Annotated in this window: 56 protein-coding genes (2 of these 56 only partly in view); 39 read left to right on the top strand and 17 right to left on the bottom strand. The window is 71.6% G+C overall.

Going from position 1 to position 56,598, the window contains the following annotated elements; translation table 11 throughout:
* On the bottom strand, positions 1–721 hold the 5' portion of the coding sequence (locus tag E4V99_RS00825; protein ID WP_135116055.1) for an SDR family oxidoreductase. 119 nt of this gene lie to the left of the window's left edge; the window shows 721 of its 840 coding nt (coding positions 1–721); the start codon lies at positions 719–721; its stop codon lies beyond the left edge, outside the window.
* A 159-nt stretch (positions 722–880) separates the two neighbouring features.
* Here E4V99_RS00825 and E4V99_RS00820 point away from each other — a divergent pair, with 159 nt between their 5' ends.
* From E4V99_RS00820 to helR, 4 genes are all read left to right on the top strand, one after another.
* Positions 881–1,219, top strand: a complete 339-nt coding sequence (locus tag E4V99_RS00820) for a sugar ABC transporter ATPase (protein ID WP_135064632.1) — start codon at positions 881–883, stop codon at positions 1,217–1,219.
* 60 nt (positions 1,220–1,279) lie between these two features.
* Positions 1,280–1,945 (top strand): SDR family oxidoreductase, encoded by a 666-nt coding sequence (locus E4V99_RS00815; protein ID WP_135064635.1) that lies wholly within the window; start codon positions 1,280–1,282, stop codon positions 1,943–1,945.
* Between the two features lie 38 nt (positions 1,946–1,983).
* Positions 1,984–3,063 carry a crosslink repair DNA glycosylase YcaQ family protein gene (locus E4V99_RS00810; protein WP_135064638.1) on the top strand — a complete coding sequence of 360 codons (1,080 nt, stop codon included), beginning with the start codon at positions 1,984–1,986 and terminating at the stop codon, positions 3,061–3,063.
* Between the two features lie 133 nt (positions 3,064–3,196).
* Positions 3,197–5,386, top strand: coding sequence for an RNA polymerase recycling motor ATPase HelR (gene helR / locus E4V99_RS00805; protein ID WP_209305569.1), 2,190 nt, complete (start codon positions 3,197–3,199; stop codon positions 5,384–5,386).
* On the opposite strand, the gene E4V99_RS00800 is transcribed toward helR, so the two are convergent.
* Positions 5,378–5,563: a hypothetical protein gene (locus tag E4V99_RS00800; protein ID WP_135064644.1), complete on the bottom strand. Its 186-nt coding sequence runs from the start codon at positions 5,561–5,563 to the stop codon at positions 5,378–5,380. The two genes, helR and E4V99_RS00800, sit on opposite strands and share 9 nt — an antisense overlap.
* On the bottom strand, positions 5,560–5,745 hold the full coding sequence (locus tag E4V99_RS00795; protein WP_135064647.1) for a hypothetical protein: 186 nt from the start codon (positions 5,743–5,745) through the stop codon (positions 5,560–5,562). The genes E4V99_RS00800 and E4V99_RS00795 overlap by 4 nt, the downstream gene beginning before the upstream one ends.
* Before the next feature lie 153 nt (positions 5,746–5,898).
* On the opposite strand from E4V99_RS00795, the gene E4V99_RS00790 reads away from it, so the two are divergent.
* From E4V99_RS00790 to E4V99_RS00780, 3 genes are read left to right on the top strand one after another with little or no spacing between them, the layout of a single operon-like run.
* Positions 5,899–6,057 (top strand): hypothetical protein, encoded by a 159-nt coding sequence (locus E4V99_RS00790; RefSeq protein ID WP_135064650.1) that lies wholly within the window; start codon positions 5,899–5,901, stop codon positions 6,055–6,057.
* Positions 6,058–6,097: 40 nt separating this feature from the next.
* Positions 6,098–6,538, top strand: a complete 441-nt coding sequence (locus E4V99_RS00785; protein WP_135116053.1) for a helix-turn-helix transcriptional regulator — start codon at positions 6,098–6,100, stop codon at positions 6,536–6,538.
* Positions 6,539–6,548: 10 nt separating this feature from the next.
* Positions 6,549–6,959: a VOC family protein gene (locus E4V99_RS00780; RefSeq protein ID WP_135064656.1), complete on the top strand. Its 411-nt coding sequence runs from the start codon at positions 6,549–6,551 to the stop codon at positions 6,957–6,959.
* Between the two features lie 6 nt (positions 6,960–6,965).
* Here E4V99_RS00780 and E4V99_RS00775 read toward each other — a convergent pair whose 3' ends face one another.
* Positions 6,966–7,793, bottom strand: a complete 828-nt coding sequence (locus E4V99_RS00775; protein ID WP_240742831.1) for an SGNH/GDSL hydrolase family protein — start codon at positions 7,791–7,793, stop codon at positions 6,966–6,968.
* Positions 7,794–7,881: 88 nt separating this feature from the next.
* Here E4V99_RS00775 and E4V99_RS00770 point away from each other — a divergent pair, with 88 nt between their 5' ends.
* From E4V99_RS00770 to prfA, 9 genes are all read left to right on the top strand, one after another.
* The gene (locus E4V99_RS00770) at positions 7,882–8,685 is read left to right on the top strand and encodes a transglutaminase family protein (protein WP_135064659.1); all 804 of its coding nucleotides are present in this window, start codon (positions 7,882–7,884) and stop codon (positions 8,683–8,685) included.
* Positions 8,686–8,894: 209 nt separating this feature from the next.
* A complete protein-coding gene (gene argS / locus E4V99_RS00765; RefSeq protein WP_135064662.1) occupies positions 8,895–10,562 on the top strand; it encodes an arginine--tRNA ligase in 1,668 nt (555 codons plus the stop codon).
* Positions 10,563–10,564: 2 nt separating this feature from the next.
* Positions 10,565–11,371: a DUF2993 domain-containing protein gene (locus E4V99_RS00760; RefSeq protein ID WP_240742832.1), complete on the top strand. Its 807-nt coding sequence runs from the start codon at positions 10,565–10,567 to the stop codon at positions 11,369–11,371.
* A 173-nt stretch (positions 11,372–11,544) separates the two neighbouring features.
* Positions 11,545–12,912, top strand: a complete 1,368-nt coding sequence (gene lysA / locus E4V99_RS00755; RefSeq protein ID WP_135070975.1) for a diaminopimelate decarboxylase — start codon at positions 11,545–11,547, stop codon at positions 12,910–12,912.
* Positions 12,909–14,273 carry a homoserine dehydrogenase gene (locus E4V99_RS00750; protein WP_135064665.1) on the top strand — a complete coding sequence of 455 codons (1,365 nt, stop codon included), beginning with the start codon at positions 12,909–12,911 and terminating at the stop codon, positions 14,271–14,273. Before lysA ends, E4V99_RS00750 begins: the two co-directional genes overlap by 4 nt.
* A 1-nt stretch (position 14,274) precedes the next feature.
* Positions 14,275–15,357 (top strand): threonine synthase, encoded by a 1,083-nt coding sequence (gene thrC, locus E4V99_RS00745; protein ID WP_135064668.1) that lies wholly within the window; start codon positions 14,275–14,277, stop codon positions 15,355–15,357.
* Positions 15,354–16,283, top strand: a complete 930-nt coding sequence (gene thrB / locus E4V99_RS00740) for a homoserine kinase (protein ID WP_135116052.1) — start codon at positions 15,354–15,356, stop codon at positions 16,281–16,283. The genes thrC and thrB overlap by 4 nt, the downstream gene beginning before the upstream one ends.
* 158 nt (positions 16,284–16,441) lie before the next feature.
* Positions 16,442–18,529 (top strand): transcription termination factor Rho, encoded by a 2,088-nt coding sequence (gene rho, locus E4V99_RS00735; RefSeq protein ID WP_135116051.1) that lies wholly within the window; start codon positions 16,442–16,444, stop codon positions 18,527–18,529.
* A gap of 22 nt (positions 18,530–18,551) precedes the next feature.
* Positions 18,552–19,631 carry a peptide chain release factor 1 gene (gene prfA, locus E4V99_RS00730; protein WP_135117185.1) on the top strand — a complete coding sequence of 360 codons (1,080 nt, stop codon included), beginning with the start codon at positions 18,552–18,554 and terminating at the stop codon, positions 19,629–19,631.
* A gap of 10 nt (positions 19,632–19,641) precedes the next feature.
* Here the strand turns inward: prfA and E4V99_RS00725 are convergent, their stop codons facing one another.
* From E4V99_RS00725 to cysK, 3 genes are read right to left on the bottom strand one after another with little or no spacing between them, the layout of a single operon-like run.
* Positions 19,642–21,039, bottom strand: coding sequence for an amidase (locus E4V99_RS00725; RefSeq protein WP_135116050.1), 1,398 nt, complete (start codon positions 21,037–21,039; stop codon positions 19,642–19,644).
* 44 nt (positions 21,040–21,083) lie between these two features.
* Positions 21,084–21,653 (bottom strand): serine O-acetyltransferase EpsC, encoded by a 570-nt coding sequence (epsC, locus tag E4V99_RS00720; RefSeq protein WP_135064680.1) that lies wholly within the window; start codon positions 21,651–21,653, stop codon positions 21,084–21,086.
* Positions 21,654–22,592 carry a cysteine synthase A gene (cysK, locus tag E4V99_RS00715; protein ID WP_135064683.1) on the bottom strand — a complete coding sequence of 313 codons (939 nt, stop codon included), beginning with the start codon at positions 22,590–22,592 and terminating at the stop codon, positions 21,654–21,656.
* A gap of 109 nt (positions 22,593–22,701) precedes the next feature.
* On the opposite strand from cysK, the gene prmC reads away from it, so the two are divergent.
* The 19 genes from prmC to E4V99_RS00620 all read left to right on the top strand — a co-directional run bounded on the left by prmC (position 22,702) and on the right by E4V99_RS00620 (position 42,275).
* On the top strand, positions 22,702–23,577 hold the full coding sequence (gene prmC, locus E4V99_RS00710; RefSeq protein ID WP_135064686.1) for a peptide chain release factor N(5)-glutamine methyltransferase: 876 nt from the start codon (positions 22,702–22,704) through the stop codon (positions 23,575–23,577).
* Positions 23,578–23,636: 59 nt separating this feature from the next.
* A complete protein-coding gene (locus E4V99_RS00705; RefSeq protein WP_135064689.1) occupies positions 23,637–24,326 on the top strand; it encodes an L-threonylcarbamoyladenylate synthase in 690 nt (229 codons plus the stop codon).
* Positions 24,323–25,477, top strand: coding sequence for an MraY family glycosyltransferase (locus tag E4V99_RS00700; RefSeq protein ID WP_135064692.1), 1,155 nt, complete (start codon positions 24,323–24,325; stop codon positions 25,475–25,477). Before E4V99_RS00705 ends, E4V99_RS00700 begins: the two co-directional genes overlap by 4 nt.
* The gene (locus tag E4V99_RS00695; protein WP_135064695.1) at positions 25,474–25,944 is read left to right on the top strand and encodes a hypothetical protein; all 471 of its coding nucleotides are present in this window, start codon (positions 25,474–25,476) and stop codon (positions 25,942–25,944) included. Before E4V99_RS00700 ends, E4V99_RS00695 begins: the two co-directional genes overlap by 4 nt.
* A gap of 150 nt (positions 25,945–26,094) precedes the next feature.
* Positions 26,095–26,883, top strand: a complete 789-nt coding sequence (atpB, locus tag E4V99_RS00690; protein ID WP_167747849.1) for a F0F1 ATP synthase subunit A — start codon at positions 26,095–26,097, stop codon at positions 26,881–26,883.
* Positions 26,884–26,929: 46 nt separating this feature from the next.
* Complete coding sequence (gene atpE / locus E4V99_RS00685; protein WP_135064700.1) at positions 26,930–27,166, top strand: ATP synthase F0 subunit C; 237 nt, start codon at positions 26,930–26,932, stop codon at positions 27,164–27,166.
* Positions 27,167–27,194: 28 nt separating this feature from the next.
* The gene (locus tag E4V99_RS00680; protein WP_135064703.1) at positions 27,195–27,767 is read left to right on the top strand and encodes a F0F1 ATP synthase subunit B; all 573 of its coding nucleotides are present in this window, start codon (positions 27,195–27,197) and stop codon (positions 27,765–27,767) included.
* Entirely contained in the window at positions 27,767–28,558 is a 792-nt protein-coding gene (locus E4V99_RS00675) for a F0F1 ATP synthase subunit delta (protein WP_135064706.1), read from the top strand. The genes E4V99_RS00680 and E4V99_RS00675 overlap by 1 nt, the downstream gene beginning before the upstream one ends.
* Positions 28,559–28,629: 71 nt before the next feature.
* Positions 28,630–30,267 (top strand): F0F1 ATP synthase subunit alpha, encoded by a 1,638-nt coding sequence (gene atpA / locus E4V99_RS00670; protein ID WP_135064708.1) that lies wholly within the window; start codon positions 28,630–28,632, stop codon positions 30,265–30,267.
* A 22-nt stretch (positions 30,268–30,289) separates the two neighbouring features.
* The gene (locus tag E4V99_RS00665; protein ID WP_135064711.1) at positions 30,290–31,189 is read left to right on the top strand and encodes a F0F1 ATP synthase subunit gamma; all 900 of its coding nucleotides are present in this window, start codon (positions 30,290–30,292) and stop codon (positions 31,187–31,189) included.
* 22 nt (positions 31,190–31,211) lie between these two features.
* Positions 31,212–32,654 carry a F0F1 ATP synthase subunit beta gene (gene atpD, locus E4V99_RS00660; protein ID WP_135064714.1) on the top strand — a complete coding sequence of 481 codons (1,443 nt, stop codon included), beginning with the start codon at positions 31,212–31,214 and terminating at the stop codon, positions 32,652–32,654.
* Between the two features lies 1 nt (position 32,655).
* Positions 32,656–32,916, top strand: a complete 261-nt coding sequence (locus tag E4V99_RS00655; RefSeq protein ID WP_135064717.1) for a F0F1 ATP synthase subunit epsilon — start codon at positions 32,656–32,658, stop codon at positions 32,914–32,916.
* Between the two features lie 100 nt (positions 32,917–33,016).
* Complete coding sequence (locus E4V99_RS00650; protein ID WP_135116049.1) at positions 33,017–33,766, top strand: peroxide stress protein YaaA; 750 nt, start codon at positions 33,017–33,019, stop codon at positions 33,764–33,766.
* Between the two features lie 117 nt (positions 33,767–33,883).
* On the top strand, positions 33,884–34,681 hold the full coding sequence (locus E4V99_RS00645) for a DUF5684 domain-containing protein (RefSeq protein WP_135116048.1): 798 nt from the start codon (positions 33,884–33,886) through the stop codon (positions 34,679–34,681).
* A gap of 64 nt (positions 34,682–34,745) precedes the next feature.
* Positions 34,746–35,723 (top strand): aldo/keto reductase, encoded by a 978-nt coding sequence (locus E4V99_RS00640; RefSeq protein ID WP_135116047.1) that lies wholly within the window; start codon positions 34,746–34,748, stop codon positions 35,721–35,723.
* Positions 35,724–35,829: 106 nt separating this feature from the next.
* Complete coding sequence (locus tag E4V99_RS00635; protein ID WP_135064726.1) at positions 35,830–36,603, top strand: protein phosphatase 2C domain-containing protein; 774 nt, start codon at positions 35,830–35,832, stop codon at positions 36,601–36,603.
* 92 nt (positions 36,604–36,695) lie between these two features.
* Complete coding sequence (locus E4V99_RS00630; RefSeq protein WP_135116046.1) at positions 36,696–39,479, top strand: FtsK/SpoIIIE domain-containing protein; 2,784 nt, start codon at positions 36,696–36,698, stop codon at positions 39,477–39,479.
* A gap of 93 nt (positions 39,480–39,572) precedes the next feature.
* Complete coding sequence (locus tag E4V99_RS00625; protein ID WP_135116045.1) at positions 39,573–41,051, top strand: APC family permease; 1,479 nt, start codon at positions 39,573–39,575, stop codon at positions 41,049–41,051.
* Positions 41,052–41,054: 3 nt separating this feature from the next.
* Positions 41,055–42,275 carry a saccharopine dehydrogenase C-terminal domain-containing protein gene (locus E4V99_RS00620; RefSeq protein WP_135064735.1) on the top strand — a complete coding sequence of 407 codons (1,221 nt, stop codon included), beginning with the start codon at positions 41,055–41,057 and terminating at the stop codon, positions 42,273–42,275.
* A 195-nt stretch (positions 42,276–42,470) separates the two neighbouring features.
* Here E4V99_RS00620 and ald read toward each other — a convergent pair whose 3' ends face one another.
* A complete protein-coding gene (gene ald / locus E4V99_RS00615) occupies positions 42,471–43,586 on the bottom strand; it encodes an alanine dehydrogenase (protein WP_135116044.1) in 1,116 nt (371 codons plus the stop codon).
* A 36-nt stretch (positions 43,587–43,622) separates the two neighbouring features.
* Entirely contained in the window at positions 43,623–44,606 is a 984-nt protein-coding gene (locus E4V99_RS00610) for an asparaginase (protein WP_135064741.1), read from the bottom strand.
* A 62-nt stretch (positions 44,607–44,668) separates the two neighbouring features.
* Here E4V99_RS00610 and E4V99_RS00605 point away from each other — a divergent pair, with 62 nt between their 5' ends.
* Entirely contained in the window at positions 44,669–45,136 is a 468-nt protein-coding gene (locus E4V99_RS00605; protein WP_135064744.1) for an OsmC family protein, read from the top strand.
* A gap of 128 nt (positions 45,137–45,264) precedes the next feature.
* Here the strand turns inward: E4V99_RS00605 and glpK are convergent, their stop codons facing one another.
* The 3 genes from glpK to E4V99_RS00590 all read right to left on the bottom strand — a co-directional run bounded on the left by glpK (position 45,265) and on the right by E4V99_RS00590 (position 49,450).
* Entirely contained in the window at positions 45,265–46,779 is a 1,515-nt protein-coding gene (gene glpK / locus E4V99_RS00600; RefSeq protein ID WP_135064747.1) for a glycerol kinase GlpK, read from the bottom strand.
* 76 nt (positions 46,780–46,855) lie between these two features.
* Positions 46,856–47,608: an MIP/aquaporin family protein gene (locus E4V99_RS00595; RefSeq protein WP_135064750.1), complete on the bottom strand. Its 753-nt coding sequence runs from the start codon at positions 47,606–47,608 to the stop codon at positions 46,856–46,858.
* A gap of 117 nt (positions 47,609–47,725) precedes the next feature.
* Complete coding sequence (locus E4V99_RS00590; protein WP_135116043.1) at positions 47,726–49,450, bottom strand: glycerol-3-phosphate dehydrogenase/oxidase; 1,725 nt, start codon at positions 49,448–49,450, stop codon at positions 47,726–47,728.
* Between the two features lie 107 nt (positions 49,451–49,557).
* Here E4V99_RS00590 and E4V99_RS00585 point away from each other — a divergent pair, with 107 nt between their 5' ends.
* Entirely contained in the window at positions 49,558–50,526 is a 969-nt protein-coding gene (locus E4V99_RS00585) for a sugar-binding domain-containing protein (RefSeq protein WP_135064756.1), read from the top strand.
* Positions 50,527–50,535: 9 nt separating this feature from the next.
* Here E4V99_RS00585 and dhaM read toward each other — a convergent pair whose 3' ends face one another.
* From dhaM to E4V99_RS00565, 4 genes are all read right to left on the bottom strand, one after another.
* Positions 50,536–51,276 carry a dihydroxyacetone kinase phosphoryl donor subunit DhaM gene (dhaM, locus tag E4V99_RS00580; protein WP_135116042.1) on the bottom strand — a complete coding sequence of 247 codons (741 nt, stop codon included), beginning with the start codon at positions 51,274–51,276 and terminating at the stop codon, positions 50,536–50,538.
* A complete protein-coding gene (gene dhaL / locus E4V99_RS00575) occupies positions 51,273–51,911 on the bottom strand; it encodes a dihydroxyacetone kinase subunit DhaL (RefSeq protein ID WP_135116041.1) in 639 nt (212 codons plus the stop codon). The genes dhaM and dhaL overlap by 4 nt, the downstream gene beginning before the upstream one ends.
* A 2-nt stretch (positions 51,912–51,913) precedes the next feature.
* Positions 51,914–52,906 carry a dihydroxyacetone kinase subunit DhaK gene (dhaK, locus tag E4V99_RS00570; RefSeq protein WP_135116040.1) on the bottom strand — a complete coding sequence of 331 codons (993 nt, stop codon included), beginning with the start codon at positions 52,904–52,906 and terminating at the stop codon, positions 51,914–51,916.
* 81 nt (positions 52,907–52,987) lie between these two features.
* On the bottom strand, positions 52,988–53,698 hold the full coding sequence (locus E4V99_RS00565) for a lysophospholipid acyltransferase family protein (RefSeq protein ID WP_135117184.1): 711 nt from the start codon (positions 53,696–53,698) through the stop codon (positions 52,988–52,990).
* 163 nt (positions 53,699–53,861) lie between these two features.
* Between E4V99_RS00565 and E4V99_RS00560 the strand changes: the two genes are divergently transcribed.
* Together E4V99_RS00560 and dxr are read left to right on the top strand one after the other, a co-directional pair.
* Positions 53,862–54,803 (top strand): FKBP-type peptidyl-prolyl cis-trans isomerase, encoded by a 942-nt coding sequence (locus E4V99_RS00560; protein ID WP_135064768.1) that lies wholly within the window; start codon positions 53,862–53,864, stop codon positions 54,801–54,803.
* 28 nt (positions 54,804–54,831) lie between these two features.
* On the top strand, positions 54,832–55,917 hold the full coding sequence (gene dxr, locus E4V99_RS00555) for a 1-deoxy-D-xylulose-5-phosphate reductoisomerase (RefSeq protein WP_135116039.1): 1,086 nt from the start codon (positions 54,832–54,834) through the stop codon (positions 55,915–55,917).
* An 83-nt stretch (positions 55,918–56,000) separates the two neighbouring features.
* On the opposite strand, the gene E4V99_RS00550 is transcribed toward dxr, so the two are convergent.
* Positions 56,001–56,598, bottom strand: the 3' end of a protein-coding gene (locus E4V99_RS00550; protein WP_135116038.1) for a UDP-N-acetylmuramoyl-L-alanyl-D-glutamate--2,6-diaminopimelate ligase. Its footprint extends 1,067 nt past the window's final position; only the last 598 of its 1,665 coding nucleotides appear in the window; its start codon lies off the right edge, out of view — the gene reads right to left on this strand; its stop codon occupies positions 56,001–56,003.

Genomic DNA, 56,598 nt, shown 5'->3' with positions numbered 1-56,598 from the left:
TGGGCACCTGCTGGCCGAAGCTCTCGACCTTGTCCGGCGGCATCGTCGCCGGAATGAGCGGAGTCCACACCGGACCCGGCGCGACGCTGTTGGCACGGATCCCTCGCTCGGCCAGGAGCTGCGCGAGGGAGGCGGTCATGTTCGCGATCGCGGCCTTCGTCGCCGCGTACGGCAGCAGCGTCGGTGAAGGCTGGTCGGAGTTCACCGAGGACGACCCGATGATCGACGCGCCCGGCTTGAGGTGGGGCAGCGCCGCCTTCACGAGGTGGAAGAACGCGCTGACGTTCGTCGCCCACGTGTAGTCCCACTCCTCGTCGGTGACCTCTTCCAGCGTCGGATGATCCATCTGGAACGCGGCATTGCTGACCAGGATGTCCAAACCCCCCAGCTCCTCGACCGTGCGTGCCACGAGCTCCCGGCAGTGGGCGGGATTGGAGATGTCCCCGGGCAGGAGGATCGCCTTGCGGCCGGCCTCCTCGACGAAGGCCTTGGCCTCCTCGGCATCCTCGTGCTCGTCGAGATAGCTGATCGCCACGTCCGCACCCTCGCGGGCGTACGCCAGGGCGACGGCCTTGCCGATGCCGCTGTCACCACCCGTGATGAGCGCGACCTTCCCCTCCAGTCGGCCGGAGCCGCGATAGCTGTCCTGCCCGTAGTCGGGCTTGGGGTCCATCACCTGATCGGATCCGGGCACCGGTTGCTGCTGCGCGGGCTGGCTCATGCGCGACCTCCTCGTTCGTGGATTCCTGACCCTTCGATGCGACAACATGCCGGCGATTTCTTCAGTGGGGTTGACACGGACGGCGGGAGCCCTCCCTGTCAAGGGCCCCCTTGCCCCGGCGACGACGGCGTTCGATGGAGGGAACCGAGAGGAGCAACGATGAGCGACACGAACCGCGATTCCATCGCCGAGACGGAGGAGGCCGGCATCCAGCCGCTGCGTGACGGAGACACCTCGATCGAACCGGACCCGGCGGCCGATCCGGCCCAGGCGGAGTGGGAGGAGACGATCGCGCTGGATGAAGGCGCGTCGCCGGAAGACCTCCACCCGGCCACCGCGACGGGGGACGATCCCGCCCAGATCCCCAGCGACACGGACGAGATCCCGGCCGAAGACCGGGTGGCCGACTGGCAGCAGCCCGAGACGCAGGGCCTGGACCCGGAGATCGCCGACCTCGGCGAGGAGGGGGAGGGCGACCTCGCCCCCGAAGACTACTGACGGACCTCCCCGGCGGCGCGCGTCGCGCCGCCGGGCGGGCGCCCGCGTTAGCCTGACACGATGCGCACCGCCCTGATCACCGGCATCGCCCGCACCGGTGGCATCGCCGAGGGGATCGCTCCCAGGCTCCGCGCGGACGGGTGGCGCGTCGTCACGAGCGACCTCGACTCCGGCGACGTCCCGTGCGATCTCGCCACGGCGGAGGGCCCGCCGGCACTCATGCGTGAGGTGGGCCGCGTGCACGGCCCGATCAGCGCGCTGATCCTCAGTCACGCGCACGACGTCGAGTCGGGGGTCCTCGACACCACGGCGGAGAGCTTCGACCGGCACGTCGCCGTCAACGCCCGCGCGAGCCTCCTGCTCGTGGCCGCGTTCGCCCGTCAGGTGCCGCCCTCCGGAGGCGCCGTGGTGGCCCTGACCAGCGACCACACGACCGGCAACCTCCCGTACGGGGCGTCCAAAGGCGCTCTGGATCGCATCGTGATCTCGGCGGCCCGCGAACTCGGCCCCCTCGGCATCTCGGCGAACGTCCTGAACCCCGGCCCCATCGACACCGGCTGGATGGACGACGACACGCGCGCGGCGCTGACGGCCGCGCAGCCTCTGGGCAGGCTCGGCACCCCCGCCGACATCGCCGAGGTCGTCGCGTTCCTCGTCTCCGAGGCCGGCCGGTGGGTGTCGGGACAGCTGCTGCACGCCGACGGCGCGTTCTCGGCGCGCTACTGATGCCGCGGCGTGTCACACCCCGGCGCTAGCGTGGGGGTGTGACGCACCGCCTCACGCTCGACCAGGCCCGGCGCATCATCGTGCGCGCCCAGCTGCTGGATGCCGAGCGGCCCGGCGACGTCGTGGAAGTGGCCGAACAGCTCGGGTACATCGGCATCGACCCCACCGCGACGATCGCGCCGTGCGAGCACACCGTGCTGTGGTCACGGATCGGATGGTCGTACGAAAGCGGACAGCTGCGCAAGGCGGTCGAATCCGACCGGCTTCTGTTCGAGTTCGACGGCACATTCCAGCCGATGAGCGCGCTGCCCCTCCTGCTCCCAGAGATGCGCACGTGGCCCCGGCGCGACAGCAGTAGGCAATGGCTCGAGGCCAACGACCGCTTCCGCACGGACGTGATCGCCCGGCTGCGGGCGGAGGGGCCGCTGCTGAGCACCCAGATCCCCGACACCGCACAGGTGGCCAAGGCGCCGGACGGATGGTCCGGCTCGCGCTCCGTGCCGCACATGCTGGAGTTCCTGATGCGCCAGGGCGTCGTCGCCGTCAGCGGACGGGAGGGCCGGCACCGCCGGTGGGATCTCGCCGAGCGCGTGTACCCCTCCGATCTGCCGCAGTACTCCGATGAGGAGGCGGAGCACCTGCGCCACGAGCGGCGCCTGCAGGCGGCGGGCCTGGCCAGGGAGAAGTCGCCGTGGACGCGTGTCGGCGACGCCGGCGAGCCGGCCGTGATCGAGGGCCTGCGCTCGAAGTGGCGCGTCGACCCGGAGGCGGTGGCCGCACTGGAGGAGGATGCCGGGGGGCGGGCGGCGCTGCTCAACCCCTACGACAGTGTGCTGTTCGATCGCCCGAGGCTGCGCGACGTGTTCGGATTCGCGTACGTGCTCGAGCAGTTCAAGCCGAAGCCGCAGCGCCGGTACGGCTACTTCGCGCACCCGATCCTGCTCGGCGACCGCTTCGTGGGGATGCTGGACGCGGAAGTGGACCGTGCGCAGGACGTCCTGCGAGTCAACGCCGTGCACGAGTTCCTCCCCTTCGAGCCGGAGGAGGACGAGATGATACGGGCGGAGATCGCCGAGCTGGGGGAGTGGCTCGGGCTGACGGTCACGGGTCTGCGGTGAGCCGGGTCTGACCTGTCGTGCCCGCCACGTCCAGGATATCGCGGGGGCCGGGGCTTGCGGCAAGACCCCCTTGGGGGTCGAGACTCGTTGCCCTGCCTGCCCGCCCCGGGGCAGCCAGGATGCTGGAGCACCCGTGACCCCCACTGCTTTCGCCCTGCCCGCGTCGCGGTCGGCCAAGGCCGACCCGCATTTGATCGCCGATGACGAACGGCGCTTCGCCGCCATCGCCGCGCACCTGGACACCACTGTCGCGGCCCTCTCGGCTCGCCGCGACGCCCTCCGCCGCCAGCCGGGAGGCAGCGGTCAGGCCGCGTTGGAGCGCGACCTCGAGATCCACCGCGTGAGCGCACGTCTGCGCACGTTGAGTCGGTACGGACCGGACCTCGCCCTGGGACGGATCGTGCGCACCGGCGACCCCGAACCGGAGTACATCGGCCGCTTCGGCCTAACCGACGGCGACGGACGGCAGCTGCTGATCGATTGGCGCAGCCCGGCGGCGGAGCCGTTCTTCGCTGCGACGCATGCCCATCCGCTCGGATTGCACAGCCGCCGCCGCTACCGCTGGCTGGGCGGGCGGGTCGACGACTACTGGGACGAGGTGTTCGGCGCGGAGGACGCCGAGGCGCGGCACGCCGCCCTGGACGAGGAGTCCGCCTTCCTCGCGGGCCTCGGCGTGGCGCGCACGCCGCGCATGCGTGATGTGCTGTCGACCCTCCAGGCCGATCAGGACGCGATCATCCGAGCGCCCTCCGACGGCGCGCTCGTCGTGGACGGCGGCCCCGGCACGGGCAAGACCGTCGTCGCGCTGCACCGCGCCGCCTACCTGCTGTACGCCGATCCGCGGCTGGCGCCCGGCCGCGGCGGCGTGCTCTTCGTCGGCCCGCACGAGCCCTACCTCGCCTACGTGGCGGACGTGCTGCCGAGCCTGGGGGAGGACGGCGTGCTGACCTGCACCGTCCGCGACCTGGTCCCCGAGGGCGCGTACGCGCGCGAGGAGAGCGATCCGGAGGTCTCGCGCCTGAAGGCGTCGGCGACCCTCGTCCGTGCCGTCGAGGCGGCCGTGCGGGTGTTCGAAGAGCCTCCCGGGACTGCGCTGGTGGTGGACACGCCCGCCGCACAGGTGGTGCTCACGCCCACCGACTGGGCGGACGCCTTCGCCGCCGCCGAACCGGGGACGCCGCACAACGAGGCCCGCGAGCAGGTGTGGGACGCCCTCGTGGAGACCGTCCTCGCGCGCGTGGAGACCGACGAGGTCCCCGAGCGGATGCTGCGGCGCTTCCTCGCCCGCGACGAACAGCTCGTACGCGTGTTCTCCCGCGCATGGCCGCTCCTGGACCCGGGCTTCGTCGTCTCGAGCCTGTGGAGCGTGCCGGCCCTGCTGCGGCGGTGCGCGCCGGAGCTCGGCGCCGCGGAGCTCGAACTGCTGCGCCGCACCGACCCGGAGGCATGGACGGCGGATGACCTGCCGTTGCTGGATGCCGCCCGCCGGCGTCTGGGTGACCCCGACGCCGCTGCGCGCAGACGACGCCGCGCCGCGGAGGTGGCAGCCGAACGCGACGAGCGATCCCGTGTCGTAGACGATCTGATCGCGGCGGATGACAGCGACCTGAAGCTCATGACGATGCTGCGCGGCGAGGACGCCCAGTACAGCCTGTCGGGGCGCGAGGACGAGGAGCCACTCGAGCACCGCGATACGCTCGCCGGCCCCTTCGCCCATGTCGTCGTGGACGAGGCGCAGGAGCTCACCGACGCGCAGTGGCTCATGCTCCTGGCCCGCTGCCCGTCACGGAGCTTCACGATCGTCGGCGACCGCGCGCAGGCCCGGCACGGGTTCTCCGAGTCGTGGACGCAGCGCCTGGCCAGGATCGGCCTCACCCGCGTCCGCGAGGAGCGGCTGCGGATCAACTACCGGACGCCGGCGGAGATCATGGCCGAGGCGGAGACCGCGATCCGCTCGGCCGTCCCCGACGCCGTCATTCCGGTGTCGGTGCGACGCAGCGGCATCCCGGTGCGTCGGGCCGCCGTCGCCGAACGCGACCGGATCGTCCGCGAGTGGCTCGGGGAGCACCCCGAGGGAACGGCGTGCGTGATCGGCGACGCCACCTTCCCCGACTCGGTGCGGGTGCGGTCGTTGCGTGCGGAAGCGGTCAAGGGGCTCGAGTTCGACCTCGTCATCGTGGTGGCGCCCGAGACGTGGCCGGCCGGTGTCACCGGCGCGGTCGACCGGTACGTCGCCATGGCGCGAGCGACTCGCGAACTGGTGATCCTCAGCGATACCGGGACGGGCGCGGCGCGCGCCGAGCCCGCACGGGCGTCAGGCTGACGGTGCGCCCGGATCGAAGGAGCGCAGCATGTCCTCCTCGACGGCGTTGTCGGCGTCGAGTTCGTCCTCGGTGCGCTCATCGCCACCGGTGGGGGCGTCGTCGCCCGTGGGCGCGCCCTCACCCGAGGGCGTCGTGGGCTCCGCCGAGCCGGGGTTCTCCTGCTCGGGCGTGCTCATGAGGCCGCTCCGTCCTGGTCGGCGGCGATCGCGTCGGCGTCGGCGCTGTTGACGAGGTCGTCGTTGACGTCCTCGTCCAGCACCTCGTCGCCCTCGACGGTGCGGGTGGCGTCGACGTCGGCGTCCTGCGCGGCGGAGTCCTCCCCACCCGGGACGATGGGGGGCAGCGGGTTGTTCGTCATGAGAGCTCCTCTCCTTCCCCCCGACGCTACGGTGAGCACCCGCACCTGCGGGCGGGGTTGTCCCGGGCCGGGCCGCGGGTGTAGACCCTGTCCGGTCGGCCGCCGGGTGTCAACCCCTGGAGACCCGGCGCGCGCACCGGCCACGCTGGAAGCATGGTCGGAGTCGCAGTCGTCCTTGTCCTCGTCGGTCTCGTTCTGCTGCTTCTGGGCATCTTCGTCCAGGCGGTAAAGTTCCTCCTGTGGGTCGGCGCGGTGCTCCTGATCCTCGGGGTCATCGCGTGGCTCATGCGCTACATCCGCCGCCAGACCTGACGCCTCGCGCGTCGCGCCCCGCTCTGGCACCATCGGTGTCATGAGCGTCGCCCTCTCTCACGAGCGGGTGCGTGACCTCGCGCTCCTGCGGCGCGTGCGCGACCGCATCGACCGGGAGTACGCGCAGCCGCTGAGCGTGGAGTCCCTCGCCCGCGACGTGCACATGTCGGCGGGCCACCTGAGTCGCGAGTTCCGCGCGGCGTTCGGCGAGTCGCCGTACGCGTACCTCATGACCCGCCGCATCGAGCGGGCGATGGCGCTCCTGCGCCGCGGAGACCTCAGCGTCACCGACGTGTGCTTCGCGGTGGGGTGCTCCTCTCTCGGCTCCTTCAGCACGCGTTTCAGCGAACTGGTCGGCATGCCGCCGAGCGTCTACCGTGAGAGCGCGGCGGAGGCCACGGCAGGCATGCCGGCGTGCACCGCCAAGCAGGCCACGCGACCGGTCAGGAATAGAGAAGCGTCCGGGGCCGCGTCGACCTAGCGTGAGGCGCATGGACATCACCATCCACTCCTCGTTCCTTCCGCACACCGATCCCGACGCCTCCCTGGCGTTCTACCGCGACGTCCTGGGCTTCGAGGTCCGCGGCGACGTGGGCTACGGCGGGATGCGGTGGATCACCGTCGGGCCGGCCGACCAGCCCGACACCGCCATCGTCCTGCAGCCACCCACTGCCGCGCCCGGACTCACCGAGGAGGAGCAGCGGCTCCTGCTGGAGCTGGTCGCCAAGGGCAGCTATTTCGGGGTCAACCTGGCCACGCCCGACGTGGACGCGGCCTTCGCCGCACTCGAGCAGGCCGGCGCGGAGGTCGTGCAGGAGCCCACGGATCAGCCGTACGGCCTGCGCGACTGCGCGTTCCGCGATCCCGCCGGGAACATGATCCGGATGCAGCAGTCCGGCTGAGGCGCGTCAGCGACCGACCGGCTCCAGCACGCCGTCCGAGGTGGAATCCACCGGAGCATCGGCGACGACGTCGGCCGGGGTGGACATCGCCGTCACAGCGCTCGCCACGCGCTCGGCAAGATACGCATGCCCGGCCGTCGAGGGGTGATCCCGGCCGATGTCGCCGGTGTCGATGACCGACAGGTAGTTGGCCGGGGTGATCCACTCCTCGGTGATGGGGGAGATGTACCACCAGCCGCGCGCGGCGGCGAGGGCGGCCAGGTCCGCGTCGATCCGGGCGGTTGCCGTCTCCACGGGCAGCACCTGCGGTGCCGGCCCGAGGATCACGATCGCGGCGTCCGGGAACCGCGCGGCCAGCGCGTCCCAGCCGGCCGAGACGGCATCCCGGTACCCGTCGGCGGGGAGGCGGCGGTCGTTGATCGACCCCTGCACGATCACGAGGTCGGGAGCCGACGCCGGGTCGAGGGCCGCGATCCGCTCGCCGAACGATCCGCCGTCCCATCCGGGCTTGAGGTAGCCGCTGCCGCGCACGCCGTCCACGACGGTGTCCCAGCCCAGAGTGCGTCCCAGCACGTATGCGTAACCGAGCGTAGGGTCGGATGCGGCCGAGCCGTAGGTCCACGAATCCCCGAAGATCAGGACGCGCGGATCCTCCGGCAGCGCGAGGGCTGCGGGTGCCACCACGGACGCGGCATCCGCACCGGCCGACACCGCCGGGCCGGTGGGCGCCCACGGGCGCCAGGCCGCCAGCGCGCACAGTGCGGCCACCGCGACCGCGAGGACGGCCAGCGGCCACCGGGGGCGGCGCGGGCGGCGCGGGGCGGGGGTGCTCACGCGCAGAGCCTAAGCCATCCCGGCGCCCCGGCGGGCAGCGATTCCCACGCCGTGATGCCGGTGGCTGCGCGCGTGCGAGGATTGCTCGGTGCTGCGCCTGATGACCGCCGAACTCGACCTCGATCTGAGGGCGCCGGTGGACCTGATCTTCCAGATCGCCGTCGCCCGCGGGGGCGCCGGGCTGACCGAGCACCTCGCCTTCACGCAGGGCGACCGGGAGTACACCGCCGCCGAACTGGTGGATGGTGCGGGCAGCCGTCTGCATCGCTTTCCCGCCGACGCCGGCCTCCTGAAAGTGCGGTACTCCGCGACGGTGGCCGGGCGTGCCGCGTCCAGCGGCGGCGATGCACTGGAGACCATCACGTACCTGCGGCCGAGCCGGTACTGCCAGTCCGACGAGCTGTTCGCGCAGGCGCGCCGGCAGTTCCGCGGACTGGAGGGGGCCGCGCTCGTGGCGGCGGTGTCCTCCTTCGTCTCGGCGTCGGTCACCTACACCCCCGGGCTCAGTCTCGGCACCGACAGCGCCGTCACGACGCTGCAGACAGGGCAGGGGGTGTGCCGCGACTATGCGCACGCCGTGATCGCCCTGCTGCGGGCGATGGACGTTCCCGCTCGATATGCCGCCTGCTACGCGCCGGGGCTGGAGCCGATGGACTTCCACGCCGTCGCGGAGGCGTTCGTGGACGGCGGCTGGTACGCCGTGGACGCGACCCGCCTGGCCGACCGCCGGTCGCTCGTGCGCATCGCCACCGGCCGGGATGCGGCCGACTGCGCCTTCCTCAGCTACCACGGCGGGAACGTCGTCCTCGAGCGGATGAGCGTCACGGCCGAGGCATCCGACCACGCAGCCACCGAGCCGGACGACCACCTCGCCCTCGTGTCGATCGCCTGACGCGCGCCGGGGCATTCTTGAAGAACTCTTGCGCTGGTCTTGCGCTGGCGTTGCGGGTGCACTGACAGCCTGTGGTCATCGGTCCTCGTGATCGAGGGGGGAAATGAGCGGTCCGCCGTCGGGGGACCGGCGGACCGCTCGCTCCGCCCCCGCGGCCCGGTCCTGCTCTCGGTGGCCTCACGGCGCCGCGACCCTAGGATGAGATGGCTATGGATCCTGATGCCCTCTCCGCCGCCCTGCTCGCCGTCCTGACGCCCATCGCGGAGGCGCGACGCGAAGGATCCAGCGCCGGCCTGACCGCCGCCGACCTGCCCCTGGAGCGGCCGAAGAACCGCGACCACGGGGACTGGGCCTCCAACGCCGCCCTCAAGCTCGCCAAGAAGACCGGCGCCAACCCGAGGGAACTGGCGGCCGAGGTCGCCGATGCCCTCACCGCCGTCGAGGGCATCGCGAGCGTCGAGGTGGCCGGTCCCGGTTTCATCAACATCCGCCTGGAAGCGGCAGCCGCCGGCGCGCTGGCCAAGACGATCGTCGAGGCCGGCGCGGCTTTCGGCAGCAACGACTCCCAGCGCGGGAACACCATCAACCTCGAGTTCGTCAGCGCGAACCCGACCGGGCCCCTGCACATCGGCCACACCCGGTGGGCTGCCCTCGGCGACGCGATCGCACGCCTTCTGCTGGCCAGCGGCGCGACGCTCGTGCGCGAGTTCTACATCAACGACGCCGGCGCGCAGATGGACCGGTTCGGAGCATCCGTGCTGGCCGCGGCGGTGGGTGCGCCCACGCCGGAGGACGGGTATGCCGGCGCCTACATCGACGAGCTCGGCCGCCGGGTGCTCGCCGCGCGGCCCGACCTCGCCGAACTCCCCGCCGAGGAGCAGCTGATCCTCGCGCGCGACCTCGCCTACCGGTTCCAGCTCGGGGAGATCCAGGCCTCGCTGGAAGCGTTCAACGTGCACTTCGACGTGTGGTTCTCCGAGCGGGAGCTCCACGCCGCGCCCGAGGACGGCGGCCCGAGCCTCGTCGACGAGGCGGTGGACCGCCTGCGCGAGCAGGGGCACGTGTTCGACCAGGACGGCGCGGTGTGGGTGCGCACGACCGACTTCGGCGACGACAAGGACCGCGTCATCCGCCGCGCCAACGGGGTGTACACCTACTTCGCCGCCGACGCGGCGTACTACCTCAACAAGGGCGACCGCGGCTTCGCGCACAAGATCTACCTCCTGGGAGCCGACCACCACGGCTACGTGCACCGCCTCAAGGCGCTCGCCGGCGCCGCCGGTGACGACCCCGACGCCGACATCGAGGTGCTGATCGGCCAGCTCGTCTCGATCAACGGCGCACGCCTGTCCAAGCGCGCCGGCAACATCATCGAGCTCGACGACCTCCGCGAATGGCTGGGCACCGACGCCCTGCGGTATTCGCTGGGACGCTACCCGGCGGACTCGCCCCTCACGCTGGACCCGGAGATCCTGCAGAAGCGGACCAACGACAACCCGGTCTTCTACGTGCAGTACGCGCACGCCCGCACGCACAACGTCGCACGCAACGCCGCCGACTCCGGCGTCGACCGCTCGGAGTTCGCGCCGGAGCTGCTCGTGCACGAGACGGAGTCGGCGCTGCTGGGCGCGCTGCAGGAGTTCCCGCGTACCGTCGCCTTCGCGGCCGAGGTGCGCGAGCCGCACCGCGTGGCCCGCTACCTCGAGGAACTCGCCGGGCTGTACCACCGCTGGTACGACAACTGCCGCGTCATCCCCCTCGGCGACCAGCCGGTGGAGGCGGTGCACCGCACGCGCCTGTGGCTCAACGACGCCACCGGTCAGGTGCTGCGCAACGGGCTCGACCTGCTCGGCGTCAGCGCGCCCGAGCGGATGTGACGATGAGCGACCCGGCGCCGTTCCTGCCCTTCCCGGTGGAAGAGCAGGGCCCCCGGCGCCGGTCGCGCAGGTGGCCGTGGATCGTCACGCTCGGAGTCGTCCTGGCCCTGGTCGCGGCGGCGGCCGTCGGCGCCGAGGCGCTGGCCCGTGGTGCCGTGCAGGCCGGCGTGCGACAGGTCATCGTGATGCAGCTGGACCTGCCCGCCGACCAGGAGGTCGACGTCGAGGTGGACGGCCTCGTGCTGCCGCAGCTGCTGTCGGGCCGGCTGGATCGGATCGCCGTCGCCTCCGACGACGTGGCACTGGGCCCCGTCGCCGGCGACGTGCGCGTCGCGCTCACCGACGTGCCGCTGTCGGCCGACGCCGCCGCCGGGCCCGGGACGGCCACCGTGCGCCTGGACGAGGACCAGCTCCGGGCGCTGCTGGCAACGATCGACGGTTTCCCTGCCGACACCCTCGGCATCGCCGCCCCCGACCTCACGATCGGCACCGAGCTGTCGGTGCTCGGCGCCTCCTTCCCGATCGGCGTCGCCCTGCAGCCCGGCGCGGCCGAGGGCGATCTCACGCTGACCCCGACGCGATTCACTCTCGGGGAGACGGAGGTGGACGCCGATGCCCTCCGCGCGCGGTTCGGCGGGCTGGCCGACGCGGTGCTGCGCACGTGGGATGTCTGCATCGCCGAGCATCTGCCCGCCGCCCTCACCCTCACGTCGGTGCAGGTCGACCGCGACACGCTCGTGGCGGGCTTCGACATCGACGGCGCCGTCGTGATCGATCCCGATCTGAGGGCGTCCGGCTCCTGCTCCTGACCCTCGCGCGGGGCGCCGCGGGCGTCCCGCTAGACTGCAAGCACTGCCCGGTGTGATCGTCTCCGCCGCGGCACCCGCTGCCTCCCGCGGCCGACCGCGCCGCCGCATCCACCCGATTGGTCCTGCCCGTGTCCGCCTCGCACTCCGTCCCGCCGGTGCCCGATCGGCTGCGCATGCCGGCCGACGCCAACGACCTGAGCCCGGCGATCTGGCCCGCCTCCGCGCGTCGGGACGACGAGGGTGCGCTGCACATCGGCGGGGTCTCCGCGCGTGAGCTGGCCGCCACCTACGGCACGCCGCTGTACGTCATGGACGAGTCGGAAGTGCGCGCGCACGCCCGTCGCGCGCTGGCCGCGTTCGGGAATGCCACAGCGGCGCACGGCGGCCGCGCGCGCGTCTATTACGCCGGCAAGGCGCTGCTGACCACGGATGTGGTGCGGTGGGTGACCGAGGAGGGCCTGCGCGTGGACGTCTGCAGCGCAGGCGAGCTCGAAGTCGCGCTGGCTGCCGGGGCCGAGCCCGCCCTGCTGGGCTTCCACGGGAACAACAAGTCCCCGGCCGCGCTCGAGCGCGCCGTCGAGGTCGGCGTGGGGACGGTCATCGTCGACAGCGACATCGAGATCGAGCGGCTCTCAGCCATCGCCGAGCGCCACGACGCCGTGCAGCCGGTGCTCGTCCGGGTGCGCACCGGCGTGCACGCCGAGACCCACGCGTTCCTGGCCACCGCCCACGAAGACCAGAAGTTCGGGTTCGCCCTCGACGACGTCCGCGCGGCCGTCGCCCGCATCCGGGAGCTGCCGGGCCTGCAGTTCGCGGGGCTGCACGCGCACATCGGATCGCAGATCTTCGACGCCGCCGGCTTCGTCGCCTCCGCCGCACGTCTGGTCGAGCTGCACGCCGAGCTCCTGGAGCGCGGCGACATCCCGCTCCTCAACCTCGGGGGCGGCTTCGGCATCGCCTACACCTCCGCGGACGACCCCCGTCCCCTCGAAGAGGTCGCCGCCGGCATCGTCGGCGCCGTGGCCGACGAGTGCGCGGTGCGCGGCATCCCCCTGCCCGAGCTCGCCTTCGAGCCGGGCCGCGCGATCGTGGGACAGGCGGGGGTCACGCTGTACGAAGTCGGCACCGTCAAGCCGGTGCAGGTGACCGCGGACCTCGAGCGCCTCTACGTCAGCGTCGACGGGGGGATGAGTGACAACGCCCGTCCCGCCCTCTACGGCGCGCAGTACTCCGCGCGCCTGGCCTCCCGCGCCGGCGACGCCGAGCCGGCGCTCGTGCGCGTCGTCGGTTCCCACTGCGAGTCCGGCGACATCGTCGTGGACGCCGAGTACCTGCCGGGCGATGTGACGCCGGGCGACCTGCTGGCCGTGCCGGCGACCGGCGCGTACTGCTTCTCGCTGGCCAGCACTTACAACTACACGCCGCGTCTGCCGGTCGTCGCCGTGCGCGACGGCCGGGCGCGCGTGCTCGTCCGGCGGGAGACCGTCGCCGACCTCCTCGCCCGCGACACGGGCGCGGGGCCGAATGAAGGGAACGCATGACCGACTACCGCCGTCTGCGCGTGGCTCTCCTGGGAGCCGGCGCCGTGGGCTCGCAGGTCGCGGCTCTGCTGCTGCGCCACGCCGACGAACTCGCCGACCGTGCCGGGGCCTCGCTGGAACTGGTCGGGATCGCCGTGCGCGACCTCGACGCCCCCCGCGATGCGGACCTGCCCCGCGAGCTGCTGACGACCGACCCCGAGCCGCTGCTGGTGGGCTCGGACATCGTGATCGAGCTCATGGGCGGCATCGAGCCGGCGCGCACGAGCCTGCTGCAGGCGATCAACGCCGGCGCCGACGTCGTCACGGCCAACAAGGCGCTGCTGGCCACCCACGGCCCGGAGATCTTCGACGCCGCCGATCAGGTCGGGGCGCAGGTCTACTACGAAGCCGCCGCCGCCGGCGCGATCCCCATCATCCGCCCCCTCCGCGACTCGCTCGCCGGCGACCGGGTGCAGCGCATCATGGGCATCGTCAACGGCACGACGAACTACATCCTGGACCGCATGGATACCGAGGGTGCCGAGTTCGGCGACGTGCTCGCTCAGGCTCAGGCCCTCGGGTTCGCCGAAGCGGACCCGACGGCGGACGTCGAGGGCTACGACGCCGCGCAGAAGGCCGCGATCCTGGCCAGCCTCGCCTTCCACACCACCGTGCCGCTGGACAAGGTGCACCGCGAGGGCATCACCGCGATCGACAAGAACATGATCGACGCCGCCCGTCACGCCGGCTACGTCATCAAGCTCCTCGCCGTGTGCGAGCGCCTCCCCGGCGAGGAGGGATCCGGCGAATCGATCTCGGTGCGCGTGTACCCCGCTCTCGTGGATCGTGCGCACCCGCTCGCGAGCGTCCATGGTGCCAACAACGCCGTGTTCGTGCAGGCCGAGGCCGCCGGCGACCTGATGTTCTACGGTGCCGGCGCCGGGGGAGTGCAGACGGCCTCCGCGGTCCTGGGGGATGTCGTCTCGGCGGCCCGCCGCCACATCGCGGGGGGCAAGGGCGTGGGCGAATCCACGCGCGCCAACCTCCCGGTCGCCCCGATCGGGCACGTCACGACGCGGTACCAGATCACGCTGGAGGTGGACGACCGCCCCGGCGTGCTCGCCACCGTCGCGGGGATCCTCAGCGACGGGCACGTGTCGATCGCGACCGTCGAGCAGACCGTCATCGAGGCGGCGCCCGCGTCGCCGGTTGCGCTCGCAGATGCCCCCGCGGATGCATCCGCCCCCGCGATCCCGATGGCGCGACTGGTCATCGGCACCCACCGAGCACGCGAACAGCACCTGAGCGAAACCGTCGCGCGACTTGCCGAGAGCGACGTCGTCGAACGCGTCGTCTCGGTGCTGCGCGTGGAAGGAGACTGACATGGCACACGTCTGGCGCGGAGTCCTCCGCGAATACGCCGATCGGCTGGGTGTCACCGACGCCTCGACGGTCGTCACCCTCGGCGAGGGCGGCACGCCCCTGCTGCCCGCGCCCGCACTCTCGCGTCGCACCGGCGCGGACGTGTGGGTGAAGTACGAGGGAATGAACCCCACCGGGTCGTTCAAGGACCGCGGCATGACCGTGGCGCTCTCCCGCGCCGTCGAGCACGGTGCCAAGGCCGTCATCTGCGCCTCCACGGGCAACACGTCCGCCTCCGCCGCCGCGTACGCCGCGCACGCCGGGATCACCGCGGCCGTGCTCGTGCCCGAGGGCAAGATCGCGATGGGGAAGCTGAGCCAGGCCGTGGCCCACAACGGCCGCCTCATCCAGGTGCGCGGCAACTTCGACGACTGCCTCGAGATCGCCCGGGAGCTCGCCGATCATTACCCCGTGCACCTGGTGAACTCCGTCAACCCCGACCGCATCGACGGGCAGAAATCCGCTGCCTACGAGGTCGTGGAGACCCTCGGGGATGCGCCCGACTTCCACTTCATCCCCGTCGGCAACGCCGGCAACTACACCGCGTACTCCCGCGGCTACCGCGAGGAGGCCGAGCGCGGTGTCGCCACGCGCGTGCCCCGCATGTTCGGCTTCCAGGCCGCCGGCAGCGCGCCGCTCGTGCGCGGCGAGATCGTCCGCGCCCCCGAGACCGTCGCCAGCGCCATCCGCATCGGCAACCCCGCGTCGTGGGAGCTGGCCCTGGAGGCGCGGGACGCGACGAACGGGTACTTCGGCGCCATCGAGGACGACCGCATCCTGGCCGCCCAGAAGCTGCTGGCCGCCGAGGTGGGCATCTTCGTCGAGCCGGCCTCGGCCATCAGCGTCGCCGGGCTCCTCGACCGTGCAGAGGCCGGCATCGTCCCGCCCGGGGCGCGGGTCGTGCTGACGGTGACCGGACACGGCCTGAAGGACCCGCAGTGGGCGCTGCGCAACGCCGACGGCAGCACCGTCGAGCCCACCGTCGTGGACGCGGCCACCAGCGAGGTCGCCGCGGTCCTCGACCTCGTCCCGGCGTCGGCATGAGCGAAGGGCGTCGGGTGCTGGTGCGGGTCCCCGCCACCAGCGCCAACCTGGGCCCCGGGTTCGACACCCTCGGCCTCGCCCTGAGCGTCTACGACGAACTGGTCGTCACAGAGCGGGGCGAGGACGGCCTCGAGATCGAGGTCACGGGGGAGGGCGCGGCGGACGTGCCGCGGGACGATTCCCACCTCGTCGTGCGCGCGATGGCGCACGCCTACGCGTCGTTCGGGCGGGCGCTTCCGGGCGTGCACCTCCAATCGCGCAACGTCATCCCGCACGGACGGGGCATGGGGTCATCCGGGGCGGCCGTCGTCTCGGGCCTCCTCGCGGCCAAGGGACTCCTCGCCGGCGATGTCGAGATCGGACCCGACGCGCTGCTGCGCCTGGCCACCGAGCTGGAGGGGCATCCCGACAACGTCGCGCCCGCCCTCTTCGGCGGCCTCACGATCGCGTGGATGGATGAGACCGGACCGCAGCACAAGCAGCTGATCGTCCACCGCGGCGTCGCGCCGCTCGTGCTCGTGCCGGAGTTCACGATGTCGACCAAGGTCGCCCGCAGCCTCCAGCCGCTGCAGGTGCCCCGTGAGGATGCGGTGTTCAACGTGTCGCGCTCGGCGCTGCTCATCGCCGCCCTCACGCAGAGCCCCGAGCTGCTCATGGCCGCCACGGAGGACAAGCTGCATCAGAGCTATCGCGCGCAGGCGATGCCGGAGACCGACCGGCTCGTGCGCGCGCTGCGTGCCGAGGGCTTCGCCGCGGTCGTCTCCGGTGCCGGGCCCAGCGTGCTCGTGCTCGCCGACGGACCCGGCCGCCGCCTGGAGGCGGCGGAGCTCGCCGCATCCCTCGTCGACACCCCGTGGGAGGCGCTCATGCTCGCCGTGGACGTCAGGGGTGGTACAGTGAAGGAGTACTCGGAGGGTTCCACGTAACCACGTGACTCTGGCCTCCGGCGCAAATCTGCGAACCACCACCGCACGCACCCGCAACCCGAATCGGCCATTCCGGCCAGCGAATCGCGCGGAGCATCGACGCCTGTCTCTTCCGGCGTCGGCTGCGGCCTGATCATCCGTTTCACAAGGGAGTACTCGTGGAGTCCATCTCCGAGATCCAGGGTGTCGACGCGTCTTCGAACGACGCGGCGAACACCGAAGACACCGTCTCCGCTGCGGCCGAGACCTTCGACACCGCCGCGCAGCCCGCTGCCGCGGAGGCTGCCGGCCAGCACGCGCCGGCCGAGGAGGTCGCCGCCGACGCGGTGGACGCCACTCCGGTCGACGAGGCGCCCGCCGCCGTCGCGGAGACCGCGCCCGCTGAGGCGGCGCCCGCCGCTGAGGCCGCGCCCGCCGAGGAGGCGGCGGCGGCCGAGAAGCCCGCGAAGGCCCCGCGCAAGCGCGCGCCGCGCCGTGCCAAGAGCACCGACGTCCCCGCCGAGGCGCCCGCCGCAGAGACAGCACCCGCCGACGCGGCCGAGGCACCCGCCGCCGAGGCACCCGCCGCCGAGCCGGTCGCCGAAGCGCCCGCCGCCGCCGAAGCTCCCGCTCCTACCACCGACGCACCGGCTCCCGAGGCGTCCTCCGCTCCGGCGGAGGCTCCGGTCGCCGAGGGCACGCGCGCCAGGGGCGGACGCCGTCGCGCGTCTGCCGAGCCGGCGGCGGAGTCCGCCGAGCCGGCAGCCGAGCCGCAGGCCGCTGCCGACACCGCGCAGCCCACCGCCGAGGCGGGGTCGAACGACGACTCCGGCGAGGAGGGCTCGTCGTCCGGGCGCAACCGGAACCGCAACCGCAACCGCAACCGCAACCGCGGGGGCGGCGGCGAGGGCGACAAGCAGCCCGAGAAGCAGCAGAACGAGCGTCAGCAGCCCGAGCGCCCGCAGCCGGAGAAGCAGCAGCCGGCGGACGACGCCGATCAGCAGGGCGGCGGCCGCAACCGTCAGCGCAACAAGCGCCGCGGCGGTCAGACCCCCACCGACGAGTTCGACACCGAGATCACCGAGGACGACGTCCTCATCCCGATCGCCGGCATCCTCGACGTGCTCGACAACTACGCGTTCGTGCGCACCACCGGTTACCTGCCGGGGCCGAGCGACGTCTACGTCTCGCTCGGACAGGTCAAGAAGTACAACCTGCGCAAGGGCGACGCCGTCGTCGGCGCCATCAAGCAACCGCGCGAGGGCGAGCAGTCCGGCCGGCAGAAGTACAACGCGCTGGTCAAGGTCGACGCGATCAACGGCCTGTCGATCGAGGACGCCGCCACCCGCGTGGAGTTCGGCAACCTGACGCCGCTGTACCCGCAGGACCGCCTCCGCCTGGAGACGGCCCCGGAGAAGCTGACGCAGCGCATCATCGACCTGGTCGCCCCGATCGGCAAGGGTCAGCGCGGCCTCATCGTCGCCCCGCCCAAGGCCGGCAAGACGATCGTCCTGCAGCAGATCGCCAACGCCATCGCGCAGAACAACCCCGAGGTCCACCTCATGGTGGTCCTCGTCGACGAGCGTCCGGAGGAGGTCACCGACATGCAGCGCACCGTGCGCGGCGAGGTCGTGGCATCCACCTTCGACCGCCCGGCCGAAGACCACACCACGGTCGCCGAACTCGCGATCGAGCGCGCCAAGCGCCTGGTCGAGCTCGGCCGCGACGTCGTCGTACTGCTGGACTCGATCACGCGCCTGGGCCGTGCCTACAACATCTCGGCGCCGACCTCGGGCCGTGTGCTCACCGGTGGCGTGGACGCATCCGCGCTCTACCCGCCCAAGCGCTTCTTCGGTGCTGCGCGCAACATCGAGAACGGCGGATCGCTCACGATCCTGGCGACGGCGCTCGTGGAGACCGGGTCCAAGATGGACGACGTCATCTTCGAGGAGTTCAAGGGCACCGGCAACAGCGAGCTGCGCCTGAGCCGCCAGCTGGCCGACAAGCGCATCTTCCCCGCGGTGGATGTCAACGCCTCCAGCACGCGGCGCGAGGAGATGCTCCTCTCGCCCGATGAGGTCAAGATCACGTGGAAGCTGCGCCGCGCCCTCGCGGGCCTGGACACCCAGCAGGCGTTGGAGGTCGTCCTCGGCAAGTTGAAGGAGACGCAGTCCAACGTCGAGTTCCTCGTGCAGATGCAGAAGTCGATCCCGGCTCCCGCGCACGGTGCGGGCGGCGCGCACGGGCACGACAACAGCATCCGCTGACCTGGACGTGTCCGAGACCGGCATGTTCGCCTCGGTCGAGGCGCTGATCGACGAGCACCGCGCGGTGCAGGAGGAGCTCTCCGACCCCGCGGTGCACGCCGATGCCGCCCGCGCGAAGCGGGTGAACCGGCGGTATGCCGAGCTCTCCCGCATCGTGAAGGCGCACGAGGACTGGCTCGCCGCATCCGAAGACCTGGCGGCGGCGCGCGAGCTCGCCCGTGAGGACGCCGCGTTCGCCGAGGAGGTGCCGGCCCTGGAGACGCGTGCCGCGGAGACGCACGAGCGCCTCCGCCGCCTGCTGATCCCGCGCGACCCCGACGACGCGCGCGATGTCATCATGGAGATCAAGGCGGGGGAGGGCGGCGCCGAATCGGCGCTGTTCGCCGCCGACCTGCTGCGCATGTACCTGCAGTACGCCGCATCCAAGGGCTGGAAGACCGAGCTGCTCGAGCGCAACGAATCCGACCTTGGCGGCTACAAGGACGTGCAGGTCGCGATCAAGGGATCCTCGACCGATCCCGCCCAGGGCGTGTGGGCGCACCTGAAGTACGAAGGCGGCGTGCACCGCGTGCAGCGAGTGCCGGCGACCGAGTCGCAGGGGCGCATCCACACCTCCACGACCGGGGTGCTGGTCTTCCCCGAGGTCGACGAGCCCGAAGAGATCCAGATCGACCCGAACGACCTGAAGATCGACGTCTTCCGCTCGTCCGGTCCCGGCGGTCAATCGGTCAACACGACCGACTCCGCCGTGCGGATCACGCACGTCCCCACCGGCATCGTCGTGTCGATGCAGAACGAGAAGTCGCAGCTGCAGAACCGCGAAGCGGGCATGCGCGTGCTGCGCGCCCGGCTGCTCGCGAAGCAGCAGGAGGAGCAGGATGCCGCGGCATCCGACGCCCGCAAGTCGCAGATCCGCGGCATGGACCGCTCCGAGCGCATCCGCACCTACAACTTCCCCGAGAACCGCATCGCCGACCACCGCACCGGCTACAAGGCGTACAACCTCGACCAGGTCATGGACGGCGCCCTCGAGCCGGTGATCGCCTCCCTCATCGCCACCGACGAGGAAGAGCGCCTGGCCGCACTCGCCGGCGACGCCTGACCGACCCCGCTCAGCCGGACGGCGGATGCGGCAGGGGCCCGCGGTGCCGCTCCAGCTGCGCCGCGAGCGACAGCAGCGCCGCCTCCCCGCCGGGCCGTCCGACCAGCTGCACCGACACGGGGTGTCCGGCGGCATCGGCGGTCACCGGCACGGTGAGGGCCGGCAGCCCCGCGACGTTGACGAAGCTCGAGTAGGGCGCGTACTCCACCTGCAGCGCGAACGTGCGCTCGGGGTCGTGCCCCCCGTACCAGCCCACCGGGCGCGGCGATTGCGCGAGAGCCGGCATGAGCACGGCGTCGAACGGCGCGAACGCCTCGATCGTCTCGCGCTCGAACACGCGGGCGGCCGAGAGGCCCCCCAGGACATCGGATGCGGTCAGCCCGCGTCCCTCGCGCACGAGCCACGCCGTGAGCGGCTCGACGACGGCCAGGTCCGCCTCCGTCAGGGGGATCCGCGCGGCACTCGCGCGCCACAGGACGCGGAAGAGCGCCGCGTACCCCCGCGGGCGCCACTGCGCGTCGTCGACGGCGTGCCCGTCGCCCGCGAGCCACCCGGCGGCGGTGCGCACGGCGGCTCCGGCCTGGTCGTCGAGCACGATGCGCTCGTCCGCGTCCCACGGCGACACCGTCGTCACGCCGATGCGCGTCCGAGCCGGCTCACGGCGGGCCGCCGCCAGGAACGGGCCCGACCCCGGCGCGGCGGTGGCGTAGCGGAAGGGCGCGAGGTCGACGAGGGCGTCCAGGAGGAACGCCGCGTCCTCGGCGGTGCGGGCCACCGGGCCCGTGACGGCGAGGCCGTCCGGCGCGTCGAACCCGGAGCCCAGCGGCAGCCGCCCCCGCGAGGGCTTGAGCCCCACGACGCCCACGGTGGCCGCGGGGATGCGGATCGACCCGCCGCCGTCGGAGGCGACCGCGACCGGCAGCATCCGCGCCGCCACCGCGACGGCGGCCCCGCCGCTGGAGCCGCCCGCGCCGTGCGCGGGGTTCCACGGGTCGCGCGCCGGGGGAGCGGTGCGCGGCTCGGTGTAGCCGGTGAGCCCGAACTCGCTCGTGGCCGTCTTGCCGAGATTCACCACCCCCGCAGCGTCGAGCGCTTCGGCGAGCGGGTCGGATGCGGTGGGCACGAAGCCGACCCGCGAGCGCGACCCGTACCGCGTGGGTACGCCCGCACGGGCGACGAGATCCTTGTCGGCGTGCGGGAGGCCCCACAGCGCCCCGGCCGGCGACGCGGCATCGAGTGCGCGGGCGCGCTGCAGCGCGGCATCCGCGGTGACCTCGGCGAACGCGCCCAGCTCGGCGTGCGCGGCGATGCGCGCGAGGTAATGCGCGGCGACCTCGGCGGCGGAGACCTCGCGCCGGCGCAGCATCCCCGCCAGCTCGACGGCCGACAGCTCGTGCAACGCGCTCATCCTCCCGAGCGTAGCCACCTCGCCCCCCGCTCCGGACGGCGCGGCTAGATGGAGTACTCGGGGGCGGCGAGGACGGCCCGGGTGTCCTCGCCGGCGCGGCGCGCGCGCGGCTTGGCGGGAACGCCGACGAGCACGGAGTCGGCCGGGGCATCCTTGGTCACGACCGCGTTGGCTCCGACGACGGTGCGGTCGCCGATCGTGATGGGGCCGAGGATCTTCGCGCCGGCGCCGACGGCCACGCCGTCACCGAGGGTGGGATGGCGCTTGCCGCCCTCGCGCTGACGCCCGCCGAGGGTCACGCCGTGGTAGATCAGGACGTCATCGCCCACCTCGGCGGTCTCACCGATCACCACGCCCATCCCGTGATCGATGAACAGGCGCCGTCCGATGACGGCACCGGGGTGGATCTCCACCCCGGTGAGCCAGCGGGTCAGCTGCGACAGCAGCCGCGCGGGGAAGCGGAAGCCGCGGCGCCACAGCCGGTGGCTGACGCGGTGCGCCCATACGGCGTGCAGCCCCGAGTACAGCAGGACCAGCTCGAGGGTGCCGCGGGCGGCGGGGTCGCGGAGCTTGGCCGCGGCGATGTCTTCGCGCAGGCGCGAGAGGGGTCCCACTCAGTCCTCGCGCAGGTGCTCGTACAGAGCGGTGGAGAGGTAGCGCTCACCGAAGGACGGGATGATCACGACGATGTTCTTGCCCGCCGCCTCTGGCCGCTTGGCGATCTCCAGGGCCGCCCAGATGGCCGCTCCGCTGGACATGCCCACGAGGATGCCGTCCTTGGTCGCGGTGTCGCGGGCCAGGCGGATGGCGTCGTCGAACTCGACGTCGATGACCTCGTCGATCACGTCGCGGTCCAAGATGGCGGGGACGAAGTTCGGCCCGATGCCCTGGATCTTGTGCGGGCCGGGGTGGCCCTTGGTCAGCACGGGGGAGTCGGAGGGCTCGACGGCGACGACCTTCACGCCCGGGACGCGTTCCTTGAGCACCTGGCCGACGCCGGTGATGGTGCCGCCCGTGCCGATGCCGGCGACGAAGTAGTCGACCTTGCCGTCGGTGTCGCGGAGGATCTCCTCGGCGGTGGTCTTGCGGTGCACCTCGGGGTTCGCCTCGTTCTCGAACTGGCGCGCCCACACCGCACCGGGCGTCTCCGACACGATGCGCTTGGCCTCGTCCACCGCATACGACATGCCCTTGGTCGGGTCGGTCAGCACGACCTCCGCGCCGAACGCCTTCAGCAGCGCGCGCCGCTCCTTCGACATGGATGCCGGCATCGTGAGGATCACGCGGTAGCCGCGCGCCGCGCCGACCATCGCGAGGGCGATGCCGGTGTTACCGCTCGTGGACTCCACGATCGTGCCGCCGGGCTTCAGCTCGCCGGAGGCCTCCGCGGCATCCACGATCGCGATCCCCAGGCGGTCCTTGACGCTGCCGGCGGGGTTGTAGAACTCCAGCTTGGCGAGGATGTTCGCGTCCACCCCCTCGGCGACGCGGTTCAGGCGCACGAGCGGGGTGTCGCCGAACGCGGACGTGATGTCGGGGTGGATGCCGGGCATGGCGGGCCTTTCGCCGTCGGACGGTGTGGGTCCCAGCCTACCGAGGGCCGCCTGGGCGTCGCGCGAGTATGACGCGCCCGGGTGCGCGGGTCGTAGGGTGGACAGAGCCATGCCCGCACCCGCCGCCGCGTCCGTCGCCGCCCTCGTCCGAGACGCCGCCGCGCGCCTCGCCGCCGCCGGGGTCCCCGATCCCGACGTGGACGCCGAGCTGCTCGCCGCGCACGTGCTGGGTGCCGGCCGGGGAGCGGTGCAGGCCGCCGCCATCCGCGGGGACGGCATGGATGCGGCGGCCGCTGCCGCACTGGAGGAGCTCGTGCAGCGCCGGTGCGCGCGCGTGCCGCTGCAGCACCTGACCGGGCGCGCCCCGTTCCGGCACCTCGAGCTGGCGGTGGGGCCGGGAGTGTTCGTGCCGCGGCCGGAGACGGAGATGGTCGCGCAGCTGGCCATCGACGCCCTGGTCGCCGCCGCCGTGCCCGAGCCGGTCGCGGTGGACCTCGGCACCGGCAGCGGGGCGATCGCCCTGGCGATGGCCACCGAGGTGCCGCACGCGCGCGTGTTCGCGGCGGAGAAGTCCGCCGACGCGTTCGTGTGGGCGAAGGAGAACGCGCGGCGGGTGGGAGCGGCCAACCTCACGGTCGTGTGCGCGGATCTGGCCGACGCGTTCGGCGAGCTCGACGGCACGGTGTCGGTCGTGGCGTCCAACCCCCCGTACGTGCCCGACGACGCGATCCCGCGCGATCCCGAGGTGCGCCGGTACGACCCGCCCGCAGCGCTGTACGGCGGCCCGGACGGGCTCGACGTCGTGCGTGTGCTCAGCCGCGTGGGGCTGCGGCTGGCGCATTCGGGTGGGGTTCTCGTGATCGAGCACGGCGAATGGCAGGGCGCGGCGATCCGGGAGCTGCTGACGGCGGACGGATGGCGCGCCGCGGCGACCCACCCCGACCTCACGATGCGCGACCGGGCCACCACAGCGCTGCGCCCATGAGCCGACCAGGTGGCGGCTCTCGCGGGAGTCGCAGGCGCCGCACGTAGACTGGGCGGGACATGTCACCCGTTTACGACTGCCGTGACGAGGCCCAGCTGCTCTCCGGCATGCGACACTCACGCCAGACGCTGAGTCGCGGCGAGCTGGTCGTGCTGCCCACCGACACCGTTTACGGCATCGCCGCAGACGCCTTCAACGCGCGCGCGGTCGCGGGCCTGCTGGCCGCGAAGGGCCGCGGGCGGCAGCAGCCGCCGCCCGTGCTGGTGGCCGGGGTGAGCACGCTCCGCGCTCTCGTGGCCGACCTCCCCGAGCCGGTCGAGCGCCTCGTGGAGACCTTCTGGCCCGGTGGCCTCACGATCGTCCTGCCGTCGCAGCCGTCGCTGTCGTGGGATCTGGGGGAGACCCGGGGCACGGTCGCGGTGCGGATGCCCGCGCACCGCATCGCCCTGGAGCTGCTGGAGGAGACCGGGCCGCTGGCCGTCTCCAGCGCCAACCGCACCGGGGCGCCGGCGGCGGTCACGATCGACGAGGCGCGCGACATGCTGGGGGAGTCGGTCGGGGTGTACCTCGACGACGGGCCGAGCCACACCGGCATCGCCTCGACCATCGTGGATGCCACGCGCCTGGTGGGCGGCGACGAGCCGCTCGTGCGCGTGCTGCGCGAAGGCGCCGTGCCGCGGGAGCGGCTGCGTGAGGTGCTGGGTGACCTGCTCGAGCCGGACGAGGACGAATCCGGCGGTGCCGGGTGAAGCAGTACCTCCTGCTGGTGCTGTTCACCGCGGTGGTCACCTTCGTCCTGACGTGGGCGGTGTGGCGCCTGAGTCTGCGGTTCAAGCTGTATCCCGGCATCCGCGAGCGCGACGTGCACAAGACCCCGACGCCCCGCCTGGGCGGCGTGGCCATGTTCCTGGCGGTGGCCGCGGCCTTCCTGTTCTCCAGCCAGCAGCCGTTCTTCTCCGTCATCTGGGCCAACCCGGGACCCGTCCTCGCTGTGCTGGGGGCGACCCTCGTGATCGTGCTGGTCGGCGTGGCCGACGATCTGTGGGACCTGGACTGGATGATCAAGCTCGGCGCGCAGTTCGTCGCCGCCGGCATCATCACGCTGCTGGGCGGACTGCAGATCCTCTCGCTCCCGATCGGGGGTCTCACGGTCGGGTCGGGGTGGATGAGCTTCACCCTCACGGTGTTCGCGATCGTGGTCGTGATGAACGCCGTGAACTTCATCGACGGGCTCGACGGCCTCGTCGCGGGGGTGTGCCTCATCGCCAACGGCGTCTTCTTCGCGTACTCCTACCTGCTCGTGCGCGACACCGGCGCCAGCACGTACTTCAACCTCGCCTCCTTCCTCGCCGCGGTGCTGATCGGCGCGTGCATCGGATTCCTGCCGTTCAACTGGAACCCCGCCAAGATCTTCATGGGCGACGCCGGCGCGCTCATGCTGGGGCTGCTGATGGCCTCCTCCGCGGTGGCGATCACGGGCCAGATCGACCCGGCCGTCCTCGACCCCGAGCAGCTCGGCCGCTCGCAGCTGCTCGGTGCGTTCATCCCGATCCTGCTCCCGGTGGTCGTGGTGCTCCTGCCGCTGCTGGATTTCGGCCTCGCGATCATCCGCCGCATGCGGGCGGGCAAATCCCCCTTCTCGCCCGACCGCAAGCACCTGCACCACCGCATGCTCGACATGGGCCACTCCGACCGCGATGCCGTGCTGATCTTCTACGCGTGGACGGCGGTCGTGGGATTCGCGTTCCTCCTGATGTACATCGGCACCGACCAGAGCTGGCCGGGTGACTACGCCCTGGGCATCGTGTTCGGTGTCGTCGGGGTCGCCGCGTGCCTGGTCCTCACCTTCCTCCCCTCCCGGCGCCAGACGCGTCCCGCCCCCCTCAAGGAGCCCGCATGACCTCCAGTCCCGTCTCCAGCACGCCGGTGCTGCGCACCGCCTTGACCTGGGGAGGCATCGTCGCGGGGGTCCTGGCCGTCGTCGGCGCCCTCATCGGCTACGCCGTGAGCGGGGGAGACGGGGTCGCCAGCGCGCTGGTGGGCGTGCTCGTGGGCGGGTTCTTCTCCGCGGTGACGGCCGCGAGCATCCTCATCGCCAACCGGTGGTTCGGTGACGACCTGTACGTGCCGATCTTCTTCGGCGTCGTCCTGGGCGGGTGGATCCTCAAGCTCGTCCTGTTCATCATCGCGCTCGTGCTCCTGCGGGATCAGCCGTGGATCGACACCACCGTGTTCTTCCTCGCCCTGGTGGCCAGTGTCCTCGGTTCGCTCGTGGTCGACATGGTCGTCATGATGCGGATGCGGATCCCGCACGCGAGCGACGTCTCGCTGCCCACCGACCCCGACGCGGGAGACCGCACCGACTGAGCGGCATCGGCCGGCCCCGTCATTTGATAGGGTTGACCTGCGCCCGCACGCTCTCAGAGCGCCCTCGGGGTGCTCTCACCGACCATCGTCGCAACGGTCCTCGCCGATGCCCCGAAGCTGGAGCCACCGCTGTTCACTCAAGCTGCGACCCTGATCGCGAATGCCGCGACGTACGGGAACGAGTTCCACCCGCCGTCGATCGCCGACTTCTTCCCGCCGGTGTTCTTCGAGGGGACCCCGTTCGCCTTCACCCGCATCAACCTCGTCCAGATCCTGGCGACGGTCGTGCTGATCACGCTCTTCATCATCGGCACGCGCCGCATGAAGCTCGTTCCCGGGCGCTTCCAGTCCATCGTCGAGATGGGGCTCGACTTCGTCCGGGTCAACATCGCGCACGACCTGCTCGGCCGTAAGGACGGCGACCGGTTCCTGCCGATCCTCAGCACGATCTTCTTCATGGTGCTGTTCATGAACATCACCGGCGTGATCCCGGGCATCAACATCGCCGGAACGAGCGTCATCGCCGTGCCGCTGCTGCTCGCGCTGGTCTCGTACGTGACGTTCATCTACGCGGGTCTGAAGAAGGGCCCGAAGAACTTCTTCAAGAACTCGCTGTTCCCCACGGGCGTGCCGCCGTTCCTGTACATCATCGTCACGCCGCTCGAGCTGCTGTCGACCTTCATCATCCGCCCCGTCACCCTGACGCTGCGACTGCTGATGAACATGATCGTCGGCCACCTCATGCTCGTGCTGTTCTTCTCGGCGACGCAGTTCTTCATCTTCAGCCTCGGCGGGTGGTGGTCGGCTCTCGGAGCCGGCACGCTCGCGTTCGGCTTCGCCTTCACCCTGTTCGAACTCCTGGTGGCCTTCCTCCAGGCGTACGTCTTCACCATCCTCACCGCGGTCTACATCCAGCTCGCGGTCGCGGAAGAGCACTGAGCGGTTCGGCGCACGCCGAACCACCCAACCCCGAAAGGAAATACCCGTGGACGCAACTACGGTTCTCGCCCAGGTCTCCGGTTCCATCGCGACCGTCGGCTACGGCCTCGCCGCCATCGGCCCCGCCATCGGCGTGGGCATCGTCGTCGGCAAGACGATCGAGGGCGTCGCCCGCCAGCCCGAGCTCGCCGGCCGCCTGCAGGTCCTGATGTGGATCGGTATCGCCTTCACCGAGGCGCTCGCCTTCATCGGCATCGCCACCGGCTTCATCTTCGGCTTCTGATCCTCGACTTCCGACGTAAGGAGACAGGATGCTGAACGCTCTTGTCACTCTCGCTGCAGAGGACTCTCACGGCGAAGAGGCGGCGCACAACCCGCTGCTTCCGGCGTACTACGACATCATCTGGTCGGCGGTCTGCTTCGTCGTCATCCTCTTCGTCTTCTGGCGCGTCGTGCTGCCGCGGATGCAGAAGCTGCTCGACGAGCGCGGCGCCGCGATCGAGGGGAACATCGCCAAGGCCGACGAGGCGCAGCGGCAGGCCGAGGTCGCGCTGGAGCAGTACACCGCCCAGCTCGCCGAAGCCCGCAAGGAGGCCGGCGAGATCCGGGAGGCCGCCCGCGAGGACGGCAAGAAGATCGTCGCCGAGGCCCGCGACGCGGCATCGGCCGAGGCCGCGCGCATCACCGCGACCGCGCACACGCAGATCGAGGCCGAGCGCCAGGCGGCGCTGGTGTCGCTGCGCTCGGAGGTCGGTTCGCTCGCGCTCGACCTCGCCGGCAACGTCATCGGTGAGACCCTCTCCGACGACCAGAAGGCGCAGGCGGTCGTGGACCGCTTCCTCGCCGACCTGGAAGCGTCGGAGAACACCAAGGCGGCTCGGTAATGGGCAGTGCGACCACTCAGGCCCTCGAGGCCACGACCGCGGCGCTCAGCGCCGCTGAGGGCGTGGACCTCGAGGTCGCCGGCGAGCTGTTCGCTGCGGCGCGCGCCATCGGCGGGTCGTTGCAGCTGGGTTCCGCGCTGGCCGACTCGTCGGCCTCGCCGGAGTCCCGCGCGAAAGTGATCACCGACGTCTTCGGTGCGTCCTTCCGCCCCGTCACGATTTCGCTGCTGAGCTCGCTGGTCGACCAGCGGTGGTCACGCGCATCGGATCTCGTCGACGGCATCGAGGAGCTCGCCGTCCGCGCGGCGGCGATCGGTGCGACCGGCTCCGACGTCGAGGCGGAGCTGTTCTCCTTCTCGCGCACCGTCGCACAGAACCCCGAACTCGAACTGGCCCTCGGCAGCCGCCTGGGTGACGCCTCCGCCAAGGGGGCGCTCATCACCACGCTGCTGGGGGAGCGCGCCAGCGCAGCCACGACGCTCATCATCTCCTCGCTCGTCCAGCAGCCCCGCGACCGCCGCGTTCGGAGTCTTCTGAACCGCGCGATGCGGCTCGTCGGCGACCAGCGCGGACGCACGGTGGCGACGGTGGTCTCCGCCGCGCCGCTGAGCGACGCACAGCGCACCCGCCTGTCGGGCGCCCTGTCGGCGCGCTACGGATCCGACGTCTCACTGAACGTCGTGATCGACCCGTCGGTGGTGGGCGGCCTGCGCGTGCAGATCGCCGATGACGTCATCGACGCGAGCATCTCCACCCGCCTGGCCGGCCTCCGCCAGCGCCTGGCGGGTTAAACTACAAGGCTTTGCCGTCCGCGAGGACCGCACATCTCGGGGCGTATCGCCCCACAACACGAAGGAAGACAATGGCAGATATCACGATCAGCCCCGACGTCATCCGTGACGCGCTGAAAGACTTCGTCGCCGCCTACGAGCCCACCGGCGCCGCCGCGACCGAGGTCGGCACCGTGGTCGACGCCGCAGACGGCATCGCGCACGTCGAGGGACTGCCGGGCGTCATGGCCAACGAGCTGGTCCGCTTCGCGGACGGCACGCAGGGTCTCGCATTGAACCTGGACGAGCACGAGATCGGTGTCGTCGTGCTCGGGGAGTTCTCCGGCATCGAAGCCGGTCAGGAAGTCACCCGCACGGGTGAGGTCCTCTCCGTGCCCGTCGGCGACGGGTTCCTGGGTCGCGTCGTGGACCCGCTGGGCAACCCCATCGACGGCCTCGGCGAGGTCGCCAACGAGGGGCGCCGCGCGCTCGAGCTGCAGGCCCCCGGCGTCATGGCGCGTAAGAGCGTGCACGAGCCCATGCAGACGGGCATCAAGGCCATCGACGCGATGATCCCCGTCGGCCGCGGCCAGCGTCAGCTCATCATCGGCGACCGCCAGACGGGCAAGACGGCCATCGCGATCGACACGATCATCAACCAGAAGGCCAACTGGGAATCCGGCGACGTCAACAAGCAGGTGCGCTGCATCTACGTCGCGATCGGGCAGAAGGGCTCCACGATCGCCTCGGTGAAGGGCGCCCTGGAGGACGCCGGCGCGATGGAGTACACCACCATCGTCGCCGCCCCGGCGTCGGACCCCGCCGGCTTCAAGTACCTCGCCCCCTACACCGGTTCGGCCATCGGCCAGCACTGGATGTACCGCGGCAAGCACGTCCTGATCATCTTCGACGACCTGTCCAAGCAGGCTGAGGCGTACCGCGCCGTGTCGCTGCTGCTGCGTCGTCCGCCGGGCCGTGAGGCCTACCCCGGCGACGTGTTCTACCTGCACTCGCGTCTGCTGGAGCGTTGCGCCAAGCTCTCCGACGAGCTGGGCGCGGGTTCGATGACGGGCCTCCCGATCATCGAGACGAAGGCCAACGACGTCTCGGCCTACATCCCGACGAACGTCATCTCGATCACCGACGGCCAGATCTTCCTGCAGTCCGACCTGTTCAACGCCAATCAGCGTCCGGCCGTGGACGTGGGCATCTCGGTGTCGCGCGTCGGCGGTGACGCCCAGGTCAAGTCGATCAAGAAGGTCTCCGGCACGCTCAAGCTCGAGCTGGCCCAGTACCGCTCGCTCGAGGCGTTCGCGATGTTCGCGAGCGACCTGGACGCCGCGTCCCGGCGCCAGCTGGCCCGCGGTGCGCGTCTGACGGAGCTCCTCAAGCAGCCCCAGTACTCGCCGTACCCGGTGGAGGAGCAGGTCGTGTCGATCTGGGCCGGCACCAACGGAAAGCTCGACTCGATCGAGGTCTCCGACGTGCTGCGCTTCGAGCGCGAGCTGCTGGACTACCTGCGCCGCAACTCCACGATCCTCGAGACCCTGCGCGACACCAACGTCCTCGACGATGACACCGCCGCCGAGCTGGAGAAGAAGGTCGACGCGTTCGTCCTGGAGTTCCAGGCCGGCGACGGTCAGGGCATCGGCGCTCCCGGGAACGAGGCGGTCGAGGCCGCCGAGGTGGAGGACGTCAACCAGGAGAAGATCGTCAAGGGCCGCCGCTAACAGCGACGCGAGGACACACACCATGGGCGCACAACTGCGGGTCTACAAGCAGAAGATCAGTTCTGCTCAGACCACCAAGAAGATCACGAAGGCGATGGAGCTCATCGCGGCTTCGCGCATCCAGAAGGCGATGGCGCGGGTGCGCGCGTCATCGCCGTTCGCGCGTGCCGTCACGCGGGCCGTCTCGGCGGTCGCCACGCACTCCAACATCGATCACCCCCTCACGACCGAGCGCGCCGAGATCCGGCGCTCGGCCGTGGTGATCTTCGCCTCCGACCGGGGCCTGGCCGGCGCGTTCAACTCGCAGATCCTCCGCGAGGGTCTGGAGCTGGCTGCCCTCCTGCGCTCCCAGGGCAAAGAGGTGGCGTACTACCTCGTCGGCCGGCGGGCGGTGGGCTACTTCCAGTTCCGTCGCCTCGCCACCGAGGCCGAGTGGACCGGCGACACCGACACCCCGCAGTTCCGCACCGCGGAGGAGATCTCCGCGACCCTCATCGACGCCTACAACCGTGGCGGCGGCGAGGGTGGCGTGGATGAGATCCACCTCGTGTACAACCGCTTCGTCAGCATGATGACCCAGAGCCCGGAGACGGTGCGCCTGCTTCCGCTGGAGGTCGTCGAGGCCGAGGAAGAGCCCACGGGCGCTCAGGTGTACCCGCTCTACGAGTTCGAACCCGAGGCCGCGACCGTGCTGGACGCGCTCCTGCCGGTGTACATCCAGAGCCGCGTCTTCAACGCCCTCCTGCAGTCCTCGGCGGCCAAGCACGCCGCGACGCAGAAGGCGATGAAGTCGGCCAGTGACAACGCCGACAAGCTCATCACCGACTACACGCGCCTGCGCAACAACGCACGCCAGGCCGAGATCACGCAGCAGATCGCCGAGATCGTCGGCGGCGCCGACGCCCTGGCGTCGGGCAAGTAGACCCAGAGAAAGAGAAGAAGCCATGAGCCTCACCGCCGAGAAGACCGCGGTCGTCGGGCGCGTCGCGCGCGTCACCGGGCCGGTCGTCGACATCGAGTTCCCGCACGACAGCATCCCCGACATCTACAACGCGCTGAAGACGACGATCACGATCGGCGACGAGTCGACCGAGATCACGCTCGAGGTCGCGCAGCACCTCGGTGACGACCTCGTCCGCGCCATCGCGCTCAAGCCGACCGACGGCATCGTCCGCGGCCAGGAAGTGCGCGACACGGGCGACCAGATCACCGTCCCGGTGGGCGATGTCACCAAGGGCCGCGTGTTCAACGTGACCGGCGAGATCCTCAACGCCGAGCCCGGCGAGCAGATCGAGATCACCGAGCGCTGGCCCATCCACCGCAAGGCCCCCAACTTCGACCAGCTCGAGTCGAAGACGCAGATGTTCGAGACCGGCATCAAGGTCATCGACCTGCTGACCCCGTACGTGCTGGGCGGCAAGATCGGCCTGTTCGGCGGGGCGGGCGTGGGCAAGACCGTCCTCATCCAGGAGATGATCCAGCGCGTCGCGCAGGACCACGGTGGCGTGTCGGTGTTCGCCGGTGTGGGCGAGCGCACCCGTGAGGGCAACGACCTCATCGCCGAGATGGAGGAGGCGGGTGTCTTCGACAAGACCGCCCTCGTCTTCGGCCAGATGGACGAGCCGCCGGGGACGCGTCTGCGCGTCGCCCTGTCGGCCCTGACGATGGCGGAGTACTTCCGCGACGTGCAGAAGCAGGACGTGCTGCTGTTCATCGACAACATCTTCCGCTTCACGCAGGCCGGCTCCGAGGTCTCCACGCTCCTGGGCCGCATGCCCTCCGCCGTGGGATACCAGCCGAACCTCGCCGACGAGATGGGTGTGCTCCAGGAGCGCATCACCTCCACCCGCGGCCACTCGATCACCTCGCTGCAGGCGATCTACGTGCCCGCCGACGACTACACCGACCCGGCCCCGGCGACCACGTTCGCCCACCTCGACGCCACGACCGAGCTCTCCCGCGAGATCGCGTCGAAGGGTCTGTACCCCGCCGTCGACCCGCTCAGCTCGACCAGCCGCATCCTGGACCCCCGCTACATCGGTGAGGACCACTACCGCGTGGCCACGTCGGTCAAGCAGATCCTGCAGAAGAACAAGGAACTGCAGGAGATCATCGCGATCCTCGGTGTCGACGAGCTCTCCGAAGAGGACAAGATCGTCGTGTCGCGTGCACGCCGCATCCAGCAGTTCCTCTCGCAGAACACCTACATGGCGAAGAAGTTCACCGGTGTCGAGGGCTCCACGGTCCCGATCAAGGAGACGATCGAGTCCTTCGACGCGATCGTCAAGGGCGACTTCGACCACGTCGCCGAGCAGGCCTTCTTCAACGTCGGCGGCATCTCCGACGTCGAGGCCAAGTGGGCCCAGATCCAGAAGGAGAACGGCTGACATGCCGCTCGACGTGCACCTCGTCTCGGCCGACGCCGAGGTGTGGACCGGTGAGGCGTCCCTCGTGATCGCCAAGACGGTCGAGGGCGAGATCGGCTTCATGGCCGGTCACGAGCCGGTGCTCGCGATCCTCGCCGAGGGCCAGGTGCGCATCACGCGCACCGACGGCTCCAAGGTGATCGCCAACGCGCAGGACGGGTTCCTGTCGATGGAGGGCGACACCGTGACGGTCGTCGCCGGTAACGCCGCCCTCGTCTCCTAAGTCGCTACACCCCGAAACACCACATTCCGTCCGAGACGCCCCGCTTCGCGCGGTGTCTCAGACGGAATGTGGTGTTTCGCATGAAGGAGGAGATCGGCGGATGCTGATCCTGCTGCCGCCGTCCGAGACCAAGCGGCCCGGCGGCGACGGGGCGCCGCTGCGCCTCGATGCGCTCGCCCTGCCCGCCCTGCGCCCCGAGCGCGCCGCGGTGGCCGAGGCCCTCGTGGAGCTGTCGTCGGACGAGGACGCGGCCGCCCGCGTACTGCGGCTGAGCGCACGGCAGCGCGGCGAGATCGCGGTCAACGCTGCGCTGCTCGAGTCGCCCACGATGCCCGCGGTCGACCGCTACACCGGTGTGCTCTTCGACGCACTCGGCGCGCACACGCTGGACGCCGCATCCCGCCGGTGGCTGGGGGAGCACGTGCTCATCCACTCCGCCCCGTTCGGGCCGGTCGGGGCCGATGATCTCATTCCCGCGTACCGGCTGGCCGCCGGCACCGCGCTCCCGGGCGTTCCGCCGCTGCGCCGGCTGTGGGCGGCGCCGGTGACGGCAGCGCTGTCGGCCGCATCGCCGCGGTTCGTCCTGGATCTGCGGTCCGAGGCGTACGTCGCCCTCGGGCCCGTGCCCGCCGGGATCGACACCGCGTACGTACGCGTGGTGACCGAGGGCGACGGAGGAGCGGCCCGTGCCCTGAACCACTTCAACAAGCACGCGAAGGGTGACCTCGTGCGGGCGCTGACCACCGAACGGCCGCGCCTGACCTCCACGGACGGATTCCTCGACTGGGCCGCACGTGCGGGCCGGACCGCCCGTCGCGGGCGGCCCGGTGAGATCGACCTCGTCGTGTGACCGGCAGGCGACGCACCCGCGCGGCGTCTGCCAGGAAATACACAGCTTCGCTAGCATGACGACGCGGGGTGTCCCCCGCGGTGCGCGGGCACGACAACCCGTTCGGAAGGACTACTCGTGTATAACTACGACAATTCGGGCGCGGTGATCGGCCTGATCGTCGCCGGGCTCTTCATCTGGCTGATCGTCGCGGCAGCGGCGTACGTCGTGTCGTCCATCTTCTACGCCAAGCTCTTCGCCAAGGCGGGGGTCGAGGGCGCATGGCGCGGATGGGTTCCCTTCTACCGGGAGCTGATCTTCGTCAAGCTGGGTGACCTGAACCCGTGGTGGCTGCTCGTCCTCATCGGCGCCGCCTTCGTGCTGAACCTCATTCCGTACATCGGCGTCCTGATCGGCTGGATCCCCAGCGTGGCGGCGACCGTGTACTTCATCCTCGCGGCGTACCGCATCCAGACGAAGCTCGGCAAGGACGCTCCGTGGATCATCCTCGCGATCTTCCTGTCCCTCGTGTGGCTGGGCATCATGGCCTTCGACCGGTCGCGCTGGACCACCGCCGTCGCGCCCGCCCCGTGGGCGCGCAACTTCCTCGCCGACAACACGGTGTGGCCCGGCATCCCCGCTCAGGGCGCCGCCGGATACGCTCCGCCCGCCGCGCCCGGTTACCCGGCCCCCGGCGGCTACCCGCCGCCCGCCGGCTACGGCCAGCCCTCCGGCGGCTACCCCGCCCCGCCCGCACCCGGCGGTTACCCGGCACCCGGGGCGCCCACGCCCCCGCCCGCCGGGGCGCCCACGCCCCCGCCGGCCGGCCCGCCGACGACGCCGCCGCCCGCGGCGCCTCCGGCAGCCACCCCGCCGCCCGCGCAGGAGCCGCCCGCGACGCCTCCGGCCCCGCCGGCTGAGCCGCCGCGCGGCTGACCCGCCTCATCCGATGAGCCCCCGCCCCGGCGGGGGCTCATCGCGTCCGGGATAGCGTGGAGGCATGACGCACTCGGTTCCCCTTCGTCAGGTCGGCGCATCCGGCCTCCTCGTGTCCGCCGTCGGGCTGGGCTGCAACAACTTCGGCCGGTCCGGTACCCGCACCGAGACCCTGGAGGGGACGCGCGCAGTGCTGCATGCCGCGATCGATTCCGGCGTGACGTTCCTGGACACCGCCGACGTCTACGGCAAGGAGTTCGGGCTGAGCGAGACCCTCATGGGGGAGGCGCTGCAGGGGCGCCGCGACGAGGTCGTCCTCGCCACCAAGTTCGGTCACGCCCAGCTGGCGCCGTCGGTGGTGGGCGGCACGAAAGCATCCCGCACGACGATCCGCCGTTCGGTGGAGGCGTCGCTGCGTCGCCTGCAGACGGACTGGATCGACCTGTACCAGCTGCACACCCCCGACCCCGGCGCCCCGATCGAAGAGACCCTGGACGCCCTCGAAGACCTCGTGCGTGCGGGCCTCGTCCGCTACATCGGGCACTCCAACCTGGCCGGCTGGCAGATCGCCGAGGCCGACGCCGCCGCCCGCCGCGGCATCCGCTTCGTGTCCGCGCAGAACCAGTACAGCCTCCTCGCCCGCGCGGCCGAGCGTGAGGTGCTGCCGGCGGCGCGGCATTTCGGCCTCGGGTTCTTCCCGTTCTTCCCCCTTCACAACGGGCTTCTCACGGGCAAGTTCACGCGGGAGGGCGGACCGCAGGACAGCCGCATCCTGCGCCAGCGTCCGCACCTGTGGTCGGATGCACCGTGGGACCGGCTCGAGGCGTATCGCGACTTCGCCGACGCGCGGGGCATCACGATGCTGCAGGCGACCTTCGGATGGCTCCTGGCCCAGCAGCCGGTCTCCAGCGTCATCGCGGGCGCCACGACCCCCGACCAGGTCCGCTCCAACGCCGAGGCGGCGACGGCATGGACGCCCACGGCCGAGGATCTTGCGGCCATCGATGAGATCCTGCCGCTGCCGGCGGACCCCGCCGCGTGAGCGTTCCCGCCCCCGATCCTCAGCGCCGGCGGTGCGTTCCATTAAGATGTGAGGACGTCGCGAGGCTCTTTCGCGATGACCGCTCTCGGCAACCGGAGGACGTGGCGTGCCACAGGTGACCACCAGCACCCGCTCCGTCCGCGTGCAGGACGCGACGATCGAGCTCTCGTGGGCCGGGGTCACCGACACCGGCCGCCGCCGCGAGGTGAACCAGGACGCGGTGCTCACGAGCTTCCCGCTGTTCGTCGTCGCCGACGGGATGGGCGGGCACGTCGGCGGGGAGATCGCCAGCGCGAGCACCGTCGACCGCCTGCGCGCGATGGTCGATGACGGCACCGTGACACCCAAGGCGATCGAGAAAGCCCTCGTGCGGGCCGTGAAAGACATCCTCTCCCACCCCGAGGCCACCGACGAGGGCACCGGCACGACGCTCACCGGCCTGTTCCTGGACACGTCGCAGAACCCGCCGCACTGGGTGACGCTGAACATCGGCGACTCGCGTGTGTACCTCCTGCGTGACGGCGACCTCGTGCAGATCACCACCGACCACTCGGTCGTGCAGGAGCTGGTCGCCGCCGGCCGGCTGAGCCCGGAAGAAGCCGAGAACCACCCCTACGGGAACGTCATCACCCGCGCGGTCGGCCCGACCGAGAGCGTCAAGCCCGACTACGTGCGACTGGACGTGGTCACCGGCGACCGCTTCGTCATCTGCTCCGACGGGTTGACCAAAGAGCTCACCGACTACGGCATCCGGCATTTCCTGGACGAGAACCCCGACCCCGCCGACGCCGTCGAGGCCATGCTCGACGCCGCACTGGAGAACGGCGGACGCGACAACGTCACGATCGTCGTGCTCGACGTCCGCCGCATCGCCGACTGACTCCTCCTCCCCAGCCGGGCACATCGCCCGGGTCGTCCCCAGCCTCCTCGTCCGTTCGTGCGGAGAGGCGGCGGCCGCGATGAACTGGGGCGATGAGCGCCGGTTCCCCGCCCCCTCCGCTGCACACGGCGGATGCGTCGACGCTCTCCCTCCCGCCGCGCCCGGGCGCCCCGGCGCGGCCGCCCGTGCCATGGCTGGCATCGGCGGTGCCGGTCGTGGGAGCACTCGGGTTCTGGGCGCTCACCGGATCCGTCTTCGCGCTGTGGTTCGCCGTGCTGGGGCCGCTCATCGCCGTCGCAGGCATCGCCGACGGCGTCCGGGCGACGCGGCGTGCGCGGCGTGCCGCGGAGCGGGAGGCGGCTGAGGCGCTGGCCCGCGTGCGTGCCGACGTCGAGCGGCGGCACGACGCCGAACGGGAGACGCTGCGCACGCGACATCCCGACGTCGCCGGCCATCTCGCCCGCCCTGACCGGATCTGGCGCAGCGGGAGCGCGGGGGAGGGGCGCGTCGTCGTCGGCACCGGCGACCTCGCCAGCGTCACGCGGGTGTCGGCGTCGGGGTCGCACCCCGACGACCTGCACGTCGCGCAGGCCGCTCGCACGCTCACCGGCGCCCCGGTCGCGCTGCCGCTGGCGGGCGGATGCGTCGTGGTCGGCCCGGAGGTCGCGGCCAGAGCGGTGCTGCGTGCACTGCTGCTGCAGGTCGCCCTGGCACACCCGCCGGGGGAAGTGGAGATCGCGGCATCCGACGGCGCCGAAGCGGAGTGGATCGACGCCTTGCCGCACGCCGCCCGCACGGGCGCTCGGCGGATCGTGTGGGCGCGCGCCGGCTTCCCGCCGCCCGAGGCCGACGTCGTCGTGCTGTGCGCGCACCCCGGCGACCCGCTGCCACCTGGGCGCGCGCTGCTGATGACGCTGACCGGACCCGGCACGGCGCGCGTGGAGGCGGGGGCGGACGTGCACGAGGTGGATGTCGAGGCCGTCGGACGGGCGCAAGCAGCACTCATCGCGGGAGAGCTGACGGCACGGTACGCGGCGGCCGGGGCGGGGGCGGCCGACGAAAACCGCATCGTGCAGCTTGCGACGCTGCCGGCGCCGGCGCGGGAGCCCTCGCGCGCGGGTCTCCCGGTGGCGATCGGCGTCGCGGGGGGAGCGCCGTACTCAATCGACCTCGTGCGGGACGGACCGCATGCCGTCGTGGTCGGGATGACCGGCGCGGGCAAGAGCGAACTGCTCGTCACGTGGGTCACGGCACTGTGCGCGCGGTACTCCACCGCCGATGTGTCGTTCCTGCTGGCCGATTTCAAGGGCGGGACGGCGTTCGAACCGCTCGCGACCCTCCCGCACGTGACCGGCGTGATCACCGACCTCGACGCCGGCAGCGCAGGGCGGGCGATCGACAGCCTCCGCGCGGAGGTGCGTCATCGTGAGAGCATCCTCGCCCGCGCCGGCGAACGCGACATCGCCGCCGTCGACCTGCCCCGCCTCGTGGTCGTCGTCGACGAGTTCGCGGCGCTGCGGGACGCGCATCCCGACCTCGAACCGCTCTTCGCCGACCTGGCCGCGCGCGGCCGGGCCCTCGGCATCCACCTCGTACTGGGCACGCAGCGCGCCGCCGGCGTCATCCGCGACGGGCTGCTGGCCAACTGCGCACTGCGGATCAGCCTGCGCGTGGCCGACGCGCACGACAGCACCGCCGTCGTGGGCACCCCGGATGCGGCGGCGCTGCCGGGCGAGCCGGCGGCGCGCGGGCTCGCGCTCATACGGCGCGGCACCGACACGCGGGCCACGCGGGTGCGCGTCGCGCTGGCCGGAGCGGAGGACATCGCCGCCGCCGCACGGGGGGCTGGTCCCGCGCCCCGTGCCACGTGGCTGCCCGAGCTGCCCTCCCGCGTGGGGCTGGACGACCTGCGCTCCGCGGCGCCCGGCATCGTCCTGGGCCTGGGCGACCAACCCGCCCGGCAGCGTCAGGACCCGGTGCTCCTCCCGCCCGACGGCCGGGGTCTGCTCGTGGTCGGCGGCCCCGGTGCCGGCAAGACCACGACCCTGCGCACGATCGCCGCGCAGGTTCCCGCGCGCGTGTGGGTGGGATCGGATCCGGAGCACGCGTGGGACGCACTCTCGGCGCTCGCGCTGGAACCCCCGCCCCCCGGCACCGCGGTGTTCCTGGACGACGTCGACGCCGTGGCCGGGCGGCTCCCGGACGAATACGGACGCGCCGCCGCAGACGCGATCGAGCGGCTGGTGCGCGATGCCGGGGCTCTCGGCATCCGCGTCTTCGCGACCGCACAGCGGCTCACCGGGATCGCGGGGCGCATCGCCGAGCTCTTCCCCCGCAGGCTCGTCCTGCCCACCCCCAGCCGCGCCGAGCACATCGCCGCCGGCGGCCAGGCCGCGGGCTTCGTGCCGCACTCCCCGCCCGGGCGGGGCGTGCTCGACGGGCTGGTCGTGCAGGTCGCTGTGGCTCCCGCTGTCGCGGCCCGCGTCCCCCCGGGAGTCGCCCTGTGGCAGCCGCCGGAGGGCGTGTCCGGGTTCGTCACGCGCCGAGGCGTCACCGAACCGCTCGAGCGGTGGGAGCGCACGGGGGTGCGCGTGCGCGCCGTGGACGCCGCCGACGATCCCACCGCCGCCGAGCCGGGCGGACGGGTCGTCCTCGTCGGCGATCCGGACCAGTGGATGGCGCGACCGCGCCTGCTCGAGCGGATGCGGTCGGGATCGGTGCTCGTGGTGGATGCGGCGTGCGGCCGCGACCTGCGGCTGCTGACAGGTGAACGCGACCTGCCGCCCTACGCCAAGCCGCAGCGGGGCCGGGCGTGGGAGTTCGCCGGTGGGCGGCCGCCCCGCAGGGTCGCCGTGACGCCCACCGCCGACACTTGACCCCCCCCGCGCCACCGAGCCCTACGTTCGGCGTGTGGCCATGACCGAACGCACCCCACCGACGGCAAGGGCCTCGCGACGGGGACCCTGGGGCTGTGGGGATCCGTGGTCATCGGGCTGGCCTCGACGGCACCGGTGTACTCCCTCGTCGCGACGCTCGGCTTCGTCGTCCTCGCCGTCGGAGCGCAGGCGCCCATCGCGTTCGTCCTCGCCTTCCTCCCGATGCTCTTCATCGCCTTCGCGTACCGGGAGCTGAACAACGCCGTCCCCGATTGCGGTACGACGTTCACGTGGGGGACGAAGGCGTTCGGCCCCTGGGTGGGGTGGATGGGCGGGTGGGGCGTGGCGGTGGCCGGCATGGTCGTCCTCGCCAACCTCGCTCAGATCGCGGGCATCTACTTCTGGTCGCTGTTCGGCGACGGGTCGCTGTCGGAGAACGTCCCGCTGGTGACGGCGACGGGCGTGGCTTTCATCGCCGTGATGACCTGGGTGAGCTGGCGGGGCGTGGAACTGGGGGAGCGCCTCCAGAACATCCTCCTCGCCCTCCAGTACGTCGTCCTCGCCGTCTTCGTCGTCGCCGCGCTGTGGCGGTTCTTCGACGGTTCGGCTCCCGATCCGACGCCATTCGACATCGCGTGGTTCAACCCGTTCGCCTTCACCGAGTGGAGCGGCTTCACCGAGGCCGTGCTGCTGGCGCTGTTCATCTACTGGGGCTGGGACACGTGTCTCGCGCTCAATGAGGAGACCCGGGATCCCACACGCATCCCCGGGCGGGCCGCGGTGCTGACGACCGTCATCCTGCTGCTGACCTACGTGGGGGTCACGGTGGCGGCGATGATGTACGCGGGCCTGGGCGAGACCGGCTCGGGTCTGGGCAACGAGGCCAACGCCGACGATGTCTTCCTGGCCCTCCGCGACGGCCTGTTCGGCCCGTTCGGGTGGGTGCTCGTGGTGGCGGTGCTCATCTCGGCCGTGTCCTCCACGCAGACGACCATCCTCCCCACTGCGCGCGGCACGCTGGCGATGGCCGCCTACAAGGCGCTGCCGGCGCGGTTCGGGACGGTGCATCCGCGGTATCGCACGCCCTCGTTCTCCACCCTGGTCATGGGCGTGGTCGCGAGCCTGTACTACGTCGGCATGACCCTCATCAGCGACAACATCCTGCAGGACTCGATCCTGTCGCTGGGTCTTGCCATCGCGTTCTACTACGCCATCACGGGTTACGCGTGCGTGTGGTACTTCCGCCGCGACCTGTTCACCTCCGCGCGCAACCTCGTCTACCGCGGCATCCTGCCGCTGGCGGGCGCGCTCATGCTCACGTACGCGTTCGTGCAGTCGGCCGTCGACATGTACGACGTCGACTACGGCTACACGGTCCTGCTGGGGATCGGCGGGACCTTCGTCGTCGGCATCGGGGCGCTCGCGGTGGATGTCGTCCTGATGATCCTGTGGTTCCTGTTCCCCGGATCCAAGCCGTTCTTCCGCGGTGAGAGCCTGAACCGCGACACTCCCGTGCTCGTGCCGGAGGACCCCGCGGACTATGTGCGCTCGGTCGACGGCGGGCTGGCGTAGGGGATGCGGATCCTCATCATCGGCGCGGGCGGCGTCGGTTCGGCAGCGGCCCGCATCGCGGTGCGCCGATCGTTCTTCGACGCGCTCGTGATCGCCGACTACGACGCCGCGCGCCCCGCGGCACTCGTCGCCGAGCTCGGCGACCGGCGGTTGAGCGCGGCGCAGGTGGATGCGGGCAGCTCCGAGTCGGTGGCAGACCTCATCCGCGCGCACGACATCACGCACGTCCTGAACGCCGTGGACCCGCGATTCGTGCTGCCGATCTTCGACGGGTGCTTCGCGGCGGGCGTCACCTACCTCGACATGGCGATGAGCCTGTCGGCGCGGCATCCCGAGCGCCCCTTCGAGCTCCCGGGTGTGAAGCTGGGCGATGAGCAGTTCGCCCGTGCCGACGCGTGGGAGCGCAGCGGCCTCCTGGCGCTGGTCGGGATCGGCGTGGAGCCGGGGCTCAGCGACGTGTTCGCGCGCTACGCCGAGGACGAGCTGTTCGCCGAGATCGACGAACTGGGCGTGCGCGACGGTGCGAACCTCGTGGTGGCGGGGTACGGCTTCGCGCCGTCGTTCTCGATCTGGACGACGATCGAGGAGTGCCTGAATCCGCCCGTCGTCTACGAGCGCGACCGCGGGTGGTACACGACCGAGCCGTTCAGCGAGCCCGAGGTGTTCGACTTCCCCGAGGGCATCGGGCCCGTGGAGTGCGTCAACGTCGAGCACGAGGAGGTGCTCCTCATGCCGCGGTGGACGAAAGCGAAGCGCGTGACGTTCAAGTACGGGCTCGGGGACGAGTTCATCCAGGTACTGAAGGTCCTCGCGAAGCTCGGCTTGGACCGGACCGATCCCGTGACCGTGGGAGGCGTCGAGGTGTCGCCGCGCGATGTCGTGGCCGCGTGCCTGCCCGACCCGGCGACGCTCGGGGACAAGATGAGCGGCAAGACGTGCGCGGGGGTGTGGGTGACCGGCACCGGGAAGGACGGCTCCCCGCGCTCGACCTACCTGTACCACGTCGCCGACAACGAGCGGACGATGGCCGAGTACGGCTCGCAGGCCGTCGTGTGGCAGACGGCCCTGAACCCCCTGATCGCCCTGGAGCTGCTGGCCGCCGGGACGTGGTCGGGTACGGGGGTGCTCGGCCCTGAGGCGTTCCCCGCGACGCCGTTCCTCGACCTGCTGTCCGCCCCCGCACCGGCCGGCTACGGATCGCCGTGGGGCATCCAGGAGAGGTAGCCCGCCGTCCCGAGGCGCCCGTCTTGTCGTCGTCGGCAGGTCTCTCCCGTTCAGAATTCAGGAGACACGCCGCACCGACGCCTCGGCGCGGCCTCTACAGCCCCGGATCTCCTGAGTTTTGAACGGCAGGGGTGCCCCACCCGGGCCACGCGGCCGCCGGTGCCGCGGCCCGGTCCCGCGGCCCGATGCCGCGGCTCAGGCGAGGACGTCGGCGAGGGATGCCGCGGCCAGGCCGTGCGCGGTGGCCACCCCGGCGTTCACCACAGCGGCGCCGGCGGTGTTCAATCCCGCCGCGAGGGCGGCGTCGGCACGGAGCGCCTCGCGCCACCCACGCGCGGCGATCTGGCGGACGTAGGGGAGCGTGACGTTGGTGAGCGCCGACGTGGAGGTGTTCGGCACGGCCCCGGGCATGTTCGCGACGCAGTAGAACACCGACCCGTGCACCTCGAAGGTGGGGGAGGCGTGGGTGGTCGGACGCGTGTCGGCGAAGCATCCGCCCTGGTCCACCGCGATGTCCACGAGCACACTGCCCGGCCGCATCCGCGCGACGGTCTCGTTCGAGACGAGCTTGGGGGCCCGTGCGCCCGGGATCAGCACCGCGCCGATCACGAGGTCGGAGTCCACGACGGCGCGCTCCAAGTCGAGGGGGTTGGAGGCTGCGGTGCGGATGCGGCCCTGGAAATGATCATCGAGATACCGGAGCCGCTGCACGTTGGTGTCGAAGACGGTCACCTCCGCACCGAGCCCTGCCGCGATGACGGTGGCGTTGGCCCCGGCCACACCGCCGCCGATCACCGTCACGCGCGCGGGCCGGGTGCCGGGGACCCCCGACATGAGCAGGCCCAGCCCGCCCTCCGAGCGCAGCAGCGTGTGAGCACCGACCGTGGGTGCCAGACGTCCGGCGACCTCGCTCATCGGCGCCAGGAGCGGGAGGCTCCCGCCGGGCAGCTGCACGGTCTCGTACGCGATCGCGGTGACCCCGTCGGCGAGCAGCCGGTCGGTGAGCGGGCGGTCGGCGGCGAGGTGCAGGTACGTGAAGACCACGAGGTCGTCGCGGAAATACGCGTATTCGCTCGCGATCGGCTCCTTGACCTTCAGCAGCAGCTCGGCGCGCGACCACACCTCGGCGGCGTCGTCCAGGAGCCGTGCACCCGCGTGTTCGTAGTCGGTGTCGGTCATGGACGAACCGAGCCCCGCACCCCGCTGCACGAACACCTCGTGTCCGGCCGCGACCAGGTCGTGCACCCCCGAAGGAGTCAGGGCCACGCGGTACTCGTTGTCTTTGACCTCGGTGGGAACGCAGATCCTCATCGATCGACCTCTCCGCGCAGCCGGGTGGGCCGCGCTCTAGAACGCGGGGTGGATGACCCCGACCTCTCTTCCGCCGCCGGACACCGACAGCGGAAGGTGTGACATCGTCTCGGCCACATCGGCCGATGCCAGCGCGCCGACCCGCTCGAGCAGCCGCAGGGCGACGGCGGATGCGGCTCGGCCGCTGCCGTCCAGGATCTTCAGGGCCACCGTGGTGCCGTCGGGTGCGACGACGACCTGCACGCCCTCCGCGCCGGCCTTGGCGAAGACGCCGAGCCGCTCGATCATGATCGTGTCGGGGCGTCCGGGCCCATCGATGGTCCACGGATTCTGCCGCACGGCGCCCACGAGGGCACCGGCGGAGCGGTGCAGGGCGAACGGTGACCGCTCCGACGACGTGCCCACGCGCTGGATCGCGCGGGCGAGGGCGGTCAGCGTCATGGCGTACACCGGGGCGCCGCATCCGTCCACCGCCATCGCCGCGGACTTCTCACCCGTGAGCCGCTCCACGAGCTCGCGGATGTGCGTCTGGAGCGGGTGGGCCGGATCGAGGTAGCCGTCCGTGGGCCACCCGTTGGTCGCGCACGTCAGCAGCATCGCGGCGTGCTTGCCGGAGCAGTTCATGCGGATGCGGGCAGGCTCGGCCCGGTCGCGCACCAGTTCGTCGCGCGTGGCGGCGTCCGACGGCCACGCGGGCGGGCAGGCCAGCGCTTCTTCGCCCACGCCCGCGGCGGCGAGGATGTCGCGGACCACGGCGACGTGCCGATCGGTGCCGGAGTGGCTGGCGGTCGCGAGAGCCAGGCGCACGCCCTCCAGCGGCGCGCCGGCGGTCAGACACGCGAGGGCCTGCAGCGGCTTCATGCTCGAGCGCGGCAGGATCGTCGCCGACGCGTCACCGAGCCGGTCGGCCACGGTGCCGTCGGGGGCGAGGACGAGAGCCGCTCCGCTGTGGCGTGATTCGACGAATCCATTGCGCTCGACGAGGGCGAGATCCACGGATGCGGCGGAGGTCAACGGCACCCCTCCACACTAACGCCGGGGGCGTCGGCGCCGGCGGCGACGCACGGTGGGAGACTGGCGGCATGACGGGTGAGCACACGTACCGGGTGTCGGCGACGTGGACGGGGGATCGCGGCACCGGCACGAGCGGGTACCGCGACTACGACCGGTCGGTGACGGTGGAGGTGGCCGGCAAGCCGGCGCTGCCGGTGTCGGCCGACCGGCCTTTCCGCGGCGACGGTGCCAAGTGGAACCCGGAGGACCTGCTGATCGCGGCGCTGGCGGAGTGCCACCTGCTGTCGTACCTGTACGCGTGCGTTCAGGCGGGGGTCGTGGTGACCGCCTACGAGGACCAGGCCGTCGGCACCGTCGTGGTGGAGGGCAACGGCGGCGCGTTCCGCGAAGTGGTGCTGCATCCGCGGGTCGTGGTGGCCGAGGCCGCGATGGTGGATGCGGCCGTCTCCGCCCACGCGGACGCCCACGAGTGGTGCTTCATCGCCAACTCCGTGAACTTCCCCGTGCACGTCGATCCGGTCGTCGTCGCCGCCTGACCCTCCGCACTCCGCGAGACTGCACGCACGCGGCGAGACCGCGACATGATGTCGCGGTCTCGCCGGTGCGGTGCAGTCTCGCGGCGGGGCAGGCCGGATGGGGGTGGGATGGGGGCGGGCGGGGCGGGTCAGCGCACGTCGTCGTCGACCCAGTCCATCGACTTGGTGACGGCCTTCTTCCACAGGCGCAGCTGGCGCTCGCGCTCCTCGGGATCCATGTCGGGCTCCCAGCGCTTGTCCTCCTGCCAGTTCGCGCGCAGGTCGTCGAGGTTGTCCCAGAAGCCGACGGCGAGGCCCGCCGCGTACGCGGCACCCAGTGCGGTGGTCTCGGCGACCACCGGGCGGATCACCGAGACGCCCAGGATGTCGGCCTGGAACTGCATGAGCGCGTCGTTCGCGGTCATGCCGCCGTCGACCTTGAGCTCCTCCAGCTCCACGCCCGAGTCGGCGTTGACGGCATCCAGCACCTCGCGCGTCTGGAAGGCGGTGGCCTCCAGTGCGGCGCGCGCGATGTGGTTCCGGTTCACGTAGCGCGTCATGCCCACGATCGCCCCGCGCGCGTCGGGGCGCCAGTACGGCGCGAACAGACCCGAGAACGCCGGGACGAAGTAGACGCCGCCGTTGTCCTCCACCGCCGAGGCGAGCTGCTCCACCTCGGGGGCGGAGGAGATGATCCCGAGCTGATCGCGCAGCCACTGGATGAGCGATCCGGTGACCGCGATCGAGCCCTCCAGGGCGTAGTGCGCGGGCCCGTCGCCGAGCTTGTAGCCGAGCGTGGTGAGTAGGCCGTTCTTGGAGCGGACGATCTCCTCGCCGGTGTTGAAGATGAGGAAGTTGCCTGTGCCGTAGGTGTTCTTGCTCTCGCCCGGGTCGTACGCGGCCTGTCCGAACGTGGCCGCCTGCTGGTCGCCGAGGATGCCGGCCACCGGCGTCTCGCGCAGCAGCGAGGACGACTCGGCGTGGCCGTACACCTCGGAGGACGAGCGGATCTCCGGCATCATCGAGCGCGGCACCCCGAAGACCTCGAGGATGTCGTCGCGCCACTGCAGGGTCTCCAGGTCCATGAACAGCGTGCGGCTGGCGTTGGTCACGTCGGTCGCGTGCACGCCGCCGTCGGGTCCGCCGGTGATGTTCCACAGCACCCAGGAGTCGGTCGTGCCGAACAGCAGGTCGCCGGCCTCGGCGCGCTCCCGCGCCCCGTCGACGTTCTCGAGGATCCACATGATCTTCGTGCCGGAGAAGTACGTCGCCAGCGGCAGGCCCACGATCTCCTTGAACCGCTCCACGCCGCCGTCCTGGGCGAGACGGTCCACGATCGGCTGGGTGCGGGTGTCCTGCCACACGATCGCGTTGTACACGGGCTCGCCGGTGTTCTTGTCCCACACGACGGCGGTCTCGCGCTGGTTGGTGATGCCCACGGCGGCGATGTCGTGGCGGGTGACGTCGGCGCGGCTGAGGGCGAGACCGATCACTTCCTGCGTGTTGTGCCAGATCTCGGATGGGTCGTGCTCGACCCATCCCGCCTTCGGGAAGATCTGCTCGTGCTCCTTCTGCCCGACGGAGACGACGCTTCCGTTGCGGTCGAAGATCATCGCTCGGGTGGAGGTGGTGCCTTGATCGATGGCGAGGACGTAGTCGGCCATGTGGGACTTCCTTGTCTATATGTGAGGGTTCGGATATCGGAGGGTGGTGGGCGCCGCCGAGGCGGCGCCCACCGGGTCAGGCCAGGCTCAGGAGCACGGGCGCCAGGAGTGCGGCGATGGCGCCGCCCAGAAGGGGGCCGACGACGGGGACCCACGAGTACGCCCAGTCGCTGGAGCCCTTGCCCTTGATGGGCAGGACGGCGTGGGCGAGACGGGGGCCGAGGTCGCGGGCGGGGTTGATGGCGTAGCCGGTGGGGCCACCCAGCGATGCGCCGATGCCGACCACGAGCAGCGCGACCGGTACAGCGGTGAGCGGCCCGAGCCCGCCGGGAACGCCGACATCGATGTCACCGTAGTCGGCGAAGGCGAAGATGACGAACATCAGCACGAAGGTGCCGATGACCTCGGTGGCCAGGTTCCATCCGTACGAGCGCATGGCCGGCCCGGTCGAGAAGACCGCGAGCTTGAGGGCGGGATCGGGTTCTTCGTCGAAGTGCTGCTTGTACGCGACCCACGTGAGCACGGCGCCCACGAAGGCGCCCACCAGCTGCGCGAGGACGGCGATGAGGAACCAGACGAACTCGATGCTCCCGGCGATCAGCAGCGCGATCGATACGGCCGGATTGATCATCGCGCCGGAGTATGCCGAGACCAGGACACCGGCGAAGACAGCGAGACCCCATCCCCAGTTGATCAGGAGCCAGCCGCCGCCGTTGCCCTTCGTGCGGGCCAGGACGACGTTGGCCACCACACCGCAGCCCAGGAGGACGAGCATTGCGGTGCCGACGAACTCGGACAGGAAATACAGACCCAGATTCACTTCTTGCATGTCGACGTCGACCTTTCCGTGAAGTTCCCGCTCTGCGCCCACAAGCCTCGGCCGGGGCCCTTGTGAGTGCGAGGCTAGCGATCACACGGGCCGCAGGCGAGGGGGGTCGGCGCGAGCTCACCGGGACGCGCTGTCGACCTCCTCGAACTCCACGCGGTGGGCGCTGCGGAGGATCTCCACGGTGCGTGCGAGCTCGTGCTCGCACCGCTGCGTGTCCCAGTCCAGCACGCCGGCGATGGCGTCGGTGACCTCGCGGAGGGTCTGGTGGCTCACGGTGCCCGTGAAGGCCAGCGACGTGCGCCGCAGCACGACATCCAGCAGATGCACCACCTGCTCCGTCGCCGCCAGGTGTGCGAGCTCCTCGCGGTAGTACCCGTCGGCGTGCGGGAGGGGCGTGGCGTCCGGGGGGATGGCCGCGAGCACCTCGGTGGCACGCGCGCCGTAGCGGGCCAGCATCCGCTCGACCAGCTCCTCGGGGTGACCGGATGCGTGCGCCTGGACCCAGCGGCGGCGGTCGGCGTCGGTGCGCGGGAAGCCCTTGCCCCCGCCGATGGGGATGCCGGCGGTGCTCAGGCGGTGCGGGCGACCGAGGGTCTGCATGGTGCGTGTGCTCAGGTGCTCCGCCAGCGCCCGGAACGTCGTCCACTTGCCGCCCACGAGGCTCAGGATGGGCGTGCCCTGGTGGGTGTCGTCGACGATGCGGTAGTCGCGCGAGACGAACCCGGGTGCGGTGTCGTCGTGACGGGGGAGGGGGCGGATGCCCGAGAACGTGTAGACGATCTGCGAGCGTTCCACCGCGATGTCGGGGAACACCTGTGCGATGAGGTCGAAGAAGTAGTCGATCTCCTCGTCCGTGCACACCGCCTGCTCGGTCGGATCGGCGTCGATGTCGGTCGTGCCCACCAGGACGCGTCCCTTGAGCGGATAGATCAGCACGATGCGGCCGTCGGAGTGCTCGAAGAAGATCTCCCGCCCCTTGGTCGCCGCGAGCAGCTCGGGGTGGTCCAGCACGATGTGCGAGCCCTTCGTGCCACCCATGAAACGCGTGGGCATGCCCATCGCGTCGTTGGTGAGGTCGGTCCACGGGCCGCTGGCGTTCACGACGACCTTGGCCCGGATCGAGAACTCCTCGCCGCTGAGCTCGTCGCGCAGCTGCACCGCGCCGTCGCGCATCCCGACGGCGCCGACGTAGTTCACGGCGGTGGCGCGTGGTCCGCCCGCCTCCAGGCCGTCGTGCAGGACATCCAGGGCGAGGCGCTCGGGATCCCACATCGACGCGTCGTAATAGGTGGCGGTGTACTTCACCCCGGGGTTCATGTCGGGGAACTCCGCCAGCGACGCCTTCCGGCCGCGGAAGCGGTGGCGCGGCACGGCGCCGCCGCCGCGCGAGAAGGTGTCGTAGATCATCAGGCCGGTCTTGATCAGCAGCGCACCGCGCTCGCGCGGCTTGCCGCGGCCGTGGGTCACGAGCAGCCGGAACGGGGCCGAGAGGATGCCCGAGAGCGTCTTGAAGATCGGGATCGTCGTCTCCAGCGGTCGGACGTAGTGGGGGGCGGTCCGCAGCAGCGCATTGCGTTCGGTGACCGCCTCCTTCACGAGGCGGAACTCGCCGTTCTCCAGGTACCGGATCCCGCCGTGCACCATGTGGCTCGAGGCGGACGATGCGCCGGAGACGAAATCGGCGCGATCGACGAGGGCGACGTCCACGCCCTGCAGGGCGAGATCGCGGAAGGTCGCGATGCCGTTGATGCCGCCGCCCACCACGAGGATGTCGACATCCCCGCGCTCGCGGAGGGCAAGAACGTCAGGGCGAAGGGAGGAGGACGGCGTCGGCGAAGTCACGGATGCGGCCTTTCGTGGGTGCGTCCTCCCACCCTCGCCCGCCGTGCACGGAGTTGCAAGCCAGTTGCACAAACGTGCAAGGATGGAGGTGTCCGGAGGAGGACGTCATGCCATCCGCAGCCACGCGACCGCAGGACGCACTGCGCGCCGCGCAGCTGTATTACCTGCAGGACCTCACGATGGAAGCGATCGCGAGCGAGATGCACGTCTCGCGGTCCTCCGTCTCACGCCTGCTCTCCTTCGCGCGAGACAGCGGGCTGGTGACGATCTCGATCCACTCGCCCCACGATGCCCGCAACCAGCTGGAGAGTCGCGTGGCCGACCGGTTCGGGATCACCGCCCACGTCGTGCCCACCCCCGACCGCATCAGCGAGGCCGAGCGACTCGAGCGCACCGCGCTGTCAGCCGCCCGCATCCTCACCGGCCGCGTGGATTCGGCCATGACGGTCGGGATCGCGTGGGGGTCGACCCTGTCCGCCGTCGCCCGTCACCTTCCCACCAAGCGCACGCACGACTCGCGCGTCGTGCAGATGAACGGCGCCGCGAACGTGCGCACGTCGGGCATCCCGTACGCCGGTGAGATCCTCACCCGGTTCGGGTCGGCGTGGTCGGCGTCGGTGCATCAGTTCCCCGTGCCGGCACTGTTCGACGATCCCCTCACCAAGCAGGCGATGTGGCGCGAGCGCTCCGTCCGTGCCGTGCTGGAGATCCAGGAGCGCGTGAGCGTGTTCGTGTTCGGCCTGGGCTCTCCGCATGCCGACGTCCCCTCGCACGTGTACGCCGGGGACTACTTCGACGACGCCGACCGTCGCTCGATCGAGCGCTCCGGCGTCGTCGGCGACTGCGCCACCGTCTTCTACCGCCTGGACGGCACATCGGATGGCATCGAGCTGAACGAGCGCTCCAGCGGTCCCGACCTGGAGGCGGTCCGCCGCATCCCCCGGCGGTTCTGCGTCGTGTCGAGCCTGTCGAAGCTCGACAGCCTCCGCGGTGCGCTGGCGGCCGGGCTGATCACCGAACTCGTCGTGGAGGAATCCCTCGCCCGGCGGCTGCTGGAAGTCGGCACGGCGCGCTGAGCGCGCGCGTCACAGCTCGCCGAAGCCGTCCTCCACCATCGTCCGCAGTTCGTCCACGGCCTCCTGGGCCTGCGGACCCGTGGCGCTCACGCGGATGCGTGTGCCCGGTCGCACGCCCAGCGACATGAGGGCCAGGAGGCTGTCGCCGGCCGCCGGCGCCGAGCCCGCGTCCAGATCGGCCACCTGCACGCGCGCGTCGAAGCGCCCGACGGCCCGGACGAAGGCCGCGGCGGGGCGCGCGTGCAGCCCGGAGGGGTTGCGGATGACCGCATCGAACGACGCCTGGCCGTCGGAGGACGGCGCGGGAGAGCCCCCGGGTGCGGCGGATTCGGCGCCCGCCGCGCCGGAGTCCTCGCCCAGCTGAGCGCGCTTGGCATCCAGCGCCCCGCGGACCTGCGTCGCCACGGTCTCGAGAGGCGACCCCGCCGCGGCGGCCACGACGGCGGCGACGAGCCCCTCGACGAAGGGGGCGGGACTGAGCACGATGCGCGCGTCGGTCTGCACGAACTCCCGCGCCATCTCCGCGCTGAGGATGGCGGAGCCGAGGTCCATCAGCACGAGCACGCCGTCGTCGGAGGCGACCCGGTCGATGGCGGCGGCGATCTCGGCCGCGTCGGTGCCGAAGCCGGCATCGGCGGTGCCGGCGGCCACGTCGATCGGCGGCGGGGAGTCGCCCCCCATCTGCAGGGCCAGATCCACGGCAGCCGCGGCCAGGGGCGCACTGTGGGAGACCACGACGATGCCGATCACGTCGCCGCCTCCAGCGCATCGCGCAGCGCCGCGATGAGCAGCGTCGAGGACGCCGCCCCCGGATCCATATGGCCGGCGCTGCGCTCGCCGAGGTAGCTGGCCCGGCCCTTCCGCGCCACGAGGGGGATCGTGGCGTCGCGCCCCTTCTCCGCCGCCTCCAGAGCGGCTGCCGCGGCAGGGGTCGCGTCCGCCCCTGCGCCGACGGCCGCATCCCACGCATCCACGGCGGGCAGGAGGGCGTCGATCATGGTCTTGTCACCGGGCTCCGCCTTGCCGCGTGCCACGACGCCCTCCACTCCCGCGCGCAGGGCCGCGCCCAGCTCGGCGGCGTCCAGCTCGGTGCGATCGCCCGCGGAGGTGCCCAGGCGCAGGAAGAGCGTGCCGTACAGCGGTCCGCTGGCCCCGCCCACCGTGGAGACCAGGGTCATGCCGACCGTCTTGCCGAGCTCGGCCGGCGTCGCCGGCGGGTCGGTGGAGAGCTTGGCCACGACGGCATTCATGCCGCGGGCCATGTTCGACCCGTGGTCGGCGTCGCCGATCTCGGAGTCCAGGGCGGTGAGTTCCGCCTCGTGCTCGGCGATGAGGGCGTCGAAACGCGTGATCCAGGCCGTCAGCTCCGCGGGCGTGACCGACATGCTCACGCCCCCCACCGCAGCCCCGGTGTCACCACGGGGGCATCCCACAGGCGGATCAGCTCGTCATCGGCCTTCACGACGGTGAGGGAGCATCCCGCCATGTCCAGGCTCGTGATGTAGTCGCCCACCAGGCAGCGACGCACGTCGATCCCCGCCTCGGTCAGGAGCGCGGCGACCTCCCCGTACATGAGGTAGAGCTCGATCAGCGGCGTGCCGCCCAGGCCCGACAGCAGCACGATCGCCGGACCCGCCGCGTCGAAGTCGGCGAGGATCGGGTCCACCAGCATGCGCGCGATCTCGTGCGCGGAGGCCAGCGGCACGCGCTCGCGCCCGGGCTCGCCGTGGATCCCGACGCCCACCTCCATTTGGTCGTCGGGGAGGTCGAAGGTGGGCTTGCCGGCGGCGGGGACCGTGCAGCTGGTGAGAGCGATGCCCATCGACCGCCCGCTCGCGCTGACCTGCCGCGCCAGCGCCGCCACCGTGTCCAGGTCGGCGCCCTCCTCGGCGGCGGCACCGACGACCTTCTCCAGGATCACGGTGGTGCCCGTGCCGCGCCGTCCCGCCGTCCACGTGGAATCCTGCACCGCGACGTCGTCGGCGACCACGACCGATTCGACCCTGATCCCCTCGGCGGCGGCGAGCTCGGCCGCCATCTCGAAGTTCAGGACGTCGCCGGTGTAGTTCTTCACGATGTGCAGCACTCCGGCGCCGGAGTCGGCGCCCTTGGTGGCTTCGAGCACCTGGTCGGGCGTGGGGGAGGTGAACACCTCGCCTGCCGCTGCGGCGTCCAGCATCCCGAGGCCGACGAAACCGCCGTGCATGGGTTCGTGGCCGGAACCGCCTCCGGAGACCAGTGCCACCTTGCCGGCGCGGGTGGGCTCCCCGCGGTAGATGACACGGTGCTCGGTGTCCACGCGCAGCTCGGGATGCGCGGCCTGCACGCCGCGCAGGGAGTCGGTGAGGACACCGGCGGGTGCGTTGATGAGTTTCTTCATGGCTCTCTCCCTGGCGCGACGGTGCGGTCAGGGAGAATCTCCCCCTCGCCCGTCCCGCTGTCAAGGGCGGGGGCCCTGCCGTCAGCGGCGCTCGTGGGGGAGGACCTGGCGGATGCGCTCGAGGGGGTTGGCGGCGGGGGCCTCGTTGTACACGCCGGCCAGTTCCTGCCCGGACAGCGCATGGATCGCGGCCATGATCTCGTCGGTGGCTGCCCGGCGCGCACGCCCGGAGGAGGCCGGTCCGTGGGCGGTGAGGTCGATGGGCTCGCCGAACTTCACCGTCACCCGCTGGCGCAGAGTAGGGAAGCGCGCGCCGACGGGCATGACGACGTCCGTGCCGATCAAGCCCACGGGCACCACCGGAGCGCCCGTCTGCAGCGCCAGGAACGCCACGCCGGTGCGCCCCTTGTAGAGCCGGCCGTCCAGCGAGCGGGTGCCCTCGGGGTACAGCGCGACCGCGCGTCCCTCCTCCAGGAGGCGACGCTGCTGGTCCAGGGCGTCCAGGGCCGCCTGCCCGGCGCCGCGTTCGACGGCGATGGCGCCGATGGCGGTGAAGAACTGCCGTGACGCCCACGACTCGAAGTAACTCGACTTCGCCAGGAAGTGCACCGGCCGGGGGGCGGCGATGGGGATCACGACGGAGTCGATGAAGGAGAGGTGGTTGCTCGCGAAGATCACGGGGCCGGTGCGCGGCACGAGCGAGCGGCCGACGATGTGCGGCCGGTAGATCAGGCGCGCCAAGGGCGCCACCACGCCTCGACCGAACGCGTACGCCGCGCCCACGCGCTTCATCGGGAGGGTGTCGGGACTGTCGGCGGGGGGTCGGCCTTCCTCGATCGTCACCCGACGAGGCTACTCCGCGTTTCATTCTCCGCCGGGCATGTCCTTCTCCCAGGCGATCCCTAGGCCGGATGCGCCAGGATGGGAGCCCCCTGTCTCTTCGGAAGGTCTCCCCGTGCGCATCCGCTCATTCGCCACCGTGTCGCTGCTCGCCGCGGCGGCCGTCGTCCTCGCCGGCTGCTCGGGCGGATCGGCGCCGGAGGAGAGCCCCACCGGGACACCCGGAGACCTGTGCGCCGCGGCGGCCCCCTCCGGTGCCGTCTCGGACGCCGTCACGGTGGAGGGCGAGATCGGTTCGCCGGCCACCGCCACTTTCCCCGCGCCCCTCGACGTCGTCGAGCTGGAGCGGACGGTCGTGACGGAGGGGTCGGGCGACGAAGCCGCCGCGGGCGACTACGTCGCGTACGCGCTGACCGCGTTCGATGCCGCGAGCGGCGAAGAGCTGGCGGCCGCAGGCTACGACGCACCGCTGCAGCCTCAGCAGATCTCCCCGGAGAACCCCCTCGGGCAGGTCCTCGGATGCGCCACGGCCGGTTCGCGCGTCGTGGCGGCGCTGCCCGGCGACGGCGGCCAGAACGGCGCGCAGGTGTACGTGTTCGACGTGCTCGAGGTCACTCCGGAGTCGGAGTGGTGCGTGGCGGGGGAGTTCTCCGGCGACGCCCCCACGGTGACCTTCGACGAGGCCGGTGCCCCGGCCGTCGGCATCCCGGCGAGCGATCCGCCCGCGGAGGTCGCGGTGCAGGTGCTCACCGAGGGTGACGGCGAGACCGTGCAGGCCGGCGACGCGGTCGAGGTGAATTACACCGGAGTCAAGTGGTCCGACGGCTCGACCTTCGATTCCAGCTGGGAGCGCGGCGAGCCCGCGGCGTTCACGACCGACGGTGTCGTGGCCGGTTTCCAGCGCGCGCTGGAAGAGCACACCGTCGGCTCGACGGTGCTCGTGTCGATGCCCCCGGTGTGCGGCTACGGCGAGAAGGCCTCGTCGCAGCACGAGCTGGCCGGGGAGACCCTCGTCTTCGTCGTGGAGATCCTCGCCACCGAACACGCGGGCCAGTAGCCTGCGGCACGGTCGGTAGGCTGAGCGGATGCGGCGCGTCCTCGTCCTCGGATCCACCGGCTCGATCGGCACCCAGGCCCTCGAGGTCATCCAGGCCCACCCGGAGCGGTTCGAGGTGGTGGGGCTGGCGGTGGGCAGCGACCGCGACGGCATGCGCGCGCAGGCGGAGCTCTTCCGCGTCGAGCACACCGCCGTGGGCGCCGCGGAGGCCGAGCAGCTCGTCCGCGACGTCGAGGCCGACGTCGTGCTCAACGGGATCACCGGCTCCGTGGGCCTCGGCCCGACCCTGGCGGCGCTGGAAGCGGGCCGCACGCTGGCGCTGGCGAACAAGGAGTCGCTCATCGTCGGCGGCGATCTCGTCACCGCCCTCGCCCGGCCCGGTCAGATCGTGCCGGTGGACTCCGAGCACTCCGCCATCGCGCAGGCCCTGCGTTCGGGGGAGCCGAGGGAGGTGCGCCGGCTCGTGCTCACGGCATCCGGCGGCCCCTTCCGCGGGCGCGATCGCGCCGGACTCGCCGAGGTGACCCCGGCCGAGGCGCTCGCCCACCCCACGTGGGACATGGGGCGCGTCGTCACGACCAATTCGGCGACGCTGGTGAACAAGGGCCTGGAGGTCATCGAGGCGCACCTCCTGTTCGACGTCCCCTACGACCGCATCGACGTCGTCGTGCACCCGCAGTCGGTCGTGCACTCGATGGTGGAGTTCATCGACGGGTCGACTCTCGCGCAGGCCTCGCCGCCGGACATGCGCCTGCCCATCTCACTGGGGCTGGACTGGCCGAACCGGGTCGAGAACGTCGGGCGCCCGCTGGATTGGACTGCGCCCACGGCCTGGACGTTCGAGCCGCTGGATGCCGAGGCCTTCCCTGCGGTGTCGCTGGCCAAGCAGGTCGGGCGCGTCGGGCGCACGTATCCCGCGGTGTTCAACGCCGCCAACGAGCAGGCCGTCGACGCGTTCCACGAGGGCCGGCTGAGCTTCCTCGGCATCCTCGACACCGTCGAGCGGGTGGTCGAGGCGCACGAGCCGCCCGACGCGCTCAGCCGGGAGTCGCTCGCCGACGCCGAGGCGTGGGCCCGCGCCGCCGCCGACCGGGCGATCGCCGCCGCATCCTGAACCCGCCCTTCGCCGAGAATGCATCAGCTCGGCGAGAGTGCACCGGATTCGATGCCGTTTCGCCGAGGTGATGCACTTTCGCGTCAGAGTGGCGAGGCGAAGGGGCGCTCGGGGTCGGAGGACGGGGTCGCGTCGTCCGGATAGGGGACCGGCCACGTGGGGTCGGGGACGGGCCAGCCGGCCGCCCGCAGCGCCCGGCGGGCGAGCTCACGCGCCGAATACGGCGTGCGCCGCCCGCGGATGTCGCGGTAGTCCTGGTGCCCGGGTCCGGCCCACAGGATCGCGTCGCCCTCGCCCACGAGCGCGACGGCCTCCACGATCGCGCGCTCGGGCGGGGAGAACTCGTGGATCTGCGCATCCGGACGGGCGCGCAGGGCGCCTTCGCGCAGGGTCGCGCGGATGGAATCCGGATCCTCGAAGCGCGGGTGGTGATCGGTGAGGACCAGGATGTCGCTGCCCTCGACGGCCGTGCGCCCCATATCGTGCCGCTTCGTGGCGTCGCGGTCGCCGTCGGCTCCGAAGAGCATCAGCACCTTGCCCGGCGTGACGCGCCGGACCGCGGCGAGGGTCTTCTCGAACGCATCGGGGGAGTGCCCGAAGTCGACGTACACCGCCGGTCCGCGCTCGCCCGAGACCAGCTGCGTCCGCCCCGGCAGGTGGGCTTGGATGCGGTCACCGTCC

It is taken from the genome of Microbacterium sp. dk485 (assembly GCF_004570445.1).
GTDB lineage: Bacteria > Actinomycetota > Actinomycetes > Actinomycetales > Microbacteriaceae > Microbacterium > Microbacterium wangchenii.
The sequence above is the reverse complement of the archived record's forward strand: the minus strand, read 5'-3'. Positions and strand labels throughout refer to the sequence as shown.

Coding starts and splice junctions, on each gene's coding strand:
- E4V99_RS00665 (WP_135064711.1), top strand. CDS start 30,290: ATGGGCGCACAACTGCGGGTCTACAAGCAGAAGATCAGTTCTGCTCAG.
- E4V99_RS00725 (WP_135116050.1), bottom strand. CDS start 21,039: ATGAGCGCGTTGCACGAGCTGTCGGCCGTCGAGCTGGCGGGGATGCTG.
- E4V99_RS00760 (WP_240742832.1), top strand. CDS start 10,565: ATGAGCGACCCGGCGCCGTTCCTGCCCTTCCCGGTGGAAGAGCAGGGC.
- dxr (WP_135116039.1), top strand. CDS start 54,832: ATGCGGCGCGTCCTCGTCCTCGGATCCACCGGCTCGATCGGCACCCAG.
- E4V99_RS00795 (WP_135064647.1), bottom strand. CDS start 5,745: ATGACGAACAACCCGCTGCCCCCCATCGTCCCGGGTGGGGAGGACTCC.
- E4V99_RS00620 (WP_135064735.1), top strand. CDS start 41,055: ATGCGGATCCTCATCATCGGCGCGGGCGGCGTCGGTTCGGCAGCGGCC.
- E4V99_RS00680 (WP_135064703.1), top strand. CDS start 27,195: ATGCTGAACGCTCTTGTCACTCTCGCTGCAGAGGACTCTCACGGCGAA.
- E4V99_RS00800 (WP_135064644.1), bottom strand. CDS start 5,563: ATGAGCACGCCCGAGCAGGAGAACCCCGGCTCGGCGGAGCCCACGACG.
- lysA (WP_135070975.1), top strand. CDS start 11,545: ATGCCGGCCGACGCCAACGACCTGAGCCCGGCGATCTGGCCCGCCTCC.
- atpA (WP_135064708.1), top strand. CDS start 28,630: ATGGCAGATATCACGATCAGCCCCGACGTCATCCGTGACGCGCTGAAA.
- E4V99_RS00780 (WP_135064656.1), top strand. CDS start 6,549: ATGGACATCACCATCCACTCCTCGTTCCTTCCGCACACCGATCCCGAC.
- E4V99_RS00565 (WP_135117184.1), bottom strand. CDS start 53,698: ATGAAGCGCGTGGGCGCGGCGTACGCGTTCGGTCGAGGCGTGGTGGCG.
- E4V99_RS00750 (WP_135064665.1), top strand. CDS start 12,909: ATGACCGACTACCGCCGTCTGCGCGTGGCTCTCCTGGGAGCCGGCGCC.
- E4V99_RS00630 (WP_135116046.1), top strand. CDS start 36,696: ATGAGCGCCGGTTCCCCGCCCCCTCCGCTGCACACGGCGGATGCGTCG.
- prmC (WP_135064686.1), top strand. CDS start 22,702: ATGCCCGCACCCGCCGCCGCGTCCGTCGCCGCCCTCGTCCGAGACGCC.
- E4V99_RS00675 (WP_135064706.1), top strand. CDS start 27,767: ATGGGCAGTGCGACCACTCAGGCCCTCGAGGCCACGACCGCGGCGCTC.
- dhaL (WP_135116041.1), bottom strand. CDS start 51,911: ATGTCGGTCACGCCCGCGGAGCTGACGGCCTGGATCACGCGTTTCGAC.
- E4V99_RS00790 (WP_135064650.1), top strand. CDS start 5,899: ATGGTCGGAGTCGCAGTCGTCCTTGTCCTCGTCGGTCTCGTTCTGCTG.
- E4V99_RS00585 (WP_135064756.1), top strand. CDS start 49,558: ATGCCATCCGCAGCCACGCGACCGCAGGACGCACTGCGCGCCGCGCAG.
- E4V99_RS00820 (WP_135064632.1), top strand. CDS start 881: ATGAGCGACACGAACCGCGATTCCATCGCCGAGACGGAGGAGGCCGGC.
- thrB (WP_135116052.1), top strand. CDS start 15,354: ATGAGCGAAGGGCGTCGGGTGCTGGTGCGGGTCCCCGCCACCAGCGCC.
- E4V99_RS00705 (WP_135064689.1), top strand. CDS start 23,637: ATGTCACCCGTTTACGACTGCCGTGACGAGGCCCAGCTGCTCTCCGGC.
- argS (WP_135064662.1), top strand. CDS start 8,895: ATGGATCCTGATGCCCTCTCCGCCGCCCTGCTCGCCGTCCTGACGCCC.
- E4V99_RS00605 (WP_135064744.1), top strand. CDS start 44,669: ATGACGGGTGAGCACACGTACCGGGTGTCGGCGACGTGGACGGGGGAT.
- ald (WP_135116044.1), bottom strand. CDS start 43,586: ATGAGGATCTGCGTTCCCACCGAGGTCAAAGACAACGAGTACCGCGTG.
- glpK (WP_135064747.1), bottom strand. CDS start 46,779: ATGGCCGACTACGTCCTCGCCATCGATCAAGGCACCACCTCCACCCGA.
- E4V99_RS00785 (WP_135116053.1), top strand. CDS start 6,098: ATGAGCGTCGCCCTCTCTCACGAGCGGGTGCGTGACCTCGCGCTCCTG.
- E4V99_RS00815 (WP_135064635.1), top strand. CDS start 1,280: ATGCGCACCGCCCTGATCACCGGCATCGCCCGCACCGGTGGCATCGCC.
- atpD (WP_135064714.1), top strand. CDS start 31,212: ATGAGCCTCACCGCCGAGAAGACCGCGGTCGTCGGGCGCGTCGCGCGC.
- E4V99_RS00695 (WP_135064695.1), top strand. CDS start 25,474: ATGACCTCCAGTCCCGTCTCCAGCACGCCGGTGCTGCGCACCGCCTTG.
- E4V99_RS00640 (WP_135116047.1), top strand. CDS start 34,746: ATGACGCACTCGGTTCCCCTTCGTCAGGTCGGCGCATCCGGCCTCCTC.
- cysK (WP_135064683.1), bottom strand. CDS start 22,592: ATGCCCGGCATCCACCCCGACATCACGTCCGCGTTCGGCGACACCCCG.
- prfA (WP_135117185.1), top strand. CDS start 18,552: ATGTTCGCCTCGGTCGAGGCGCTGATCGACGAGCACCGCGCGGTGCAG.
- thrC (WP_135064668.1), top strand. CDS start 14,275: ATGGCACACGTCTGGCGCGGAGTCCTCCGCGAATACGCCGATCGGCTG.
- dhaK (WP_135116040.1), bottom strand. CDS start 52,906: ATGAAGAAACTCATCAACGCACCCGCCGGTGTCCTCACCGACTCCCTG.
- E4V99_RS00595 (WP_135064750.1), bottom strand. CDS start 47,608: ATGCAAGAAGTGAATCTGGGTCTGTATTTCCTGTCCGAGTTCGTCGGC.
- E4V99_RS00650 (WP_135116049.1), top strand. CDS start 33,017: ATGCTGATCCTGCTGCCGCCGTCCGAGACCAAGCGGCCCGGCGGCGAC.
- E4V99_RS00655 (WP_135064717.1), top strand. CDS start 32,656: ATGCCGCTCGACGTGCACCTCGTCTCGGCCGACGCCGAGGTGTGGACC.